Source organism: Kribbella sp. NPDC051936 (assembly GCF_040680955.1).
In the GTDB taxonomy this organism is placed as follows: Bacteria; Actinomycetota; Actinomycetes; order Propionibacteriales; family Kribbellaceae; genus Kribbella.
The window spans coordinates 504394-560647 of record NZ_JBFAXS010000003.1; the positions used below are offsets into that span (position 1 = coordinate 504394).

The window sequence follows — 56254 nt, forward strand, 5'->3', positions numbered from 1 at the left end:
GTATTACGCCTGGCAACGCGATGTTTTGCACTCTGACGTCCTGCGCCGGGCTTGCGCGCAGCATTGCCGGGCGTGACGCGGTCGCCCGCGGCACGGTGCTGGGACACAACGTGGCCTTTCGGTCACAGGGGAGGGGCTTGAAGCTTGGTTTTGCAGCCCCCGGAGGGTTTATTCCCCGGGAGGACTCACAGACCATAACGGAAGGGTCACGGGGTGACAAACCCCGCCACCCACTTTTCCGCGGCTCCTTCACGAAACTTTTGCATGAGCCGCTGCACGTGCATCCGCCGGAAGCGCCCAGGAAGCTTCCTGATCAGGCAGTTTTGGGCTCTTCGTCCAGGTGGGCCAGTACGCCGGTGATGCGGTGCACGACCTCGCCGTGGAACGGCAAGGACAGGTGGCCCACGCCGTGCACCCGGACATTACTCGCCGTCAGGTCGGGGTGACGGATCCGGGCCCTGCGCTGCGGCACGATCAGCTGGTCGACGTCGCTGTAGAACGCGACGAACCGGGTGTCGCAGTCCGGCGCCGGCTCGTCCAGCTCCGCCATCAGTTCGCTGTCCGGCCGGACCTGCTTGACCAGCGGCCACGGCAGCAGCTTGGCGGCGACGGTGCCCTGGTGCGGCGTGCCCAGCGTGACGCACGTGTGCACGCGTGCGTCGCCGCCCAGGCGCTGGACGTAGTACCGCGCGATCAGCCCGCCGAGGCTGTGCCCGACGACGTGGATCTGGTCCGACCCGGACGCCTCGCAGATCGCCTCGATCTCCCGCCCCATCCGCTCGGCGGTGCGGCGGATGTCCAGCGTCAGCGGCGAGTACGAGAACGTGTGGATGCGGCTGAACCCGCGACGGATCAGCTGCCGGCGCATCAGCGCGAAGATCGTGTGGTTGTCGATGATCCCGTGCGCCAGCAGGATCGGCGTACCGGCGGCCCGGACGTCGCTGACGAGCAGGCCGCGCTGGGCCGGGCCGAGGCCGGCGAGGTTCAGCCGCGCGGGCAGGTCGGGGGCGCCACGGACCAGGCCGAGCGGGTACATCGCCAGATGCGTGGTCAGCCAGCCGATCTCGACCGCCGCTCCCTGCAGCACGCTGGGCGAGAGGGCCGAGCGGGCGCCGTACGCGAGTCCGTCCAGCGCGCCGCGGACCTCGTCCTGCCAGGTGCTCATGGCGACTCCTCACCAAACCAGACCCCCCGGTGGTCCGATCTCTTCCAAGGTAACCGGTTCCCATCCTGCGTGTGGGGGAACACACGCCTCTGTGTCTTATCCGTGAGGAACGCCAGCGGTTAGCCTGCCCCCATGCCTGCTACGAGCCCGTTGCGCGTCGTCGTCGCCAAGCCCGGTCTGGACGGACACGACCGCGGTGCCAAGGTCGTCGCCCGCGCCCTGCGGGACGCCGGCATGGAGGTCATCTACACCGGTCTGCACCAGACCCCGGAGCAGATCGTCGAGACCGCGATCGCCGAGGACGCCGACGCGATCGGCCTGTCGGTGCTGTCCGGCGCGCACATGACCCTGTTCAAGCGGGTCCGAGAGCTGCTGACCGAGCGGGACGCCGAGGACATCGTGGTGTTCGGCGGCGGCATCATCCCGGACGCCGACCTGCAGCCGCTGGCCGAACTCGGGGTGCACAAGATCTTCACCCCGGGCGCGACGACCACCGAGATCGTCGACTGGGTGCGCAGCAACGTCGGCGACGCCTCGGCGACCTCGGCCTGACCCCCCGGGCTGGTTCCGCGTCACTCCGGAGCGTGATGACGACTGCCCGGAGTCGTTCTGAACAGTCATGCCCTGTTCAGTCAGGTTACTAATCGGTAATACCGAATCGTTAAGAAATACCCGGTTGTGCGGGCTTCCCAAACGCGGTCGCATACAGCCATGCGGCTGTCCGTTTCAGAGACCGTCCGGCCGGGTTGTGTGTGGCTCAGAACACATCGGCCCGTTCTCGGTTACTGTCCGGACAGGGCGGATCGCAGTGCGGTGGGGGACTGCGACCTACTGACGCAGGACCCAAGCGAGTCCCATCGGGAGAGGGCAGGTAAACGATGAGGTTTGAACGATCACACGCACGCAGGACGGCTTTTGTGGCCGTCGCAAGCAGCTTCGCGCTGCTCGCCACCGCGTGTGGTAGTGGCGACGACGGAAGCAGCAGCGGCGGGGGCAGCAGCTCGGCCGGAGCGCTCGAGGGCCGGGGACCGATCACCTTCGCCACCGGCAAGGACACGTCCGGAAACCTGCAGAACCAGCTCAACGCCTGGAACGCTCAGCACCCGAACGAGAAGGTGGAGCTGAAGGAGCTGCCCGAGGACGCCGACGCGCAGCGCCAGCAGATGGTGCAGAACGCGCAGGCGCAGTCCGACGCGTTCAGCGTGCTGAACATGGACGTCGTGTGGACGTCGGAGTTCGCCGCGAACCAGTGGATCACCCAGATCCCCGAGGACAAGGTGCCCGACCTGGGCAAGCTGATCCCGGCGACGGTGGAGACCGCGAAGTACCGCGACAAGCTGTACGGCGTGCCGGTCACCTCCGACGGTGGTCTGCTCTACTACCGCAAGGACCTGCTGACCAAGGCCGGTATTGCGGAGGCCCCGAAGACCTGGGACGAGATGCTCGCCGCGTGCCAGAAGGTGGCTGCGTTGCCCGAGGGCAAGGGCATGGGCTGCTACTCGGGTCAGTTCGAGAAGTACGAGGGCCTGACGGTCAACTTCTCCGAGGCCGTGAACTCGGCCGGCGGCGAGGTCGTCGGCAAGGACGGCAAGCCGAACGTCAACACCCCCGAGGCCAAGGCCGGCCTCGACGAGCTGGTGAACGGCTTCAAGACCGGCGCCATCCCGAAGGCCGCGATCACCTACAAGGAGGAGGAGAGCCGCCGCGCCTTCCAGGAGGGCAAGCTGCTCTTCCTGCGCAACTGGCCGTACGTCTACTCCCTGGCCAACAAGACCGACGGCTCCTCGAAGATCGCCGGTAAGTTCGCGGTCGCGCCGCTGCCGGGCAAGTCCGGCGCCGGTGTCTCCTCGCTGGGTGGTCACGACTACGCGATCAGCTCGTTCGCGAAGAACAAGGCCACCGCGATCGACTTCATCAACTTCATGGCGAGCGAAGAGCGCCAGAAGGCGAACATCGAGAAGACGTCGCAGGCGCCGACCTGGCAGTCCCTGTACGACGACGCGGCGCTGAACAAGCAGTTCCCGTACTTGGCGCCGCTGAAGGCCTCGATCCTCGGTGCGCAGCCGCGCCCGCGGGTGGTCAAGTACGGCGACGTCACGGCCGCGATCCAGCAGGCGGCGTACGACGCGCTGAACGGCAAGCAGACGTCTGACCAGGCGTTGTCCGGCCTGCAGACCAAGCTCGAATCGCTCATCACGCAATGACCGTCGTGCCGGGGCCGGTGTGTGGGGAGGTTGTGACCACGCACCGGCCCCGGCCAGTCCCTGCCCCGGCTCCGGCCGGGAAGCAAAGGAGGCACAGGTGACTGCAAGTACGCCGGTCGCGGAACGGCCGGTCAAGGAGCCGAAGCGCCAGCAACGGTTCGACGAGGGCACCGGCCGGCTGGCCGCGACCCTGCTCTCCCCGACGCTGCTCGTCCTGGGCGTCGTCGTGTTGTTCCCGATCATGGCCGCGCTGCGGGATTCGCTCTACCAGAGCGGTCAGCGGCTCGACGAGAACGGGTTCATCGTCAAGGGCTCGACCTTCGTCGGGCTCGACAACTACACCGCCATCTTCAAGGGCGAGACCGGCGACCGGTTCTGGAACGCGTTCTACAACACGTCGCTCTTCACCGTGGTCTGCGTGATCCTCGAGACCGTCCTCGGTGTCGCGATGGCGCTGATCATGCACAAGGCCTTCAAGGGCCGCGGCATCGTCCGGGCCAGCATCCTTGTCCCGTGGGCGATCCCGACCGTCATCTCGGCGCTGCTGTGGAAGTGGATCTTCCAGGCCGACGGCATCGCCAACGCGGTGCTCGGCACCCAGGTGCTGTGGTCGACCGAGGGCTGGCAGTCGAAGCTGTCGGTCGTCATCGCCGACACCTGGAAGACCGCACCGTTCATCGGCCTCCTGGTCCTGGCCGGGCTGCAGACCATCCCGGCCGAGGTCTACGAGGCCGCGAAGGTCGACGGAGCCAACGCCTGGAAGACCTTCACCCGGATCACGCTGCCGCTGGTGAAGCCGGCGCTGCTGGTGGCGGTGCTGTTCCGGATCCTCGACACGCTGCGGATCTTCGACCTGCCGTTCGTGCTCGTCGGTGCGCACAAGAACTCGGTCGAGACACTGTCGATGCTGGCGTACGACCAGGCGTTCACTACGAAATACGGACCTGCAGCTGCCTATTCGACGGTGCTGTTCATCTACGTCGCGGTCGTCGCGTATCTGTTCGTGAAGATCCTCGGCGCCGATGTCATCGGCGAAGCCAGAGCCAAGAAGCGCGGCGGCGGACGCCGGAAGAAGAACGGCGACTCGGATACGGCAGCCGCACGGGCTGTCGTCACCGCGGGAGCCGGTCCGGGTACTGGAGGGAATGTCTGATGGCTACCGCAACCGCACAGCCCCGGGCCGACGCGGCTCGGGTCCGGGCCGCCGAGTCCGGCCGGGTGAAGCGCTGGCTGCCGCTGCTCGGCGTCGCGCTGATCGTGATCTACTGCCTGGCGCCGTTCTACTGGATGGTCGTCTCGGCGTTCCGCCGGCCGGCCGACCAGTTCTCGAACGCGCTGATCCCGTCGCCGTTCTCGATCCAGAACTTCAAGGACGTGTTCAGCGGCAACAACGGGTTCCCCCGTGGTCTGCTGAACAGCCTGATCGTGGCCGGCTCGGTGACGATCCTGACGCTGGTCATCGGCATGATCGCGGCGTACACGCTGGCCCGGCTGGACTTCCGGGGCAAGAACGTCGTGCTGGCGATCATCATCACCACATCGATGTTCCCGGGCATCTCGCTGGTGGTGCCGCTGCTGAAGCTGTTCGTCGACATCAAGTGGATCAACACCTACCAGGCGATGATCGTGCCCAGCCTGTCGTTCGCACTGCCGTTGGCGGTGTGGAACCTGACCGCGTTCTTCCGGCAGATGCCGCAGGAGCTCGAGCAGGCGGCGATGGTGGACGGCTGTACGCCGGCCCAGGCGTTCCGCAAGGTCATCATCCCGTTGGCGGCGCCCGGTGTGTTCACGACCGCGATCATCACGTTCATCGCGGCCTGGAACGAATTCCTGATCGCGCTGAGCATGACCAACAAGAAGTCGATCCAGACGGCGAACGTCATCGTCTCGCAGTTCACCGGGACGACGGGCCGCGACCAACCGTTCGGCAGCCAGATGGCCGCCGGTGTGGTGGTCACGATCCCGCTCGTGATCGCCGTCCTGCTGTTCCAGCGCCGTATCGTCGCCGGCCTCACGGCAGGTGGCGTGAAGTGAGCTGGAGGGACCGGCGGGAACAGGATCGCCGGGACCGGGAAGACCGTGACCGGCGGGACCGGGAGGACCGGGACCGCCGGGACCGGGAAGAGCGTGACCGGCGCGACCGGGAGGACCGGGACCGAAGGGACCGCGAGCGATACCGCTGAAACACGAAACGGCCGGAGCATTCGCTCCGGCCGTTTTTCGTTGGCCGACCGGGCTTTGCGGGCAGTGGATTGTAGACCCGAACATGCGAGACGTCCAGCATCGAACACTGCAACTACTTGCAGTGTCTTTCTGTTGTTATCACGCATACGGGTACTTATGCTAATTGGGCCGGCATTCGCAAATGGCCATACAAGTCCGGGAGAATTTCCGACGGCGCCTGGCGCCGGTCGTGCAGCGGAGAGGATACTTCATGCGTAATTCACGGCGAATTCTATGGTTCGGGTTGGTGGCGGCCTTCTCGCTGGTGATCGTGGGCCTGGTGGGCACGACGCCGGCCATGTCCGCCCCGGCCGGTCAATCGGCAGTTGATGAAGCTGCGGCACAGACCGTCAGTTATTATCGTGCGTTGATACAGAACAAGCAGACGAAACTCTGTCTTGAGAGCAACAGTGTTGGGACTGCTTACACGCGTACTTGCAACAGCGGCAATACGTACCAGCAATGGCGTTTCGACAACACCGCCAACCAGTTCATCTGGAACGTTGCCACCGGGCGCTGTCTTCAGTACGCGCTCGGGAGCGGCTCGGCGACCGGTCTGGTCTCCACGAAGCCGTGTAACCGTTCGAATTACTACCAGCTCTGGGTGGCGCATATCACCGGAGCGGAGTTCACCTACTACGGCCGGCATTGTCTCGACAGTAATTCCGCCGGTGCGGTCTACAATCTGCTGTGCAACGGTTCTAACTACCAACTGTGGAACAAGATCTACTTTTCTACTCCGTGAGGTCAGGACACCACGAGTGTGGGAACAGTCGGAGGTGCCCCTCCGACTGTTCCTCGGTACGCAGGGGTTTCACCGCGGATGTGTTCGGCACTTGCTTATGGGTCAGATCTGTAGCCAGGCGGTCGTGTCGTCAGGTGGTTCGTCGTTCGCGAGTGTTTCCCGGTCAGCAGGACCTTCGCGTGTGCTCGGCAGCGGAATCGGGTGTCGGTGAGGTTGACGACTCAGCGGGGGCCCGGCTCGACTTCCGGGGCAAGAACCTCGTGCCGGCGATCATCATCACCACGTCCTGATGGCGCTGAGCATGACCAACAAGAAGTCGATCCAGACGGCGACGTCATCGTCTCGCAGTTCACCGGGAGCGCTACCGCTAGGTGACGACACAAAAGGGCCGGGGCCGACCAAGGTCCCGGCCCTTTCGTGTGGTCACAGGACGGCGGCACCTGAGGACGCAGCGCGTCGCGTTCATCCGCACAGGCGGATGTGCCGGCCGGTGCGCACTGAGACGATGCCCCAGGGGATCGACGGCGGAATCCGCCACGGCACACACCGGGCCGCCTGGGGGCGGTCGCAATCAGGGGGCATCATGCGACGAACAGCATGGATTCTGATCGGATTCGGAGTGCTGCTACTGGTTTTGGCGGCGCTGCTGAGGTTCGTGGTCGCACCGGCCGCGACGAAGCTGCCGAGCGATACCGACACCACCACGACGTACAGCGGGAGAGGCACCGTGCTGAACGCCGCGGCCCTGCAATCGGGTGACGTGGCCAACGCGCTCGCCCGGGACATCCCGGTCACTCTCGACCGCCATGTCTATGTCAGTGACTCCGACGGTGACACCGCCATCGTCCACGACGACGGCACCCTGAAGGCCGGCCCGTCGTCGTCACAGAGCAACCACACGTACGCCGTCGACCGGACGACGATGACCGAGACCGATCCGATCAACGGCGTCCAGGTCGAGCAGCACCACGGCCTGACCGTAACTCTGCCGGTCGACCCGGAGCCGTCGTCCGACGTCTACACCTATTGGGACACCATGACCCGGAAGGCTGTTCCGGTCACCTACATCGGTACCGAGGACCGCGCGGGGCGCACGACGTACCACTACCGAGCGACCGCGTCCGGCCCCCTCGCGGACCCTGCGCTGCAGCAGCAGTTGCCGACCTCGCTGCCGAGGACGCTGGCGCCCAGACTGCTCGCGCTGTTGCCGACGCAGACGCAGCAGCAACTCGCTCCGCTGGTGGCCGCACTGCCGGCACAGGTGCCGCTGGGCTACACCGCCACCAGCACGTACGACGTGTGGGCCGACACCGATCTCGGCGCTCCGCTCGACACCAAGATCAACCGCTCCGTGACTGCCAACGTGTTGCTCGGCAACAACGCGCTCCCGCTGCTCCCGGTCCTGGCGGTCGATGTCACCGAAAACCAGGCGTCGGTCGCGGACGCGGCGGCCAAGGCGAACGATGCTGCGCTCAAGCTCGACTGGATCCAGCTGTGGGGTCCGCTCATCCTGCTGGTCCTCGGTCTCGCCCTGATCGGCGTCGGACTGCTGGTCGGCCGGCGGAAGCCGGAGCCGCCGGCGGCCGCACCGACCGGACGGGTCGATGCGGGGTCACCGGCAGCCACGTGACGGCGGCTTTACTCCTCGAGCCAGACGCTGGTGTCGGGCGGTAGCCCGGCACCGGTCAGCGGCTCACTGCTGAGCAGAACCTTGCCGTGGGGCGGGAGCGGAACCGTGGTCTCGCCGAGGTTCACCACGCACCGGAAGCCGGGGTCGCGGGTGAACGAGAGGACGCCGCCGGGGGCGTCCTCGTCCCAGACCAGCCGACCCTCGCCGAGCGCCGGGTGTTCACGCCGGATCCGGAGCGCGTCCTTGTAGAGGCTGAGGTGGCTGCCGGGGTCGCCCTTCTGTGCTTCGGCGGTGAGGCCGGCCCAGTCGGCGGGTTGCGGGAGCCACGGCTGCCCGGAGCCTGGGCCGAAGCCGTACGGCGGCTCGGAACCTGACCACGGGATCGGTACCCGGCAGCCGTCGCGGCCGCGGACCGTGTGACCGGAGCGCTCCCAGGTGGGGTCGTCCAGTACTTCCTCGGGCAGGTCCTCGACCTCGGGCAGCCCGAGCTCGTCACCTTGGTAGATGTACGCGCCGCCGGGCAGCGCCAGCTCCAGCAGCGCGGCGGCCCGGGCCCGGCGCAGCCCGAGCGCGAGGTCGGTCGGTACGACGCCCGCACCCGCGAGCGCGTCCTTGTGGTCACGCCCGTACCGGGTGCGGTGCCGGATCGTGTCGTGGTTGCTCAGCACCCAGGTCGCGGGCGCACCGACCGCCCACAGGTTGTCGGTCGTGTGGTCGACGACCTCGCGCAGCTCCGCCGCGTCCCAGGCGGCGCGCAGGGCGTCGAAGTTGAACGCCGAGTGCAGCTCGTGCGGCCGCACGTACTGCGCCAGCCGCTCGGCCGGCGACAGCCACGCCTCCGCCACGAACACCCGGGGGCCCTGCGGCGTATCGGCGTACTCGTCCGCGATCGCGCGCCAGCGCTGGTGGATCGTGTGGACGCCCGGCTGGTCGTAGAACGGGTGGCCGACGTACTTCTCGTGGGTCGGTTCACCGTTGTGCAGCAGTTCCACGTCCGGCATCGCGGGATCCTTGGCCATCGAGTCGGCGACGTCGATCCGGAAGCCGTCGACACCGCGGTCGAACCAGAACCGCAGGATCGCGTCGAACTCCTCGATCACCTTCGGGTGGTCCCAGTTCCAGTCCGGCTGCGAGATGTCGAACAGGTGCAGGTACCACTGGCCATCCCCTGAGTCGGCACTGATCTGCTGCCAGGCGCCGCCGCCGAACGCGGCCGGCCAGTTGGTCGGCGGCAGTGTTGGATTCCTTCCCCGCCCCTCCACCCCGGTCTGGCCGCCCTCCTTGCCGTCGCGGAACCAGAACAGATCGCGCTCCGGGGAGCCCTTGCCGGCCGCCAGCGCGGCCTTGAACCACGGGTGCTCCCAGGAGCAGTGGTTCGGCACCAGGTCGATCAGGATCCGCAGGCCGAGCGCGTGCGCCTCGGCGATCAGCGCGTCGGCGTCCGCGAGGGTGCCGAAGTCCGGGTTGATGTCGCGGTAGTCGGCGACGTCGTACCCGCCGTCGAGCAGCGGGGACGGGTACCACGGGCTGATCCAGATCGCGTCGACGCCGAGATCGGCGAGGTACGGCAGCCGGGCCCGGATGCCGTTCACGTCGCCGGTCCCGTCACCGTCCGCATCGGAGAAGGAGCGCGGGTACACCTGGTAGACGACGGCGCTACGCCACCAGTCGTCAGCTGGTCTGCTCTCAGGATCGGTCATGCCAACCAGCCTCGCACGACCGGCGGGAGGGCTGTGACAGTCGTCTCAGCCAGTACCCCGGCTGTCGCTGCCGGCCCGAAGGTGGCTAGTGTCAGGAATCCGTACAGGCGAGAGAGGGACCACACTCGTGGATCTGATGGAATTCCAGGCGAAGACGGTCTTCGCCAAGCACGGGGTGCGGACGACCGTGGGTGCGGTCGTCACGACTCCGGAGGAAGCGCGCGCGGCGGCCGAGAAGATCGGCGGCCGGGTGGTCGTGAAGGCCCAGGTCAAGACCGGTGGGCGCGGCAAGGCCGGCGGCGTCAAGCTGGCCTCGAGCCCGGACGAGGCCGAGGAGAAGGCCCGCGAGATCCTCGGGCTGGACATCAAGGGTCACGTCGTCAAGATCCTGAACATCGTCCCGGCCGCGGCGATCGGCGAGGAGTACTACTTCTCGTTCCTGATCGACCGGGCGAACCGCAACTACCTCTGCATCGCCTCCGCCGCCGGCGGTATGGAGATCGAGGAGGTCGCGCACACCAACCCGGACGCGGTCGCGCAGATCTCGATCGACCCGGCGACCGGCGTGGACTCGGCGTTGGCGCGGGAGATCGCGGAGGCCGCGAACTACCCGGCCGACGTGATCGACGCGGTCGTCCCGGAGATCGTCAAGCTGTACGAGGTGTTCATCGGCGAGGACGCGTCGCTGGTCGAGGTGAACCCGCTGGTCAAGCTCGAGGACGGCAACGTCGAGGCGCTGGACGGCAAGGTCACGCTGGACGAGAACGCGGACTTCCGGCACCCGGAGCACGCCGAGTTCGAGGACGTCTCGGCGGCCGACCCGCTGGAGGCGGCGGCCAAGGCCAAGGGCCTGAACTACGTGAAGCTGGACGGCTCGGTCGGCATCATCGGCAACGGCGCGGGTCTGGTCATGTCGACCCTGGACGTGGTCGCGTACGCCGGTGAGGAGTTCGGCGGCCAGAAGCCCGCCAACTTCCTCGACATCGGCGGCGGCGCGTCGGCCGAGGTGATGGCGAACGGTCTGGAGATCATCATCTCCGACCCGCAGGTGGAGAGCGTGTTCGTGAACGTCTTCGGCGGCATCACCGCCTGTGACGCGGTCGCGAACGGCATCGTCCAGGCGTTCGAGCTGCTCGCGAGCCGCGGTGAGCACGTCACCAAGCCGCTGGTCGTGCGGCTGGACGGCAACAACGCCGAGGAGGGCCGCCGGATCCTCGACGAGGCCGGGCTGGCCGGTCTGGAGCGGGTCGACACGATGGACGGCGCCGCCAAGCGCGCCGCCGAGCTGGCTGCGAAGTAAGGGATCGCCGAACAATGTCTATCTTCCTGACCAAGGACAGCAAGGTCATCGTCCAGGGCATGACCGGCTCCGAGGGCACCAAGCACACCACCCGGATGCTCGCCTCGGGCACCAACATCGTCGGCGGCGTGAACCCCCGCAAGGCGGGCCAGAGCCAGGACTTCGACGGAAAGGCCGTTCCGGTGTTCGGCACGGTCGCCGACGCGGTCAAGGAGACCGGCGCGAACGTGTCGGTCATCTTCGTCCCGCCGAAGTTCACCAAGGACGCCGTACTGGAGGCCGTCGAGGCCGAGGTGCCGCTGGTCGTGGTGATCACCGAGGGCGTGCCGGTGCACGACACGGCCGCGTTCTTCGCCGCCGCGCAGGCGTCCGGCAAGACCCGGATCATCGGCCCGAACTGCCCCGGCATCATCACCCCGGGCGAGTCGAACGCCGGCATCATCCCGGCCAGCATCGCCGGCCAGGGCCGGATCGGCCTGGTCTCCAAGTCGGGGACGCTGACCTACCAGATGATGTACGAGCTGCAGGACTTCGGGTTCTCGACCGCGATCGGGATCGGCGGCGACCCGATCATCGGGACCACGCACATCGACGCGCTGCAGGCGTTCCAGGACGACCCGGACACCGACGCGATCGTGATGATCGGTGAGATCGGCGGTGACGCCGAGGAGCGGGCGGCCGCGTTCATCAAGGAGAACGTGACCAAGCCGGTCGTCGGGTACGTCGCCGGCTTCACCGCGCCCGAGGGCAAGACGATGGGCCACGCGGGTGCGATCGTGTCCGGCTCGTCCGGCACCGCGGCCGCGAAGAAGGAGGCCCTCGAGGCCGTCGGCGTGAAGGTCGGCAAGACGCCGTCCGAGACCGCCAACCTGATGCGCGAGATCATGCAGGAACTGAGCAAGTAGATCCCAGGCTGCCGGAGCGGGACCTGCCCAGCCGGGCGGGTCCCGTTCCTACTTGTAGGCGGCGGAGCGGTCGACCGCGCGGATCAGCGTCTCGTTGAACGTCGCGTCGGTGAGGTCCAGGTTCTTCAGCACCGGGAACAGCAGGTAGACCGCCCGGTTCCCGGATCCGGCGATGCCGATCCGGTAGACGAACTTCTTCCCGTCGCCGGTGTCGTAGGTCGCCTTCCAGCTCTTGCCGCTGACGGTGCTGGTCTTGACCGTGCCGGTCGACTCGACCTTGGCGTTCGAGACGTTCTTCTCGCAGGCGTCGACGTTCTTCTTGACCTGGCTGACGAAGGTCGAGGCGGCGGCCGCGGTGGCGAACTTGGCGACCGTGTCGTCCATGCCGAACTCGGTCGGCACCTGCGCCTCCGGCGTCACATAGGTGACCGTGCCGTACTTCACCGGCTTGGTCTTCTTGAGGTCGATCTTCTCGCAGCCGGTGCCGGTGCCGGTGCTCGCGGTGGCGCTCACCCACGGCTTGTCGATCTCGTCCAGCAACGGCAGGTCGACCGACGCCATGAAGCCGGGGGTGTCGACGTTCGGCAGCAGGGCCGGTTTCGCCAGCGGTGCGCCGGTGCCGCAGCCACCGGTCTGCGCGCAGATCTTCTTCGCCGCCGCGTTCGCGGTCGCCAGCACCGCGTCCGGACGCGGCGGGGTGGCGGCGGTCGTGTCGTGCTCGACGACCATGGTCGCCTGCCCGGCCAGCGTGACCGCGACGGTCCGGTACTTCGTCTTCGATCCGGGCAGTTGCGCGAAGACCGCGATCACGCCCTGCTCGCCGACGCCGGACGTCACGTAGCCCGCCGACAACCGGGTCTGCGGTGTCGTGCATTGGCTGAGCCAGTGCACGACCGTCGAGTACGTCTTGGCCGCGGTGGCCTTGTCGTTCGACACGTCGACGTACTGGACCGCGGTGTCCTTGGTGGCGGAGTTCTGCAGGGTGCGGACCCAGGTGCGCAGGCCGGACGGGTCCGCGAAGCGCTGCAACTGGCACGCGAACGCGCTGTCCGGCGCCGAGTCTCCGTCCGCGGTCTTGGTGACCGCCCACGTGCCGGTCGCGCCGAGCGTCTTCGCGCCTACGGCGTCCAGCAGCGCCTTGTCGTCGGTCAGGACGTCGGAATTGGTCGGCTTGTCGTCCGACGGGCCGCTGCCTGCCTTCGGACCTGCCTTGTCGTCGCCGCCGAACGCGTTCAGTGCGGCGACACCGCCGCCGCCGACCAGCACCACGACCGCGACCCCTGCGGCGATCGTCTGGTTCCGCTTGCGCGCCTGCTGGCGACGCGCTTCCCGGGCAGCGGCGCGACCGCCGCCGCGTGGTGCACGGTGGGAACCGGCCAAAGCTCGACCTCCTGACTGATTCCACCCGACAGTACCCGGTGAACCCCGGCGGGCCCCACTCCGCTACCACCAGGCGAACTCTCGTGGACCGAGCGTGAGCAAGCGGCCTGAAGTCTCCCACATCCGGCGTGTCAGGACGAGTGGTGTCCGCGGACGGGGAGACCATGGGAGTCAGATGACCGACATGCTGAGCCGCCCGGGCGCGCGGGACGGCGAAACGAGCGCTGCGCAGACGTCGGAGATCGCCGCCCGGACCAAACCCTTGGTCGTGTCGGCCGTGATCTCCGCCGGGGCCTGCCTGCTGACCGGTCTGCTGACCTGCGCCGCGGTCGCCGTGATCGGCTGGCTGGGGGCGACGTTCGGCGGCGCGTCCGGCGCGGTCCGGGCCGGTGCGTCGGCCTGGCTGGTCGCACACAAGGCCGGGGTGACGATCGGCACCGGCCGGATCAGCATTGCGCCGCTCGGCCTCACCCTGTTCTTCGCCTGGTGCCTGTACCGCGGCGGCAAATCGGCGGCCCGCTCCAGTGCGGCCGACCGCACCAAGGACCTGATCGCGCTGGGCGGGGCGTTCGCGCTCGTCTACGGGCTGGGCGCGCTCGTGATCGCGTTGCTCACGGCGGAGGGCTCGCTGAAGGTGTCGCCGTGGTCGGCCTTCCTGGGCGCGTTCTCGCTCGCGTTGATGGCCGGGCTGGCGGGGATCGTGGTCGAGTCCGGAGCCGGCGCGGACATCGCGGACGCCACACCGGCCGGCCTGCGGGACGTCGTACCGGCCGCGACGGCCGCCGTACTGACCGTGATCGCGCTGGCGTCGTTGCTGTACGGCGTCCTGCTCGCGATCCACTTCTCCCGGATCACCGGGATGCTCGAACTCCTCGACGCCGGCGTGATCGGCTCGGTCGTGCTGTTCGCGATCTGCCTGATGCTGGTGCCGAACATGGTGCTGTACGTCGTCGCGTTCCTCGCCGGGCCCGGCTTCCAGTTGGGGGCAGGTACGACGATCGCGCCGACCGGCGTGGACGTGGGGAACCTGCCCGCGCTCCCGCTGCTGGCCGCGGTCCCTGCCGACGGCGCGACCCCGTCGTACCTGCTGGCGCTGACGGCCGTGGTGCCGCTGGTGGCCGGTGTGATGGCGGGGCTGGTCGTCGTACGGCGTGGGCTCGTGGAACGGGACGCGTACGCGCTGGGCTGGGACGCGTTCGCGTTGCGCGGCGCGATGGCGGCGCTGGTCGCCGGGGTCGTCCTGTTCGTGCTGCTCGCGCTGTCGGGCGGGTCGGCGGGGCCCGGGCGGATGTCCGCGGTCGGGGTGCCGGCGGCGCTGCCGGCGGCCGGTGTGCTGGCCGCGGGCATGGCGATCGGGGCCGCGATCACAGCCGCGGTGGTCGCGTCCCGCCGTCCGCCCGGCCGACCGGATGACGAGGAGACCGACGCCGGGCGATAGGCTTCCGGCCGTGACTTCTGCTGTGGACCCCGGTCCGGCTGATCCTGCGCGAGCGCGCCTCGTCGTGCTCGTGTCGGGGTCGGGGTCGAACCTGCAGGCCTTGCTGGACGCCTCCGCCGACCCGGCGTACGGCGCTCAGGTCGTCGCTGTGGGCGCCGACCGGGACGGGATCGCCGGCCTGGACCGCGCTGCGGCCGCCGGGGTGCCGACCTTCGTCCACAAGGTGAAGTCTTACGCCGAGCGCGCGGACTGGGATCGCGCGCTGACCGAGTCGGTCGCGGCGTACAAGCCTGACCTCGTGGTCTCGGCCGGGTTCCTGAAGCTGGTCGGCGACGACTTCCTCGCGGCGTTCGGCGACCGGTACATCAACACCCACAACGCGCTGCTGCCGGCCTTCCCCGGGATCCACGGTCCCCGGGACGCGCTGGAGTACGGCGTGAAGGTCGCCGGGGCGACGCTGTTCTTCGTGGACGGCGGCGTCGACACCGGGCCGATCATCGCGCAGGTCGTGGTCCCCGTGGCCGACGACGACACCGAAGAATCCCTGACCGAGCGGATCAAGGAGGTCGAACGCCGCCAGTTGGTGGAGTGGGTCGGCCGGCTGGTCCGCGAGGGCTGGACCATCACCGGACGAAAGGTTCGACTGAAGTGAGCACCGACCGCAGGCCGATCCGCCGGGCGCTGATCAGCGTCTATGACAAAACCGGCCTGGAGGAGCTCGCTGGGGCGCTGCACGCCGCCGGTGTGCAGCTGGTGTCGACCGGCTCCACCGCGGCCCGGATCGCGGCCGCCGGCGTACCGGTGACCAAGGTCGAGGAGCTGACCGGCTTCCCCGAGTGCCTGGACGGGCGGGTCAAGACGCTGCACCCGCTCGTGCACGCGGGGCTGCTCGCCGATCTGCGCAAGCCCGATCACGTCGAGCAGCTGCAGGAGATGCGGGTCGAGCCGTTCGACCTGCTGATCAGCAACCTGTACCCGTTCACCGAAACGGTCGCCTCCGGCGCGTCGGTCGACGAGTGCATCGAGCAGATCGACATCGGCGGTCCGTCGATGGTCCGCGGCGCGGCGAAGAACCACGCGAACGTGGCTGTCGTGACGTCCGCTTCGCAGTACTCGTCGTTGCTCGCCGCCTTGAGTGAGGGCGGTTTCTCGCTCGAGGAGCGGCAGCGGCTGGCGGCGGCGGCGTTCGTGCACACCGCGGAGTACGACATCGCGGTCGCGTCCTGGATGGGCAACGTGCTCACCGACTCCAGCGAGGGCTCCGGCTTCCCGGCCTGGGTCGGCGCCTCGTGGGACAAGTCCGCCGTACTGCGGTACGGCGAGAACCCGCACCAGCCGGCCGCGCTGTACCTGAACGGGCGGGGCGGGCTGGCCGCGGCGGAGCAGCTGCACGGCAAGGAGATGTCGTACAACAACTACGTCGATGCCGACGCGGCCCGTCGGACCGCCTACGACTTCAGCGAGCCGGCCGTCGCGATCATCAAGCACGCGAACCCGTGCGGGATCGCCGTCGGCAAGGACATCGCCGAGGCCCACCGGCGCGCACATGAGTGCGACCCGGTGTCGGCGTACGGCGGCGTGATCGCGACGAACCGCCCGGTCACGGTGGACCTGGCCAAGCAGGTCGCAGAGATCTTCACCGAGGTGCTCGTGGCGCCCGCCTTCGAGGACGGCGCCGCCGAGATCCTGCAGGCGAAGAAGAACATCCGGCTGCTCGTCGCGCCGGAGGTCTCCGCCGACGAGACGGTCGAGATGCGCGCGATCAGCGGCGGCCTGCTGCTGCAGCACCGCGACCGCTTCCAGGCCCCCGGTGACGACCCGTCGTCCTGGACGCTCGCCGCCGGCTCGCCTGCCGCACCGGAGGTCCTGGCCGACCTGGCCTTCGCGTGGAAGGCCTGCCGCGCCGTCAAGTCCAACGCGATCCTGCTCGCCGCCGACGGCGCCTCGGTCGGCGTCGGCATGGGCCAGGTCAACCGCGTCGACTCCTGCCGCCTCGCCGTCTCCCGCGCCGGCGACCGCGCAACCGGCTCCGTCGCCGCCTCCGACGCCTTCTTCCCGTTCCCCGACGGCCTCGAGGTCCTCATCGAAGGCGGCGTCAAGGCCGTCGTTCAGCCCGGCGGCTCCATCCGCGACGAGGCCGCCATCGAAACCGCGACCAAGGCCGGCATCACCATGTACTTCACCGGCACCCGCCACTTCTTCCACTGACGCTCGACCCCCGGCCCCCGCCGCGCAGTAGGTTGTGCGCATGCGAAGGCTGGGGGCTTTGGCGGTTGCAGTGCCCTGTCCGACCAAGCGGTTGCCGTCACGGCCCGAGCTGCCGACGGCGGCGTACCAGCGGATCACCGTGACGCGCCTGCAGGCGCCGAACGATGCTCTGCGCGCGCCTCGTCCGGGGTATGCGCAGGTGATCTTCGCGTGCTCGTACGAGGAGTGGAGCTGGCAGTACGAGTACGACGTGCTGACGAACTACAACCCGCCGGGCCGGCACTGGGCCGGCGACGACCGTGGCGATCAGTTGAACCCGCCTGCGAACAGTGACGTCGGCCGCGCGCTCGGTTCGTCGGCGGATCCGTTGTCGGACGACTGGATGGCGAGGTCGTACACCGAGGACTCGTGGCCCGAGCGGGAGCTCGTCACGGCGTACGAGGTGAAGCGGGCCAACCTCACGCGGGCGAAGGTGGTTGCCGCGCGCAATGCGTACGCCAAGGGGTGCTCGGTGAAGTACATCGCGCCGCTCCTCGATGCTGTGCGGGTCAGTGTCTATGCGCCCTGGGCCTGGACGATCTGAAGCTGCGGCAGTAGGAGACCTGACGGCCGTCCGGGATCAGTTCGGGATGATCAGGCCCAGGACGGCGATGGCGGTGGCGGTGAGGATCAGGAAGCTGGTGTCGAACATGCGGCTGCGGATCTGCAGGAGGCCGGCCGCGGTGTCGGAGAGGGTGGCTCGGAGGACGGCGGCCAGGCCTACGGCGCCGGCGAAGACAAGTACGCCGTTGCGCCAGTCGTAGAACCAGAGCACGACCAGGCCGGTGAGGGCGACCAGGAGCGTCAACGCCAGCGGCCACTGACTGCGGCGTTGGGCCTCGCCCGCCATCAGCACGCCGTACCCGTCTCGGCGCTCCGCCGTACGCCGGCGGTCACTGCGCCAGGCTCGCTTCGGCGGCCTCGACGACGTTGGTGAGGAGCATCGCCCGCGTCATCGGGCCGATGCCGCCGGGCATCGGCGCGATCCACGCGGCCTGCTCACGCGCGGCGTCCTCGATGTCACCGACGATCTTGCCCTCGGCGTTGCGGCTGGTGCCGACGTCGAGGAGGACGGCGCCGGGCTTCACCATGTCCGCCGTGATCAGCCCGGCCGAACCGGCGGCGGCGATCACGATGTCGCCGGTCCGGACGACGGCGGCGAGGTCCTTCGTGCCGGTGTGGCACTGGGTGACGGTCGCGTTCTCGCTGCGCCGGGTGAACAGCAGCCCCATCGGCCGGCCCGCGGTCACGCCGCGGCCGACGACGACCACGTGCGCGCCCGCGATCGGTACGTCGTACCGCCGGAGGATCTCCACGCAGCCCTTCGGGGTGCACGGCAGCGGGCCGTCCTGGCCGAGGACGAGCTTGCCCAGGCTGACCGGGTGCAGGCCGTCGGCGTCCTTGGCGGGGTCGATCAGCCCGAGGATCGTGTTCGTGTCGACGTGCTTGGGGAGCGGGAGCTGGACGATGAAGCCGGTGCAGTCCGGGTTCTCGTTGAGCTCCTGGACCTTGGCGGCGATCTCGTCCTGGGTCGCGGTCGCCGGCAGCTCGACCTGGATCGAGGCGATCCCGACCGCCGCGCAGTCGCGGTGCTTGCCCGCCACATACGCCCGGCTGCCCGGGTCGTCGCCGACCAGGATCGTGCCGAGCCCGGGCACCACACCCTGCTCGGCAAGCTTCGCGACCCGGACCTTCAACTCGTCCTTGATCGCCGCCGCCGTCGCCTTGCCATCCAGAATCTGCGCCGTCACGACTCCAGAGTCTGCCACGCGCGCGGGCCCGGGTCGCATCCGGCTCGGCCTCACTGGGGTGAGCGGACGTGCGCCACTCACCAAGCGCGCCGCGGGCGCGGGCGCGCAGCGTGAGGTTGGTCGGACGAAGGGGCTTTCGGGAGGTTGGTGAGTGATGGAGGTCCGCACCCAGCGCTGCGTGCCGGCCAGTTCCGCGGCGGCCCGGGAATGCGGGCGCTCTTGCTCCGGTTCGAGGAGATAGTTTATTCTTGAACTACCAATCAGCGAGGAGCACACCATGCCCGCCGTGACCGTCAGCGACATCACCGTCCTGCCCCGCATCAGCGAGCAGGACCCGGCCGTGGTGCGGGAGCGTGCCGTGAAGTCGGTGACGTCCGCGCCGAGCGGCTACGAAGGCGAGGGCTTCCCGGTGCGGCGCGCGTTCGCGGGCGTCGACCTGCGCGACCTGGACCCGTTCATCCATATGGACCAGATGGGTGAGGTCGAGTACGCGCCGGGTGAGCCGAAGGGCACCCCGTGGCACCCGCACCGCGGCTTCGAGACCGTCACGTACATGCTCGACGGCATCATGGAGCACCAGGACTCCACCGGCGGTGGCGGAGTGATCTCCAACGGCGACACGCAGTGGATGACCGCGGGCAGTGGCCTGCTGCACATCGAGACGCCGCCGGAGCACCTCGTGGTGAGCGGTGGCCTGTTCCACGGCATCCAGCTCTGGGTGAACCTGCCCAAGGCGCTCAAGTGGGCACCGCCGCGCTACCAGGACATCCGGGGCGGCGACTCCGCTCTGCTCTCGACGCCCGACGGCGGCTCGCTGATCCGCGTGATCTCCGGAACGGTCGACGGCCACAACGGACCCGGTTCGACCCACACCCCGATCACGCTCGTCCACGCCACGGTCAGCCCCGGCGCGGAAATGGTCCTGCCGTGGCAGCCGGACTACAACGCTCTCGTCTACGTCCTGGCCGGCCAGGGCACGGTCGGCGCCGACCGCCGCCCGATCCGCAAGGGCCAGTTGGCCGTCTTCGGTCCGGGCGACACCATCCGTACGGCGGCGAGCACGTCGCAGCCGCAGGCGGAGCCCAACCTCGACGTCCTGGTGATCGGCGGCCGCCCGATCCGCGAGCCGGTCGCGATGGCCGGCCCGTTCGTGATGAACACCCGCGCCGAGGTCATCCAGGCCTTCGAGGACTTCCAGGCCGGCAAGCTCGGCACCATCCCCGCGGTCCACGGCGCCCCGACCGAGCTGCGTAGCACCGAGGACTAACCCTCGGGGTAGAACAGGAACAGCGTGCAGCCCTTCGCGGACTGCGGAATGTGTGACGACCCGGCCGGGGCGTGGATGAACGAGCCGGCCGGGTAGTCGCGGGTGCCGTCGTTGAAGACGCCGTCGACGACGAAGACCTCCTCGGGTCCCGGGTCGTGGACGTCGATGCCTTCCCAGCGTGATCCCGGTTCCATCTGCAGGACGAATGCCTTGGCCACCGCCCCGGACCACAGCGGTCGCAGTCTGATGCCGGGAAAGATTTCGCGGACCGGTGCGGCGTCGACGGACGCCCATTCGTAGGTCTCCATGGGTCCGATCCTCGCGGTGTCCACAGGTTTGTCCCCAGTGTCTGGATAGTCCCGGTAAGGTACTTTTCTGCCATGCACCGGGTTGTCGCACTGGTGACCGCGCCGCAGGCGAGTTTCGAGCTCGGGTGTGCGGCCGCGGTCTTCCGCGACGCGCCGTACCGGTTCAGCGTGTGCACCGAGGAGCCGGGCGCCGTCCGTACCACCGAGGGTTTCGACATGGTGGTCACGTCCGGGCTGCGCGCTCTCGACCGGGCCGGCACGATCGTCGTGCCGGGCTGGTTGCCGATCAACCGTGAGCCGACCTCGGCCGTCGTCCGCGCGCTCACCCGGGCTCATCGACGCGGTGCTCGGCTCGTCAGCATCTGTTCGGGCGCATACCTCCTTGCGGCGACCGGGCTGCTCGACGGGCGCCGGGTGGCCACGCATTGGCGGTACGCCGAGGAGCTGCAACGCCGATTCCCCGCGGTACAGGTGGATGCGGATGTGCTGTACATCGACCACGGCGACGTCGCTTCGAGTGGCGGGTCCGGGACGGGGATCGATCTCTGCCTGCATCTGGTACGGCGGGATCAGGGCGCGGCGTATGCGGCCCGGGTCGCGGGGCGGATGGTGATGCCGCCGCATCGCGAAGGTGGTCAGGCGCAGTACCGCTCCGAGAGCCCAGGAAACGCGGGAAGTTCAACTGACGGAGTGGGTGCTCTGCTGGCGTGGACGGTGGAGCGATTGGGGGAGCCGATCACGGTCGACGACCTGGCGCGCCGCGGAAACGTGTCGACGCGGACCTTGGCGCGCCGGTTCGAGCAGCAGGTGGGCATGGCTCCGGGGCAGTGGTTGCTGGCGCAGCGGATCGCCAGAACACGTGTTCTGCTGGAGGAAACGGACCTTTCCGTCGAGGCCATCGCGCTGCGGGTCGGCCTTTCGTCGGCGACCAATCTGCGCCGCAGGTTCCGCGCCGCGCTGCATACCACCCCGAGCGCCTACCGGCGGGCCTATCGGGGCAGGTAGTCGCCGGCGTCGTCGAGCGTGATGTAGCGCTCGATGCGCGGGTCGCCCGGGTCCCCGCCGTACAGCTCGACGAAGCGCCGGGCCGCGGGCAGGCCGCCGTACTGCGGGTTGAGGCCGCCGCGAAGGCTCTTGAACATCAACGCGAGGTCCAGGTAGCGGTCGCCGACGCCGAGCCGGCTGAGGTCGAGGAGGCCGGCGAAGCGGAGCGTCGCCGGGTCGATGAAGACGTTCGGCGCCGCGTAGTCCCCGTGCGTCACCGCGGATCCCGCACCGGGAAAGGGTGACGGGAATGGGCAGCCCGTGAGCTCGTCGAGGGCGCGAAGGCCCTCGGCCAGAGCGGCCAGGACCGCGGGACGGTCTGCCGCAGGCCAGTCCTGCGAGGCGTCCCGGCCGGCGAGCTCCGTGGTCAGGAGCCAGTTGTTGCCTCGGTCAACGACGCGCGGGCAGGGGAATCCCGTCGAGGCCAGCCAGGACAGCCGGTCCGCCTCGAGGTCCAGACCGGCCCCGGCCTTGTAGTACAGGCGTTCCCGGCCGCGGCTGAGCTTGACCACGGTCGCGCCGGAACAACCGACGTGGACCGGTTCGGCCTGATGAGCGCCGAACCGGTCCTGGAGAGTCTGGAGATCCACTCAGCGAAGGTTACGGTGCAACGCCGAGATCAGCTCCCCGTTTTCGGTGTCGCCGTCGAGCGACCAGATCATCGCCCCGCCCAGGTCGCGGTGCGAGATGTACTGCGCCTTGCGCCGCATCTCGACCGGGTCGTCCCAGGTCCAGAACGTCGTACCGTCGAACAGCCAGGCGAACCCGGCGCGGTTGTCGCGGTAGACGGTGTACTTCGCCAGCTGTGCCTTGAGGTAGCGGTAGTCCTCGGTGCCGGCGTCGAACGTCGACGGCGCCGGACCGGTCGACGGCTGGAAGAGACCGTGGTTCTGGTTCGTCACACCGGTCCAGCCGTGCGAGTAGAACGGCACACCCATCACCAGCTTGCTGCGCGGCGCGCCGCGGGACAGGTACGCGTCGATCGTCACCTGCGAGCTGAACTCCGGCGTCGTCGGATCCCCTGCGGGGCCGTCGATCGCCGACTGCTGGTTGGTGAGCGTCTCCCACGGTCCGTGGTAGTCGTAGCCCTGCGTGGTACCGAACGTCAGGTCCTTGAAGAGCTTGCGGACCTCGAAGCCGCGGTCGATCATCGCCGGGTTCGCGGGCAGGAACGCGGTCAGGTCGTGCCGGCCGGGCAGCCGGTCGAGCTGCTTGCGGTACTCGTGCACCAGCGCGGTGAAGTTCTGCTTGTCCTCCGGCCGGATCACGTTGCCCGGGTTGCCTTCGCTGGCCGGCCACTCCCAGTCCAGGTCGATGCCGTCGAAGATCCCCTTCGCGGCGCCGGCCGGCAGACCGGGCAGGTTGCCTTTCAGCCAGAGGTCCAGGCAGGACGTCACGTGCGCGGCCCGCGAGGCCGGCGTGAGCGCCGCGTCGGAGAAGTGCGCCGAGCCGGTCCAGCCGCCGAGCGAGATGCTGATCCGGAGCTTCGGGTACTTCTGCTTGAGCTGTTTCAGCTGGTTGAGATTGCCGTTGAGCACCTGACCGGGCTCGTCGGCCTTGCCGTTCACACTCTGCTCGGCGGTGAACGGCCGCTGGTAGTCGGCCCACGGGTCGCTGCTGTAGCAGTTCCCCTGGGCGTCGACGAAGCCGAACGCGTAGTTGATCTGGGTCAGCCGGGCCGCGGACCCGTTCTTGACCAGATCGCTGACCAGGAAGTTCCGGGCGTAGCCACTCCAGTTGGTGTAGTAGCCCACCACTCGTTTGTCGCTGCCGTGTGCTTCGGCAGGCACGGCGACAGTCGTTGGAACGACCATCGCGGCCGCCACCAGCAGCCCCACACTCCGACGCCTCATAACACCCCCATCGGACGGTTCCTGCGGGACACAGTAGGACCCCCACCCGACTTAGGCAATGACTCTGCGAAAACTACAATGCCGGTATGACGACTGTTGCCGGCGATCTTGCGCCGTCCGGGGTGCTGCGGGCCTCGATCAATCTGGGGAATCCGGTGCTGGCGCAGGGTACGACGGAGGCGCCGGCCGGCGTGACCGTCGACATCGCGCGGGAACTGGCCGAGCGGCTGGAGTTGCCGTTGGAACTGGTCTGCTTCGACGCGGCGCGGAAGTCGTTCGAGGCGATGACGACCGGCCGGGCGGATCTCTGCTTCCTCGCGATCGACCCGGCGCGCGCGACCGAGGTCGCGTTCACCGCGCCGTACGTCGTGATCGAGGGCGTCTACGCCGTCCCGCGAGAGTCCGCGCTGACGACGGTCGCCGAGGTCGACGCGCCGGGTGTGCGGATCGGTGTGAAGCAGGGATCGGCTTACGATCTCCACCTGACCAGGACGTTGCGCGAGGCTACGGTCGTCCGCGGCGCGGAGGGCGTCGACGTCTTCCGGGCCGAGGGGCTGGAGGCGGCGGCCGGCATCCGTCAGCCGATCACCCGGTATGTCGCCGAGCACCCGGAGCTCCGCCTGATCGACGAGCGGTTCATGCAGATCCAGCAGGCCGTCGGCACCGCGAAGTCGAAGCGCCCCGAGACGGTTGCCTACCTCCACGACCTGATCGAGGACCTGAAGTCCTCGGGGTTCGTCGCCCGGTCCCTGACCGCCTCCGGCCAGGCCGACGCCACCGTGGCTCCGGCGGCCTGATTCGCCGCCCAGCGGGTGCCGGCGATCCGGAAGCTCACCGTCGAGGTGTCCGGTGACGACGGCAAGACCTGGCACGACGCCGCGGCAACGTAACGGACGTGACCGTTATCAGTTCCTACAGATTGGGCTGATGCAACCCTGAAGGTCGGTTGCGGCGTCTAGCTGGTGCGCCGACAACCGACTTTTTTGGGGTGAGGCTGTGAGTTCGAGAAACATGCGCAGAGGAACGCCCGCGATCGCCGTCCTGGCGGTCGCGGGCTTTGCCGCCGGGGCCCTGACGCCGGCTCAGGCGGCGCCGACAGCACCCGTCGTTCCACCGGCCGGTGGCGGCAAGAACGTCAGCGTCACGCTGATCACCGGCGACCGGGTGCTGCTGCCCGGTGGCGACGTCGCCAAGCTGACCGTCGAGCCCGGCGAGGGCCGGGAGAACGTCGGCTTCGTCAAGCAACGGTTCCGGGACCACGCGTACGTGATCCCGGCCGACGTCAGCAAGGACGTCGGAAGCGGCCGGATCGACCGCCGGCTGTTCGATGTCGCCGGCTTGGTGAAGGACGGGTACGACGACGCGTCGACCAGCACGATCCCGGTGCTCACGACGTACAGCGGAAACGCGAAGCGCGCCGTACCCGCGGGTGCGAAGGTGCTTCGGCAGTTGCCGTCGATCAGCGGCGCGGCGATGAAGGTCAGCAAGAGCGGTGCGAAGAACTTCATCGGCTCCGCCGGGTTCAGCAAACTGTGGCTGGACGGGAAGCGGAAGGTGCTGCTGGACGAGTCGGTGCCGCAGATCGGCGGGCCGGACGCGTGGCAGGCCGGGTTCACCGGCAAGGGCGTGCCGGTGGCGGTCCTCGACACGGGCGTGGACGCGACACATCCCGATCTCGCGCCGCAGATCGCCGGCGCCAAGAACTTCACCACCGAGTCCGCCGACGACGTGGTCGGGCACGGAACGCATGTCGCGTCGACGATCGCCGGAACCGGCGCCGCGTCGGACGGACGGTACAAGGGCGTCGCGCCGGACGCGAAGATCTACGACGGCAAGATCTGCGAGGTCTACGGCTGCGAGGAGTCGGCGATCCTGGCCGGCATGGAGTGGGCCGCGACCGACGTCAAGGCGAAGATCGTCAACCTGAGCATCGGCGGTCCGGACACGCCCGAGCTCGACCCGGTCGAGGAGGCCGTGAACCGGCTGACCGCGCAGACCGGCGCGTTGTTTGTCGTTGCCGCTGGCAACAGTGGTCCCGGTGACGGGACGATCGAGTCGCCGGGCAGCGCGGACGCGGCGCTGACGGTCGGCAACGTCACCAAGCAGGACGAGCTGAACCTGACGTCGAGCCGCGGGCCGCGGATCGGTGACAGTGCGCTGAAGCCGGACGTGACCGCGCCGGGCACCGACATCGTTGCAGCGAAGTCGAAGGACTCGTCGATCGGCGAACCGGTCGGCGACAACTACCTGCGGCTGTCCGGTACGTCGATGGCGACGCCGCACACCGCCGGCGCGGCCGCGATCCTGCTGCAGGAACATCCGTCCTGGACGGCTGCCGAACTGAAGGCCGCGCTGATGGGATCGGCGAAGGTCGCGGCGGATCAGACCGCGTTCCAGCAGGGCGCCGGGCGGATCAACCTGACCACGGCGATCAAGCAGAACGTGGTCGCCGAGCCGGGCAGCGTGTCGTTCGGCCTCGCGGCGTACCCGCACGACGACGACCAGCCGGTCACCCGCGAGGTGACGTTCCGGAACCTCGGCGACGCCTCGGTCACGCTCGCGCTGTCCTCGGTGCTGACCGGTCCGGGCGGCGTGGCGGCCCCGGCCGGTGCGCTCAAGCTCAGTGCCGACTCGGTCACCGTCCCGGCCGGCGGTACGGCGTCCGTACAGGCGACATCCGACACCACGCTCGGCGGCGCGGATGGCCTGTACAGCGGTCGGATCACGGCCACGGGCGGCGGCCAGGCCGTCGTCGTACCGGTCGGGGTCAACAAGGAAGGTCCGTCGTACGACCTGACCGTCAAGGTGATCGCACGCAACGGAAACCCGGAGCCGAACTACCCGGTGACGTTGCTGGGCGTGGACAACGAGCAGAGCAAGCACCTGGCGCCGGACGAGACCGGTTCGGTGACCGTGCGGCTGCCGCAGGGCGAGTACCTGCTCAACACGTTCCAGGAGTTCGAGCGCGGGACCGACGACTGGATCTTCTTCACACTGGTCGCGCCAAGCGTGCAGCTGACCGCGGACCGGACCGTCGTGCTGGACGCGCGGAAGGCGGAGCCGATCACCACCTCGGTGCCGGATGCCACCGCGAAGCAGGCGAACTCGGGCATCGGGTTCGACCGGACGCTCAGAAGCGGGCAGTACAGCTACGATGCGGGCGGCTTCAGGTCCGGCGAGATGTTCACCTACAACGCCGGGCCGAAACTGCCGGCGGACCAGCTGATCGGCCATGTGACGTCGCAGTGGGGCATCCCCGGCGAGGACGGCTTCTACACGAACACGCCGTACCTGTACGGGATCGCGAACTACTTCCCCGGCGACTTCCCGACCGGTTTCGACCGGAGGGTGAAGCAGTCCGACCTGGCGACCGTCGACGCGACGGTCAACTCCGCCGACGGCAAGCGGCTGTTCAAGATGCTGTTCCCGACCGGTCCGAACGGCGACAGCGGCTGGGCCCGCGTCATCCGCCTCGATCCCGCGCGGACCATCCGGTACTACGTCGACGAGACGCCGTACGGCTTCGGCGGCGCGACCGAGGAGGACACCGACGGCTCGGACTTCCCGTTCGGCAAGTGGTCGCTGGAAGGCAAGTCGATGCCGTACAAGGCCGGGCGGTACTACCGGGAGCGGTGGAACGCGGCCGCGTTCGTGCCGTCGGTGTACGCCGCGACGCGGTCGGCGGGACAGCTCGGCATCTACTTGTACTCGCTCACCGACGCGGACGGGCACGCCGGCCAGATCGAGTTGACGGGCAGCACCAAGCTCTACCGGGACGGGGCCGAGATCGGGTCCACGAACCGGTTCGGCTACGTCAGCGTCGCGAACCAGCCGACCGGTAAGGCGTCGTACAAGCTGGTCACGACCGGCACGCAGCAGCTCTGGCCGTTCTCGACGCGGATGGACCTGGAGGCGACGTTCACCTCGTCCGCGGACCAGCAGAACCTTCCGATCCACACAGTCGGCTTCCGGCCGGACGTGGACGGGAACAACACGATGGCCCGCACCCCGGTCACGACGCTGCCGTTCGAGGTCAAGGGCGGCGCGGTCGCGAAGGTGAAGATCGAGTACTCCGGTGACGCCGGGGCCACCTGGCGGCAGGCGCCGCTCGTGGGCGGGAAGGCGGTCTTCCCGACACCGGGCGGCAAGACCGTCTCGTTGCGCGCGACGGCGACGGACGCGGCCGGGAACAGTACGACCCAGACCGTGATCGCCGCCTACAGCCTGCGGTGAGAACGGCAGCAGGCCCCCGGTTGCCTCACCGGGGGCCTGCTGTGCTGTTCCGAGGACGAGGGTCAGCCGATCAGGCCGAGCTCCTTGACCGCGTCGCGCTCCTCGCCGAGCTCGGCGACCGACGCGTCGATCTTGCCGCGGGAGAACTCGTTGATGTCCAGGCCCTGGACGATCTCCCAGTTGCCGTCCTTGGTGGTCACCGGGAACGACGAGATCAGGCCCTCCGGCACGTCGTACGAACCGTCGGAGACGACCGCCATCGACAGCCAGTCGCCGTCGGCCGAACCCTTCAGCCAGTCGCGGGTGTGGTCGATGGTGGCGGCCGCGGCGGAGGCCGCCGAGGACGCGCCGCGGGCCTCGATGATCGCGGCGCCGCGCTTCTGCACGGTCGGCAGGAAGTCGTTCTCCACCCAGGCCTGGTCGTTGACGACCTCGGCCGCGTTCTTGCCGGCCACCTCGGCGTGGAAGATGTCCGGGTACTGCGTCGCGGAGTGGTTGCCCCAGATCGTGAGCTTCTTCAGGTCGGTGACGTGCGTGCCGGTCTTCTTCGCCAGCTGCGCCAGCGCCCGGTTGTGGTCCAGCCGGGTCAGCGCGGAGAACCGCTCGGCGGGGATGTCCGGCGCGTTGCTCTTCGCGATCAGCGCGTTGGTGTTCGCCGGGTTGCCGGTGACGGTGATCCGGACGTCGTCCGCGGCGTGCTCGTTGAGCGCCTTGCCCTGGACGGTGAAGATCGCGCCGTTGGCCTCCAGCAGGTCACCGCGCTCCATGCCCTTGGTCCGCGGCCGCGCACCCACCAGCAGCGCGACGTTGACACCGTCGAAGACGACGTTCGGGTCGTCGCCGATCTCGATCCCGGCGAGCGTCGGGAAGGCCGAGTCCTCGAGCTCCATGACGACGCCCTCGAGCGCCTTCAGCGCCGGGGTGATCTCCAGCAGCCGCAGCTCCACCGGCGTGTCCGGCCCGAGCAGCGCCCCGCTCGCGATCCGGAACAGCAGGCTGTAACCGATATTCCCCGCGGCCCCGGTAACGGCCACCTTCACCGGTGTAGTGCTCACGACTCGCTCCTAGCTCATCCGATTGTGTCCTTCGGACGCTAGCAAGCCGACTGTCACAGCCCAACGCTGGGGCACCGCCTGATTGCTCACATCGCGGCCTGAAAAGATGGCCGGGTGGAGCGGCGGACCGGATCGGGCCTGGCGAGTGTCGAGGTGCAGCACGACGGGACGTTCGTGTTGCGGGTCGACGGGTCGCCGCAGTCGCAGGTGGATCTCGCGGACCCGGGCAACCTGGCGTTCGAGTACATGCGCCGGATCGGTGACGTCGTGGACGCGGTCGCGCCGCGGCGGCAGCCGGTCGCGGTGCTGCACGTCGGCGGCGCCGCGCTGAGCCTGCCGCGGTACGTCGCCGTGACCCGCCCGCGGTCCCGGCAGGTCGTGCTCGAACCCGACGAGGACCTGACCGACTTCGTCCGCGAGGCGCTGCCGCTGCCGAAGCGTTCCGGGATCAAGGTCCGCCCGGTCAGCGGCCGGGCGGGGATCTCCGAGGTGTACGACGACTCGATGGACCTGGTGATCCTGGACGCCTTCGAGCACGAGGCCGTCCCGGCGAACCTGGTGACGGCGGAGTTCTTCGCCGAGTGCACCCGGGTCCTGCGGCCGACCGGCGTCCTGGTCGCGAACCTGATCGACGGCAAGGCCGGCCTGCCCTTCGTCCGCCGGACCGCGGCGACCGTTCAGGCGGCGATCGGCGCGGGTGTGGTGCTCGCGGAGCGGAAGATCCTGCGCGGCAAGGGATTCGGGAACGTGATCATGGTCGCGTCGCGCCAACCTGTACCCGACCTGACCGACGCCGGCCGCCGGGCGCAACCGCCGTACGACGTGATGCCGCTCGGCGAGCTCGCCGGCAAGGCGGCCCCGCTCACCGACGCGGAGGGCTACCTCACGCCGCGCGCACCGGCCTCGGTGTTCCGGAGCTGACGCGGCCCCGCGCTTGCCCGGCGTCGGCGCTGAGCCGAGCCGCCGTGCGGGCGACTGCCGCACGCTCCTCGGGCGTGGCGCCGACCGAGCGGACCAGGTGGTCCAGCCGGTCCCGCCCGGCCAGCCGGGTGCCTTGAAGCCACGCCTGGATCGTCGCCCGCGGGATCCCTGACTGCTGTTCCAGAGCCCGCAGCGAGCGCGGCCGCGTGAGGGCCGCGACCGCGGCACCCAGGTCCTCGAGGGTCGCCGCGTTCTCCAGCAAGGCGACGATGTCGCGCGGGTCGCGGCTCGCCTGCTCCCAACGCCGGCGCCAGACGGGCATCAGGTCCGCCGGGACGCCGCAACCCCGCAGATAGGCCGCTGTCACGTCCCACGTCGGCAGTTGCTTGCCGCTTGTCGCGCGGATCAGTTGTGGATGTGAGTAGTGCGCGCGCTCGGCCAGCCGGCGGTAACTCAGGCCCGCGTGCCGGCGTACCTGTTGCAGGGCAGCTGCGAAGTCCTCCACGTGTTCAAACATAACTCAACATGTTTCAACAGAGCAAGGCCGGTTAGGCTTGAGCCTGTGTCTGTCGTGAAGGTTGCTGCCCTGGCCTATTACCCGGTGAAGGGGCTCGCCGGGATCTCCGTCGAGACCGCTGAGGTCGGACCGACCGGATTGCTGAACGACCGGTTGTTCATGCTCGTCCAGCCCGACGGGACGTTCCTCAGCCAGCGCAAGCTGCCGGCCATGGCGACGCTGCACGCCGAGGTGGCCGGTGACGCGCTCCGGCTGTCGGCGCCGGGCGCGCCGGATCTCGAGATCGGGATCCGGTACGACGGGAAGCGGCGCGACGTCAGCCTGTTCGAGAAGTGGTTCGGGCTCGGCGTGGTCCAGGATCCGGCCGCGGACGAGTGGTTCACCGAGCGGCTCGGCACCCCGGCGGCGCTGGTCCGGGTGACACCCGAGCACGAGCGGCCGGGGTGGGGTGCGCATCGCGGGCTGACCGGCTTCGGTGACGCGCACGCGCTGATGATCACGTCGCAGTCGTCACTCGACGGGCTGAACGCCCGCATTCTCGAGCGCGGCGGCGACGCGATCCCGATGAACCGTTTCCGGCCGAACCTGGTGATCTCCGGCTGGGACGAGCCGCACACCGAGGACCGGGTGCTCCGGATGACCGCCGGAGAGGTCGGGATCGGGTACTCCGCGCGCGGCATCCGCTGCGCGGTACCGACCGTGGACCAGGCGACCGGCGCCAAGTCCGGGCCGGAACCGACCCGGACGCTGGCGACGTACCGCCGCGAGCCCGCCTACGGCGGCGGGGTGAGCTTCGGCGTCAAGGCCGCAGTGCTTGCCCCGGGCAACATCCGGGTCGGCGACGAGATCGTCGTCCAACAGTGGATCCCGGAGGGCGCCGACCCCGCGCCCGCGACGCGCGGCTAGCAGGCGACCCGGTAGCGGCCGGTGACGGCCTTGTAGGTGCAGGTGTCGAAGGTCTTGCCGGCCGGCGTCTGGAACCGGGCGGTGTCGCCGGTGTTGTTCCAGATGTACCAGCTCTGGTTCCAGTACAGCGTGAGCGCGCGGTTGCGGTTCTTGCCGGTGCGGACGATCACCGTCGACTGCCCCGGCAGGACGTAGCCGCGCGGGAACACGAACAGGTGATTGGCGGCGTCCAGCACGCGGAAGCCGGACAGGTTGATCGGCCGCGAGCTGATGTTGCGCACGGTGAAGAACTCGTTGTTCAGCTGGGCGTTCGTCCGGACGTCGGCGCCCGGCGGGTCGTACTGGATGCCGCTCAGGACCACGGTGATCGCCGCGTCGGCCTGCAGTGGTGCCAGCGCCGCCGAACCGGCCAGCACCAGGGCGGCCGTGGCGGCGGAAAAGAGCGTGCGGAAGCGTCGTACGAACAAGGAATTCCCCCTTGGCAGTGGGCCGATGTCCCCCCGGCCCGATGAACACGAACTGCCGGTCCCCCCGGCGGTCGCACACGCTATCCGTCACGCTCCGTGCTCGTCAAGTGCTCAATCAAGGTCGGTCGCGACACCGTGGTCGAGGAGCTTCACGCGGTCGGACAGACCGGCCTCGGCGAAGGCGGCCGCGAACTGGTCGGGGCCTTCGGTGAAGTGCGCCCAGCCCTCGGTGTGCACCGGTACGACGACGGCCGCGTCGAGCAGGCGCGCGGCCTCGACCGCGTCGGCGGACGTCAAGGTCAGGTTGGCTCCGTCGAGCAGCGTGGTGCGTGCGGCGCCGGCGAACAGGACCGCCACGTCGATCGGCGCGAACCGGTCGGCGATCTCCTTCACCAGGCCGAGCGACGCGTTGTCGCCGGAGACGTACACGGTCGGCAGTCCGTCTCCCCGCAGCACGAACCCGGTGACCACTCCGAGGACCTCCTCCGCACCCTCCGGCCCGTGCAGCGCGGGTACGCCGGTCACCGTGATCACGCCGCCGTCCGGACGCGGCAGGTCGACCGACTCCCAGTTCGCCAGGCCGCGGACGCCGGAGATGCGGGTGGCCGCGTCCGGCGTCGACAGCACCGTCGGGATACCGGCCAGCAGTGCGCGCCCGGCGTCGTCGAGGTTGTCCTTGTGCTGGTCGTGCGACACCAGGACGACGTCGACCGGGCCGAGCTCCGCGGCCTGGATCGCCGGGCCGGTCAGCTTCTTCATCACCCGGCCCGGGAGCTGGTACTCCCGGGGCTCGTCGAACGCGGGGTCGATCAGGAACGTGAGGCCGCCGAGGTTCAGGACGGCGGTCGGGCCGCCGATGTGCGTGATCTTCATGACCACGATCCTCCGTCCTGGCGGCCCGTCTCACCATTGGCCCGGGAGCCATAGTTTCCGAAGATCGGGCCATACTGTTCTCATGCGTACTGTCGCGGTTCTCGCGTATCCCGGGATGAGCCCGTTCCACCTGTCCGTGCCGTGCCTGGTCCTCGGCGAGCGCCGCGGCCTGCCCGACCGGTACGACGTGCAGGTGTGTGCCGAGCAGCCCGGGTCGTTTCCCACCAGCGCCGGGTTCGGGATCACGGTGGACCACGGGCTCGAGGTGATGGAGCGCGCCGATGTCGTGGTGCTGCCGAGCTGGGAGCCCGGGCTGGTCGCGTCCGACGTACTGCTCGACGCGATCCGGCAGGCGCACGCGCGAGGTGCGACCGTGGTCGGGCTGTGCCTCGGGGCATTCCTGGTCGCGGAGAGTGGAATCGCCGCGGGACGTGAAGTGGTGACGCACTGGCGGTTCGCGGACGAGTTGCGGTCTCGCTACCCGTCGCTGAACGTACGGGCGGACGTGCTGTGGTCGGATCAGGGGGATCTGGTGACATCCGCCGGTACGGCGGCCTCGCTGGACTGCTGCCTGCATCTGGTGCGGACGCATCTCGGGGTCGAGATGGCCGAGAAGGTCGCCCGCGACATCGTGGTCGCGCCGCACCGGAGCGGCTCGCAGGCGCAGTACATCCCGGTGCCGGTGCCGCCGGACCCGGCCGACGACGTGATCGAGAAGGCGATGGTGTGGGCGCGGGCGCGGCTCGACCAGCCGGTCTCGCTGGACGAGTGGGCGGGGGCGGTGGCGATGTCCCGGCGTACCTTCACCCGGCAGTTCCGGGCGCGGACCGGGAGCTCGGGGCAGGCCTGGTTGCTGCGGCAGCGGCTGGACCGGGCGCGGTTGTTGCTGGAGACAACGGATCTGCCGGTCGAGCGGGTGGCCGCGGAGAGCGGGTTCGGGAGCAGCGACGCGTTACGGCATCACTTCCACGGCGTGCTGGGGACGACGCCGCAGCGGCATCGGCAGGAGTTCTACAGCAGCACGAGCAGGATGTAGATCACCGGCGCCGCGAACGTGACGAGCAGGATCCAGGCCATCATCCGGTGCGCCGGCTTGCCGCGGTCGAGCGACGACGCGAACGACAGCACCGCGCCCTCCTCGGTGTGCCGGCTCAGCCCCATCCGCCTGGCCTCCTCGGGCCGCGGATCCGGCCGCTCCGCCGCCAGCGCGTCCGGATGAATCCCGAAATGCGCCGGCTCCACCCGATCCACGTCATCACGCTCGGAAAACATCCAGCCTCCCCCGGGTTGGTGGACCAGGTCGCCCAACCATGGTCGCACCAACCGGGAGGAATCGTGCGGGCGTCCTACGAGAAGTTCGCCACCCAGACGTTGCGGTCGGTGCAGAAGAGCAAGAGCGTGCACCGCTCGGCCGTACCGAACCCGACGCCGAGCGTGTCGAGGCTGCAGTTCAGAACAGTGCCCTTGCTGTCCGCCATCAGGTCGTCGTAGGCCTGCTGGGCGCTCATCTTGTCCCCGCCTGCGCCGACCTGCGATCCGGACGAGTCGTTCATCCCGCTGCCCGTCTTGGCGCGGCTGCCGGCTGTCCCCTCGGCACTGTTGGTCAGGCTCGGGTCCTGCTTCAGGCGTGCGCACCCGTTGTCCACCCGGGCGTTGTCGATCATGTCGAAGAGTTGCTTCTCGTTGGCGTCCATGCCGCCGTCCACCGGAGGCGGTGGGGGCGTGGTGGTGGTCTGGGTCGGGGTGGGTGGGGTGACGGTCCGGCCCGGAGACGTCGGTGCGGTGGTGGGCCGTGTCGTGCTCGGGGCGGACGTCGGTGCGACCGTCGGCGTGCGCGTCGACGACTTGGTGGTCGGGGTATCGGTCGGTGTGTCCGTCGGGCTGTTCGTCGGGGTCGACGAGGGAGTGGCCGACGGGGTGCTGGTCGGGGTGGCCGACGGGGTCGCCGTTGGTGGGACGGTGACCTTGGCCGACGGGGTGACCTTGGCCGCCTTCGTGGTCGGGGTGATGTAGGTGTCGTCGGTGCGCGTGACGATGGGCACCGACGCGTCGGCCTCGTCGTTCTGCGGCTGGTGCAGCAGGATCCACGAGATCGGCGTGATCACCAGCACCACGGAAGCGATAGCAATAATTGCCCGCCTTCCCTTCGAGGCCCGCTCCGCAGCCGCCGACCGAGCCGCAGCCCGCCGACCCGGCCCACCAACGCCAGGCCCCGAACTCCCGCGCGTACCCCCAGAAGCTCCCCGCCCACCACCAGCAACATGCGCCGCCGCATCGTCCCCACCAGCCGCCGACCGTTCCCCAGCGAACCCGGTTGCGCCGAGGCCGGCTTCCGCCACCCTCGCGCGTGCCGCGGCACGCTCGTCCGCGCGGTCGTCGCCGAAGGCGGTTCCACCGACGTCGGTTCCGCCGAGGTCAGTTCTGCCGAGGCCGGCTTCCGCCGCCCGTGTGCGTGCTGCCGTGCGGTCGTCTGTGCCGTAGGCAGAGCCTGAGCTGCTTGTGCTGAAGTCGTCCGTGCCGGAGGTGTTGGTGCTTGCGGCTGCCTGGCCTGTTGCGCCGAGGCCTGCTGCCGCGAGGGCGGCTGCGCCGGCTCCTGCTGCGTCGGTTCGGCCGGCTGACCGGCGTCCGGCGTTGGCCAGGTCGTCAGCAGCCGTGTTGGCGGTACCACGTGCGCCGCTTACGGCGTCTGTGCCTGCAAGGCCGGAATGGCCGGTGCTGGCCGACCGGCCTGCGTCTTCGGCGCGGGGGGTGGCCAGGGAGGCCCAGTCGTCGGCGGCTCGGCGGGAGGACCAGGTGCCGGCGGGTTCGCCCAGGGGTGCTGGGGGCTCGGAGCGGGCTGCTCGGCGGGCGCGGCTCGGTGGCTCGGTGTCGGCCGTGAGGGACTGCTCGACCCACGACGGCGTACCACCGGCAGGTCGCCGGTTCGCCGTACCGGAGGTGGACTCCTCGGCCGGTCGCGTGGGCAGGCCGGAGGTCGTGTCGGGGGCGGTGTAGCTGGGGAGGGCACCGCGAGGGGCGTACTGGGGTGTGGCGGGGCGCGACTGGTTGCCGTTGGCCCAGAACGGGGACTCGCTGGACGAGCCGCCCTTCGGCGCACTCGCCCAGAACGGCGACTCGTCGCTCGTCCGCGGCGCGTAGCGCGGCGGCTCGGGCGGAGCGGCCGGGGTGGATTCCGCGGGCGGAGTGGACCGGTTGCCGGACCGCGTCGAGCGGGACGCCGCTCGGGTCGCCTTCCGGCGCGGTTTGTACCGGCCGTTGCCGGACTCGGACATTATTTCGTTGTTCCCTTCAAAGTCGCGCCCCCAAGACGTTCCTCGCCAGATCGAGACGCCTCACCAGCCGTCTCACCGGAGCCCCCCAGGAACGTCCGGCAACATGACAAGGACGGATCTACCCGCCGCGACCGACCGCGAACCGGCCGGACATTGTGACCGTGGGACAACGTTCCGGCCACACTCGGTGTTCTAGGCACAATGACAACCATGTCGGCCCGGCCTCAGCTTCGGCCGAAGTCCTGGACCCAACTGCCGGGTCCCCAGTCCGACCGCACCCGGCCGGGGTCGTACCCGATGCCGATCGAGGTGAATCGGCAGTTCAAGATGTTCTTGCGGTGCCCGTCGCTCTGCATCCAGGCGGCGACCACCTTCTGCGCGCTGTCGTAGCCGGCCGCGATGTTCTCGCCCCAGCTCGACCCGCGGTACCCGGCGGCCGCCATCCGGTCGCCCGGGTCCTGTCCGTCGGGGTTCGTGTGGTCCAGGTAGTGCCGCCGGACCATGTCCGACGCGTGCTTCCCAGCCGCCTCCACGAGCGCGCTGTCCAGCCGGAGCGGGCCGCAGCCCTGCTGCTCCCGGATCTGGTTCGTGTACTCGAGGACCTGCCGCTCCTGCGTGTTCGTCCCGCCGCCGCTCGTCGGCGGCTTCGGGGTGTCACTCGGGGTCGGGCTGGTGCTCCGGGTCTTGGTCGGCGTACCGGTCGTGGTCGTGGACGCGGTCTTCGTCGGCTGCGGCCGGCCGGTCTTCGTCTCCGTACTGCGCGGCGTGGTCGGCCGCACGGTCACGGTGGTCACGCCGACGGTGGGTGCCGTCGGCGTGCTGAGCGCGTTGCCGGGCGTGTCACTCGGCGTACCCGAGATGGTCGGTGTGCCGGTCGTCGTGGAGTTCGCGGCACCGCCGAGGGCCGGCGTCCCGAGCACGGCAGTGGTCGTGCGGCCGTTCGGCAAGGTCTTGGTGATGGTGATCAGCGGGGTGCCGGCCGTCGTACCCTCGACCGCCGAGCCACCGTCGACGCGGCTCTCCTCGGAGACGTTCAGGACCTTCGCGGCGTCGTCGACCCGGGACGTGTCGCGTGACATCAGCCAGACCACTGGGCCGATCGCGACCAGGACCGAGAGCGCGCTGACGATCGGGCCGACCAGGCCACGGCTCCTGCGGGGAGCTCGTCTACTGCCGCGGTGCCGCCGGGGGGTAGGCGAATCCGTCATGGGATGGGCGAATCCTCTTCGTTTTCGTACCGAGTTGCGCGTCGTTCCCCGTACTACAGCCAGGTCCCCCCTGGTCACCGAACAGCGACCTTAACCGACGCGCGAGGTCATCGTTACAGAGCCGATGACCCTCTTAACGAATCCTGAAGAAAACGATTGACTGAACTGGCGGGTCACCCGCCGAAATCTTGCACCCAGCTGCCGTTGCCCCACTCCGGCTTCACCTGGCCGCTGTCGTAGCCGATGCCGATCATCGTGTACGAGCAGTTCAGGATGTTCGCGCGGTGGCCCGGGCTGTTCATCCAGCCCTGCACGACCGCGGCCGCAGTCGAGTAGCCGACGGCGATGTTCTCGGCCATCGCGCCGCCGCGGAATCCGGCCGCCTTCATCCGGTCGAACGGGCTGCGGCCGTCGAGGCTGTCGTGCGCGAAGTAGTGCTGGTCGACCATGTCGGCCGCGTGCGCCTCGGCGGCCTGCGTGAGGGCCTTGTTGGTCCGCAGCGGCCCACAGCCGGCCTTCGCCCGCTCCTGGTTGGTCAGGTCCAGGACCTGCGACTCGGCCGGGCCCGATCCGCCGACGGGCTTGGAGGTCTTGGTCGTCCTCGTCGGCGTGGGGGTCGCGGAGCGCGTGGGCGTCGGTGACGACGTGCTGGGCCTGGGCGTCCGCGTGCCGCCCCGGCTCGGCGCCGTCGTCGAGCGCGTCGGCCGCGGCGTCACGCTCCTGGTGGTGGTCGGGGTTTGGGACGGGGTACGGCGAGGTGTGTACGACGGACTCGTCGGACGCACCGGGGTCGTCGACGGGGCGTCGTCGGCAGCGGTCGTCATCGTCGTGACGGGCGTCTCCTGGCTCGTCACCTTGCTGTCCGTAGTACGCATGACGAACCACCCGACCCCGGCCATCAGGGCAAGAGCCGACAAGGAGGCGAGGAGCGGACCCAACACGCCGTTGCGCGTGGGACGTCTGTGGTTCGTCATGCTGTGCAGCCTTGCCCAGGCAAGAGCTTGCCAACTCCTGCGCAGACCGCGCTTTACAACGGTTTGACTATGGCAATCGTTTGAATGTCAGCGGGAGCGCGCGATGACGATGTCGGAGATGACCTTCCAGCCGAGGCTGCGGTACAGCCGCAGGCCGTCGATGGACGCGATCAGGATGCCGCGTTTGGCGCCCTTCGCCGCGGCCGCCTCGACCAGCGACGCCATCACCGCACTGCCGAGTCCGCGCCGGCGGTGCGCCGGGTCGGTCTCGATCCGGTCCGCGACCGCGTCCTCGCCGACGACCGCCATCCGGCCGCTCGACACCACCCCGCCGTGCATCGTGGCGCGGGTGATGATCAGGTCGTCCTCGAGTTCGGTGTGCAGCGCGTAGCGGTCCTGCAGCTTCAGGGCCGGCTGTTCCGAGAGCTGGATCGTCATCAGCCAGTCCTGGTCCTGCTGGACCTCGAGGCCGAGATTCTCCAGTTGCTCGATCCGGGCCTCCTTGTCGTCGGTGGCCAGCGTGATCCACCCCGAGCCGCGCCCGCCGCCGTCGGCGAGGGCCAGCTGGGCGGCTCGTTCCACCCGCTCCGGTTTGTTGTCGGCATCCAGTACGACGTACTCCGTCGGCCGGCTCTCCTCACCTGCCCGGACGATCAGGATGCCGTCGTTGTCGTCCTCAACCGTGGTCCAGCCCCGCGAGACGGACCACCCGGCCTGCCAACGGCGGACGAGTTCCTCACGATCTCTCACCCGTCGATTCAAGCAGCCCGATCGCGCCACGGCGAGGGGAACCGGTGTCGTTTGTCACCAACTCGCCGTAAACCTCTGCCTCCAGCCGGTCACCACTACCGCCTGGACGTCTGAGGGGTCAACCCTTTGGGTGGTCGGTTGCGGACCCGGATCCTCGGGTGCCAACCGGCCATGTCAGGGGTTGACCCCTGAGATGTCAGGGGCGGGCGGCGTACTCGCCGGCGAGCAGGTCGTAGGTGAGCAGGTTGTCGTAGCTGCCGTCGCGGCGCCGGTCGGCGCTGCGCTCGTTGCCGACCCGGGTGAAGCCGTTGGCCTCGGCAACGTGCGCGGACGCGGTGTTCCCGGCGGCGCATTTCACCACCAGCCGGCGGCGGCCGAGGCCGCCGTCCTCGATCGGCCGGAACGCGTGCGCGATCACCAGCTCGACGGCGCTCGACATCACCTTGCGGCCGCGGGCGTCCGGGTGCATCCAGTACCCGAGCTCGCCGACCGTCTTGTCCATCCGGTGGTTCATCCCGAAGACGCTGACGTTACCGAGCAGCTCGTCGGTGACCGCGTCCGCGATCGCCCACGCCACGGCCTCGCCCTCCGCCGCGGCAACGGGCCGGTTGTTGATGAAGCCCTTGGCGTCGTCCAGCCCGTACGGCGAGGGCATGCCGGTCAGCCATTGCTGCGTCCGCTCGTCGCCGCACGCCTCCATCACCCGTTGCGCGTCCGATTCGCGCAGCGGCCGCAACCGGATCGCACCGCCGTCGAGCACCGGCACCGTCCACCAGTGGCCGTGCGGTTCGAGCTCGTCGTCGCGACCGATCGACGCGACCCACTCGTCCTTGCGGACGCCGCGCGACAACCCGCCGCCCGGAATCGTCACCAGGCCGTGGAATCCGGTCTTCCAGGCGACCCGCCGGCTCGCGAAGTTCCCGACGTACGCGCGCCAGATCACCCGGTCCCAGCCGAGCCCGTCGAACGCGTGCCGCACCACGAGCCGGAGCGCGCGCGTCATCACCCCGTGGCCGCGGACGTCCGGCGACACCGCGAAGCCGACCTCGCCGACCCCGCCCTCGCCGTCGCGCAGGTCGACGGTGCCGACGTACGTCCCGTCGTACTCGATCGCCCACGCCCACGAGGTGTTCTCGCGCCAGCCGGCCGGGATGATCTCGGTGAGATAGCCGACCGCGTGCTCGTGCAGGTACGGGACCGGGATGGTGGTCCACTGCTGCATCACCGGGTCCTGGCACATCCGGTACGCCGGCTCGACGTCGTCCGCCGTGTGCGCACGCAGGGTCACCACGCCGTCGGTCAACTCGGGGACATCCTCGGGAAATCGCATGCTCCAGCGTGACGCGCTGCCACCGGCCGGGCAACACATTTCCCTGACAGGGGGGCGATCCGCGATTAGGCTGTGAGGCGTGAACGCAGCCGGAGCAGAACCGCCACGCGGCCGCGGCGGCCAGTTGGCCGCCCAGCGGCAGGCCACGATCGTTGCCGAGGTCAACAGCCGGGGCGCGATCACGGTGGCCGAACTGGTCGACCGGTTCGGCGTCTCGGACATGACGATCCGGCGCGACCTGGACGCCCTGGACTCCAGCGGCCTGCTGCACAAGGTGCACGGCGGCGCCACCTCGGTGGGGCTGCGCAGCGCGCACGAGCCGGGGTTCGACGCCAAGCTCACCCAGGAGTCCGCGGCCAAGCAGGCGATCGCGGCCGAGGCCGCCACCCGGGTCCAGCCGGACAGCGCGATCGGGATCGGCGCCGGTACGACGACGTACGCGCTGGCCCGTCAGCTGCTGCGGGTGGAGAACCTGACAGTTGTCACGAACTCGGCGCGGATCGCCGACGTGTTCCACGGCAACGGGCGCTCGGACCGCACCGTCGTGCTGATCGGCGGCATCCGGACGCCGTCGGACGCGCTGGTCGGGCCGATCGCCACCGCGGCCCTGGCCTCGCTGCACCTGGACCTGCTGTTCCTCGGCGCACACGGCGTCGACGCCGAGCACGGGCTCAGCACGCCGAACCTGATGGAGGCCGAGACCAACCGGTCGTTCATCGCGGCGAGCCGTGAGGTCGTCGTGGTCGCGGACCACACCAAGTGGGGGACCGTCGGCCTCAGCACCTTCGCGACCTGGTCCGACCTGGACGTGATCGTCACCGACGACGGCCTGTCGACCGCCGCCCGCAAGGCGATGCGGGACACCGGCTGCGACCTGGTGATCGCTTCTTAGCTGTCCTGACCTAGCTGATCCGGGAGGCCCCGGCCGACGGGGTCGCGGCGAGCGAGGTCGGTGCCGTGAATCCCTGCTCCGCGAAGGCCTTCTCGATCGCCGCCAGCACGGAGTCGGCCGTCGCGGCCTCGACCAGCGCGATGATGCAGCCGCCGAAACCGCCGCCGGTCATCCGCGCACCGAGTGCGCCGGCCTCGAGCGCCGCGTCGACCGCGACGTCCAGCTCGGGCACGGTGACCTCGAAGTCGTCGCGCAACGAGACGTGCGACGCGGTGAACAGCGGCCCGACGTCGCACAGCCGGCCGGCGCGCATCAGCGCGATCGCGTCCTCGGTGCGCTTGATCTCGGTCACCACGTGCCGGACGCGGCGCCGGTCGACGTCGTCGTCGAGGCGCGCGAGCGCGGCGTCGAGCCCGTCGTACTCCACCGAACGCAGGGCCGGTACGCCGAGCGCGGCCGCGGCGTGCTCACAGCTCTTCCGGCGCGCGGCGTACTCGCCGTCGGCGTGCCGGTGCGGCGCCTTCACGTCCACGACGAGCAACCGCAGGCCGTCGGCCTCGGGGTCGAACGGGATCTGGTCCAGCGCGCCGGAGCGGATGTCGAAGGCGAGCGCGTGACCGGCCGTGCAGCACATCGACGCGGTCTGGTCCATCAGGCCGACGGGAGCGCCGACGTACTGGTTCTCGGCGCGCTGGGCGAGCCGGGCCACCTCGGCCGGGTCGATCTCCACGTCGACGAGGCCGAGCAGCGCGACGGCGGTCGCGCAGAGCAGCGCCGCGGACGACGACAGACCCGCACCCGAGGGCAGGTCGGACTCGAAGTGCAGGTTCGCGCCGCCGATCGGGTACCCGGACTCGCGCAGGACCCAGGCGGCGCCCGCCGGGTACGCCGCCCAGTCGCCGACCGAGTGCGGTGCGAGGTCGTCGAGCGCGAACTCGACCACACCGGTGTGCCCGCCGGACGTGACGGCGACCCGGCCGTCGGTGCGCCGGGCAGCGGTCACCACGATCTGGTTCGGCAGGGCGATCGGCAGCACGACGCCGTCGTTGTAGTCGGTGTGCTCGCCGATCAGGTTGACCCGGCCCGGCGCGCGCCAGCTGCCGTCCGGCGCGGTACCGAAAACGTCCTGAAAGCTCACGAGCCAACCTTCCGCAGGGTCTCGGCCACGTCCTCGGGCCGGGTGTCGCTGATGAACGCGCCCATGCCGGACTCGGAGCCGGCCAGGTACTTGATCTTGTCCTTGGCCCGCCGGATCGACAACAGCTCCAGGTGCAGGTAGCCGAGCTCGCGATCGATCCGGACCGGCGCCTGGTGCCAGGCCGCGATGTAGGGCAGCGGCTCGCCGTACAGGCCGTCGAAGCGGCTCAGGACGTCGAGGTACAGCTCGGCGAAGTCGTCGCGCTCGCCGACCGACAGTTCGTCGATGCCGCCGACCTGACGGTGCGGGTACAGGTGCACCTCGACCGGCCAGCGCGCGGCCTCCGGGACGAACGCGGTCCAGTTGCCGTTCTCCGCGACGACCCGGGTGCCCTCCTTGCGCTCGGCGGCCAGCACGTCGGCGAACAGGTTGCTGCCGGCAACTTCCTGGTGCTTGCGTGCCTGCGCCATCAGGGTGCGCATCCGCGGCGGCAGGAACGGGTAGGCGTAGATCTGACCGTGCGGGTGGCTGAGCGTGACGCCGATCTCACGGCCGCGGTTCTCGAACGGGAAGACCAGTTCGACGTCGTCGCGGGCGCCGAGCTCGGCGGTCCGGTCGGCCCAGGTGTCGACGACCAGCCGGGCCTGGCCCTGGGAGAGGTCGGTGAACGACTGGTTGTGGTCGCTGGTGAAGCACATCACCTCGGTCCGGCCCGGGCCGGCGAAGGACGGGAACCGGTTCTCGAAGACCGCGACGTTGTAGTCGTGGTCCGGGATCTCGGTCGGGTTGCCCGGCTTGCTCGCGCACAGCGGGCACTGGTCGGCCGGCGGCAGGTAGGTGCGGGTGTTGCGGTGGGTCGCGTAGGAGATGACGTCACCGGTGAGCGGGTCGGTGCGCAGCTCGATCTGCGGTTGCGGGGCCGGCAGCCCGCGGGTGTCCTCGAGCGGCACCCGGGCCGGCGCGTCGGCCGGGTCGTAGTAGATCAGCTCGCGGCCGTCCGACAGTTTGGTGTCGGTACGGCGGACGCCGCGGGGTGTGTTCATCGTGTGACCCTCCCGGCCGTACGACGCGTCCGGCCAGGAATCATCGTAAACCAACAAACTCGAACATGCACGGTGGGACTGCCCACCGCTAGAGTTGGTAGATGGACGACTACGCCCAACGCCCGCCCTCTCGACTGTCGACGAGAGGGCGCTAGGAAAACCCACCCATGAACGACACCCTGCTCAACATCGTCCTGATCCTGGTCTTCGTGCTGATCGGCGGGGTCTTCGCCGCGGCCGAGATGGCCCTGGTCTCGCTCCGCGAAAGCCAGCTCAAGGCGCTCTCGCACCGCGGCCGGCGCGGCGAGATCGTCGCGAAGGTGGCCGCCAACCCGAACCGGTTCCTGTCCGCCGTGCAGATCGGCGTGACCCTGATGGGCTTCCTGTCGGCCGCCTTCGGCGGCGCGACGCTCGCCGACGGCCTCTCACCGAAGCTGCAGCAGCTCGGCCTGCCCGAGTCGGTGTCCGACACGGTCGCGCTGGTGCTGATCACGATCCTGATCTCGTACGTGTCGATCGTGCTGGGCGAGCTGGCCGCCAAACGCCTGGCGCTGCAGCGGGCGGAAGGATTCGCGCTCGCCCTCGGCCCGCTGGTGGACCGGATCGCGTCCGGCGCGCGGCCGGTGATCTGGCTGCTGTCGAAGTCGACCGACCTGGTGGTCCGCGCGCTCGGCGGCGACCCGAACGCGAACCGTGAGGTGATGACCGACGAGGAGTTGCGCGACCTGGTCTCGGCGCACGAGTCGCTCGGCGAGGAGGAGCGCAAGATCGTCGACGACGTCTTCGAGGCCGGCAGCCGGCAGTTGCGCGAGCTGATGCTGCCGCGCACCGAGGTCGACTTCGTCGACGCGGAGATGCCGGCGTACAAGGCGGTCAAGTTCGCCGCCGAGCGGCCGCACTCGCGGTACCCGGTGATGAACGGCTCGGCCGACGACATCGTCGGGTTCGTGCACGTCCGGGACCTGTTCGACCCGGCGGTCGCGACCCGTTCGGTGCGGGTCGGCGACCTGGCACGCGAGGTCCTGATGCTGCCGGACACCGCGAAGCTGCTGCCGACCCTGACCGAGATGCGCCGCCGCAGCACCCATCTGGCGATCGTGCTCGACGAGTACGGCGGCACCGCCGGCATCGTCACGCTCGAGGACCTGGTCGAGGAACTGATCGGCGACATCAAGGACGAGTACGACGAGGAGGCGGCCGAGACCACCCGGCTGCGCAGCGGCGACATCGAGGTCGACGGCCTGCTGAACCTCGACGACTTCGCCGACGCCACCGCGATCGAGCTCCCCGACGGCCCGTACGAGACCGTCGGCGGCTTCCTCGCCGCCCGGCTCGGGAAGGTCCCGTCCACCGGCGACGAGGTCGCGTTCGAGACCCACACCCTGACCGTGACCGAGATGGACGGCCGCCGGGTCGCGCGGGTCCGGCTGCACCGGGTCAAGCCGGCTGAGGAAGAACAGCTTCCGGCCGCGGCGCCAGCATCCGCCGCCGACTGAGGACGACGAGCCCGCCGGCGACGTACCCGAGGCCCTGGACGACGAGGACCGGGATGATGCCGACGGCGTCGCCGAGGAAGCCGGCCGCGGCGATCCCGATCAGGACCGCGACGCTCTCGGCGGCGCCGACCGCGCCGAAGATCCGGCCGCGGGTGCCGTCGACGGTGAGGTTCTGGAAAACCGTCATCATGCCGGCGATGGTGAGCGCGCCGGGCAGGCCGACGACGATCATGCAGGCGAACGCGGGGATCACACTGCTGGACACCAGCGGGTAGAGGAACAGTGCGGTGTCGATCAGGCCGAAGGCGAGCGCGCCGATGCCCCACAGGGTCGCCGCCGGCCACCGCGATCCGATCGCGGCGGCGACCAGGCCGCCGATGATCCCGCCGATCGCCTGCGACGACACGATCAGTCCGTACACCTTCCCGTCGCCGCCGACCTCGGCACTGACGAACGGCGCGAACAGTGTGCTCATGACGCCCTCGCCGACCCCCGTGACCAGGCAGAACACGAAGACCAGCCGCATCGCAGGCCCCGCGACACAGAGCCGCAGCCCCTCGGTCCACTCTTCCTTGAGCCGCTTGATCGCCCCACCCGCGGTCTCCTCCGTCGTCTCGGGCCGCTGCTGCCGATGCCGCATCGCGGCGACCAGGCCGACCGCGATCAGGAACGTCGCGGCGTCCCCGAGCGCCAGTAACGTCAGCCCGCCGGCGGCCGCCAGCACACCGCCGAGCGCGGCGCCGATCAGCCGGGCGAGATCGCGGATCTGGCTGTTCAGCGCGTTCGCGGTCACGAGCTGCTCGGAGTTCACCAGGACCGGGACCAGCGACTGCTCGGCCGGCGTGAAGAACTGCTGCAGACAGCTCTGCGCGAGCACGACGCCGTACACGATCCAGATCGTGCTCGCGTCGTGGACGGCGACCAGCGGGATCAGCACGAGCGCATTCAGCACGTTCGTCACGATCATCGTGGTCCGCTGGTTCCAGCGGTCGACGAAGACGCCGGCCAGCGAGCCGAGCAGGACGGCCGGGAGGAACGACGCCAGCAGCAGGCCGCCGGACGCGAGCGTCGAGCCGGTCAGCACGTACACCTGGAACGCGAGTCCGGTGCGCAGCAGCCAGTCGCCGATCAGCGAGATCAGGCCCGCGCCGAGCATCAGCCGGTAGTCGCGCTGCCGCGCGAGGACGCCCCACAAGTCCTTCATCGCTCCTCCTGCTCCGGTGAGATGGTGAGGATCTGGGTCAACGAGACGTGCCGGCTGCCCGGCGGGCGGGTGGACTTGTCGTCGATGGGCCGCGCGTCGACCCAGCGCTGCAGCAGCGCGTCGATCTGACCGACAAGTTCGGCGAGCTCCTCGCCGGTCAGGTAGATCCCGGTCTGGCCGATGCCGGAGTTGTCGCGCCACACCGGGTCCTCGTGCAGCCGTTGCTGCTGCCACTTCGCCAGGTCGTCGAGGGCGCGCTCGGCCATCAGCTGCTCGAGGACCTCGGCGGCCGCGGCGCCCTCGGGTGTCCGCATCGCGTCCCGCCAGGACTGCGACGTCGAGACCAGGCGCCACGGCCGCTCGCGGTTGTCCTTGCCCGGAGCCGGCTCGACGAAGTCGTACTTCGCCAGCTGCCGCAGGTGATGGGATGCCAGCGCCTGGCTGATCCCGAGATGCCGCGCGGCCTCCGCCGCGGTCATCGGTCCCTCACGCCCCAGCAGCGACCGCAGGTCGAGCCGGACGGGATGTGCCATCGCCCGGATCGCCAGCGGGTCACTCAGCAGCCGCGTCCGCCGCGGATCCTTTTCCAAAGACATGCTTGGAATATGCGACAGGCGTGATCCGATGTCAAGGCATTGCTTGGAATGTCAGTGCTTGTCAGCGTTTACCCGTTTTGCCCGGCTTCGGTTTGTGCTTGCCCGAAGGCTGCTTGGCGGCGGGTTGCGACGTCGTGTGGGTCCGGGCCGTCGGCCGTGCCGAGGTCGCGGGCGGTGTTCTGGTGATTACCTTCGTGGCCGTCGCGGCCGGCGTCGTGACCATCGTGGGTGACGGAGCCGTCGGCTGTGGCGTGCGGGAAGGAGCGACATCCGTCGGCGCCGGCGGCGTACCGGCGCTCTGGCTGGTGAGTACCCCGGCGATCACCGCTGCCAGGAGCGCGATCAGCGCGGCCAGGCCAACGAAAACCGCCCGCCGGTTCCGGCGTAGCGGTGGGGGAGGGAGCTCGGCCGTCGTCGCGTTCCGCGGGTCGACGAAGGCCCAGGAAGCAACCTCGTCGCAGGTCGGACGCTCCGCGGGCTCCTTGGCCAGCATCCGGTGGATCAGGTCTGCGACCGGTGCCGGAACCTCCTCGGGCACGGTCGGCGTGGCTTGGACGTGCTGGGAGAGGATCACGGTCGGGTTCTCGCCATCGAACGGCGGACGCCCGGTGAGCAGCTGGTACAGCACACAGCCGAGGGCGTACACGTCGGTGGCGGGCGTGGCCGGCTGTCCCAGGGCCCGCTCGGGGGCGAGATAGAGGCTGGTGCCGAGGATCAGGCCCGACGACGCCGGCGTGATGGTTCCGCCGGGCGAGTGCGCGATGCCGAAGTCGGCGATCTTCACCGAGCCGTCGACGTCGATCAGCAGGTTGTCCGGCTTGATGTCGCGGTGCACGATGCCGTGCCGGTGCGCGGCCGCCAGCCCGCGGGCCACCTGCTGGACGATGCTGACAGCGCGGTCCGGGGGGAGCGGACCGTGCAGCGCGAGTTCGTGCGCGACACTGCGGCCCTCAAGCAGCTCCATGACCAGGTAGTACTCGCCGTTGGAGTGGCCGAAGTCGTAGACCGCGACGACGTGCGGATCCCGCACCATGGCGGCCGCCCGGGCCTCGCGCCGGAACCGTGCCGCGGCGAACGGATCGCGCAGATCCGGCCGGAGGAGCTTCACCGCGACCGGGCGACCCAGGATTTCGTCGCACCCGCGATAGACCTCGCCCATCCCACCATGGCCGAGAATCTCGGACGTGCGATAGCGCTCCGCAAGCAGCACGTCCGTCCGGTACCCCGGTGACACCCTGACGATTCAGCCAGTTCGGTCCCGAATCCATTCCAGGGCGGGTTCGGCCCGGCTGAGGATCGAGATGTGGCCGAGGTCCTGGTGGATTTCGAGGGTGGCGGCCGGGAGCCGGCCGGCCAGCCAGCGGGCGTGGGCGCACGGGATGATGCCGTCGGCGGTGCCGTGGACAAGGAGTGCCGGAGCGGTGACCGCACTCGGCGCACAGCCCCACGGGTGGGTGTACGAGCAGTCGTCGTCGATCAGGCCGTCCGGGCCGCCGGGCATCGACTGCTCGCCGGCGATCGAGCCGAGCCAGCCCCACGGGCCGTCGAACATGGCCAGGTCGGACGGTGTGAACTCCGGGTCGTACTCGGCGCCGGAGTTCTCGTGCCGTACCTTCGCGTCCCGGCCCGCGGCGGCGGCCTGCAGCGATGCGCGGCCGGACGCGACCATGCCGTCGTACCAGTCGAGGCCTTCGGCGTCGTACGGCGCGATCGCGGCGAAGGTCGCGACCGCCTCGACCCGGTCGCCGAGCACCGCGGCGGCGCCCAGTGCGTACGAGCCGCCACCCGAGTAGCCCATCAGGGCGCAGGTGCCGACGCCGAGCGTGTCCAGCAGCGCGGTCAGGTCGGCGGCGACCGACGCCATCGTGCGATGCGGCGCAGCGGTCGAACCGCCGTACCCCGGCCGGTCGAACGAGATCCACCGGATGTCGAGCCGGTCGCCCGCCTCGAACAGCGGCGCCGGCGGGGTCCCCAGGTTCGGTGTGCCGTGATGCCAGACCACGGCCAGGCGCGCGTCGTCGCCGGGGGCGCTGTCGTAACCGTGCAGGACCCGCCCGTCGGCCGTCCGGAAGTCGATCTCCTCCATGCCCGTCACCCTAAAGTGCCGAAATGTCGAGTCCGGCCGGTTACCTCCGACCTCTGCTGCGAAGATCCGACAACTGCCCGAAAGGACACCGGTCATGAAGTACCTGCTGATGATCCACAGCAACCCGATCACCTGGGGACACCCGTCGTTCCTGCACACCGAGGCCGGCAAGGCGCTGCCGAAGAAGGCCCGCGACGCGCTCGCCGCCCAGCTCGACAACCTGCTGAAGGAACTCGATGCCAGCGGTGAACTGATCACGGCCGTCCCGCTCGACCCGCCGTCGAAGACCCGCGTGGTCCGCGTCCGCGAGGGCGTCCGCGCCACCACCGACGGCCCCTACTCCGAGGCGAAAGAACAGCTGGCCGGCGTCTTCCTCATCGACGTGGCCTCCCAGTCCCGCGCCGAGGAGGTAGCCGCCACCATCCCCGAGGCCGAGTTCTTCGCGGTGGAGGTCCGCCCGGTGTCAGTTTTCGACTGATCCCGCGAAGCTGAGACCTGCAGTGGTGGGCTGGGACCTGTTGTGCCAGGTCTCCGCCCACCACAAGTGGTCTCAGGTTCAGTGTGAAACCAGGCGGGTGTGGTTGGCGGGGGTGGGGAGGGCTGGGTCGAGGGCGCCCAGGGCCAGCCAGGTGGCGCCGCCTACACCGTCGCGGGCGGTCAGGACTTCGCCGGCAAAATGCTGCCGGATGAGTTGTCCGACGGGTGAAGATTCACCCGCGACACTGCCCGCGAGCACCATCGGGCCCTTGTCCGACGTTGTCTTCAGCCGGGCGGCCGTTTCTGTGAGCAGTTCGGCTGCGCGTTTCACCAAGGCCCGCGCAGTCTCGTCGTCCTGTGCGTACGCCGCGATCACCGCCGGCGCGAGCTCGGCAAGCAGAACGGGTGGACGACTGTTCACCGTCCTCACCAGATCGTCACGCAACGCGTCGTATCCTTCACGCTGTGCAGCTGCATTCTCGTCCCGATCGGGCAGGATCGCCTGTACGACGGCCTGCCCGAGCGCCCCGAGCGGCTCGCGCAGATCGAGTGCTTGGAGCACGCTGCGGACCGCCTCGCGACCGAGCCAGAAACCGGAGCCGTCGTCGCCGAGCAGCCAGCCGTGCCCGCCCGCGGTGCGCACGAGCTGGTGATTGCGCACCAGACCGGCATTGCTGCCGGTGCCCGCGATCAGCACGGTGCCGTCCGGTTCCGGCGTACCAGAGGCGAAAGCGACCTCGAGATCGCCGATGTAGTCGGGGGCAACGATCAGGCCCGCGCCCGTCCAGGCCGCCTCGAACTGGGCCGCCACGTCCGGTCGTGCGAGCGCCACGCCGCCGGCCATGCCGACGACGGCCGCCTGGACGGCCGTCGGGTCCAGTCCGGCCAGCGCGGCGTGAAGCGCCTGCCCGAAGTTGGCCGCCGCGCTTGCGGGGTGACTGGTCGGATTCCCTCCCGCTGCGGCGCCGCGACCGATTACGTTGCCCTCAGAGTCCGCGATCACGATCCGGGTGGACGTACCGCCGAGGTCGCCGCCGAGGACCAGCGGTCCGGCAGGTAGCAGGACCACCTGGTCGACAGGTGCGGCGTCAGCGTCCGGCAGCGGGCGTTCGACCGACATACGCGATGCTCCAAACTGCTCGAAAGAGCTTATAAGTAAGCACAAGGAAACAAGGTTACGCAACGGTCCCGATCTGGGGAGATCACACGAATGAGCCTTGACTTTAGCTGCGAGTTGAGAAAAGTTCTGTCCAGCAAACCGCAAACTTGCGCATTTGTCGGCACCTGGAGTGTCGCTGCGAGCACAGTAGTCGAGGGGTGGGCCCGCTGATGGCCAGCGATAACACGGGGGAGACGAGCGGCGTGAGCGCGCAGGCTTATGTTCAAACCCTGATGCCGATCATGGCTGCAGTCACCACACAGATCGACGGCCCGATCCAGCGGGCGGCCGACCTGATGACCACGTCGCTGCGCGCGAACGGCGTCATCCAGGCGTTCGGCTCCGGCCACTCCGAGGCGCTGGCGATGGAGATCGCCGGCCGGGCCGGCGGACTGATCGCCACCAACCGGATCGCGTTGCGCGATCTCGTGCTGCTCGGCGGCGAGCCGACCGAGCTGCTGCGCAGTGCGGAGCTCGAGCGCGACCCGCAGTACTCCCGGAGGCTCTACGAGCTGTCCGCCGCCCGCGAGGGCGATCTGTTCGTCATCGCCTCGAACTCCGGTGTGAACGGCTCGATCGTCGAGCTCGCGAGTGTGGTCAAGGAGAAGGGCCACCCGCTGATCGCGATCACCTCGCTGCAGCACACCGGCGGTATGGAGTCGCGGCACCCGTCCGGCAAGAAGCTGATCGACTTCGCCGACGTGGTCCTCGACAACCACGCGCCGTACGGCGACTCCGTCCTCGACCTGCCCGACGGTGCGGGCAAGGTGTGTGCGGTGTCGTCCATCACCGCCGCGCTGATCGCGCAGCTGCTGGTCGCGGAGGTGCTGCGCCGGATGACGGACGCGGGCGAGACGCCGCCGGTGTACCTGTCTGCGAACATCCCGGGCGGCGACGAGCACAACCACGCCCTTGAAGCACGGTACGCCGGTCGTATCCGGCGCACTGCCTGAATCATCACTCGGAAGGCGGCAACATGACCACTCCCAACAACCTCTCGCGGCGGCTGTTCCTGCAGCGCGCGGCGGTCGGCACGTTGATGGCGACCGGCGGCAGCACGCTGCTGGCGGCCTGTGCCGGCAGTGGCAGCGACGACAGCGGTTCCGGCAGTGGCGGTGCCGACAAGACCGCGGACAACCCGTTCGGCATGGCCGACAAGGCGACCGTCGACGCGGTCATCTTCAACGGCGGTTACGGCTACGACTACGTGACGTTCGCGGCCAACATCGCGCAGAAGAAGTGGGCGGGCTCGACGTTCAAGGTGGCTCCGTCCACCCAGATCGCCCAGCAGCTGCAGCCGCGCTTCGTCGGCGGCAACCCGCCGGACCTGATCGACAACTCCGGCGCGAACCAGATCGGCTTCAACACGATCCTGGACCAGCTGTCGACGCTCGACGACGTCTTCGAGGCCAACAACTACGAGGGCACGAAGATCGCCGACACCCTGTACCCGGGCGCCAAGAACCCCGGCACCTTCGACAACAAGTTCGTCGCGATGAACTACGTGCTGACCCTCTACGGCATCTGGTACTCCGACAGCCTGTTCAAGGAGAACGGCTGGGAGCCGCCGAAGACGTACGACGCGCTGCTCGACCTCGGCGCCAAGGCCAAGGCGAAGGGCAAGTACCTGTTCGTCTGGGGCAAGGAAGCCGCCACCTACTACCACACGATGGCCGTCGACGGCGCGATCAAGGAGGGTGGCGACGAGGTCCGGCTGGCGCTGGAGAACCTCAAGGAGAACTGCTGGTCGATGCCGCAGATCCAGGGCATCTTCAAGGCCCTGGAGACGATGGTCAAGAACGGGTACTTCGTCCCCGGTGGCGCCGGTACCCAGTTCACCGCCGCGCAGGCGAAGTGGAGCAACGACCAGCAGGCCATCCTCTACCCCTCGGGCTCGTGGATCGAGAACGAGATGAAGAAGGCCACCAAGGCGGGCTTCAACATGAAGGGCGTGCCGGAGCCGGTGCTCTCCGACAGCCCGAAGCTGCCGTACGAGTCGCTGCGCAGCGCGGCCGGCGAGCCGTTCATCGTCCCGTCGAAGGGCAAGAACGTTGCCGGCGGCAAGGAGCTGCTGCGGGCCATGCTGTCCAAGGAAGCGGCAACCAACTTCGCCAAGACCCGGCTGGCGCCGACGATCGTCAAGGGCCTGGTTCCCGCGGACGGCTTCGGTTCGACCGCGCTGCAGTCGCAGACCGCGATGCTGGACGCGGCCGGCACCAACGTCTTCGACTACCAGTTCGTCGGCCTGTACGGCATGAACACCGACAACCTCGTGGTCTGGAACTCGTTCCTGTCCGGCCAGATCGACGCGGCCGGCCTGACGAAGGGCCTGCAGCAGATCACCGACAAGGTGCGCAACGACAGCTCCGTCAAGAAGATCCCGGTCACGAAGTGACCACCACGCAAGAAGCTGTGCCGGGTGACGGATCCCAGCGGTCCGTCACCCGGCGCCGCCGGCCGCTGACCTTCGATCGGGTCAGCTTCATGGTCGTGTTCCTCGGCCTGCCGCTGGCGGTTTTCGTGATCTTCGTCGTCTCGCCGTTCGTGCAGGCGCTGTACTACTCGCTGACCGACTGGTCCGGGTTCAGCGCGGGGCAGAACTTCGTCGGCTTCGACAACTACGTGAAGCTGTTCCACGACGACATCTTCCTGAAGGCGGTTCGCAACAACATCCTGCTCGCGATCGTGGTGCCGATCGTGACGATCGTGCTGGCGCTGACCCTGGCCACGCTGGTGACGATCGGCGGTTCGGGCACCGGGACCGTCCGCGGCTTGCGAAACTCCGGCTTCTACCGGATCGTCTCGTTCTTCCCGTACGTGATCCCGGCGATCGTGATCGGACTGATCTGGGCCCAGGTGTTCACGCCGGGCTCGGGCATCCTGGACGCGGTGCTGACGAAGATCGGGCTCGAGCAGTTCGAGAACTACGCGTGGCTCGGCGACGCGCGGACCGCGATGCCGGCCTCGATGTTCGTGATGATCTGGGGCTTCGTCGGCTTCTACATGGTGCTGTTCATCGCCGCCATCCGCGGCATCGACCCCGAGGTGTTCGAGGCGGCCCGGATCGACGGCGCCGGCCGGTTCCGGACCGCGGTGTCGCTGACGGTGCCGCTGATCCGGGACAACGTGCAGACGGCCTACATCTACCTCGGCATCGCCGCGCTCGACGCCTTCGTCTACATGCAGGCGCTGAACCCCGGCGGCGGGCCGCAGAACTCGACCCTCGTCATGCCCCAGCAGCTGTTCACCACTGCCTTCACCAAGGGGCAGTTCGGTTACTCGACGGCGATGGGCGTGGTTCTGGCCGCGGTGACGATGCTGTTCGCGCTCCTGGTCTTCGTGGTGAACGCGCTGACCGGCGGACGTGAGCGGAAAGTGAAGGTACGCCGATGACAACCACCGCCACCGACCGGACCGACGTCGTTGCCGGGGCCCGCCGCGCACCCCATCACGGGGCCCGCGAGGGCAGAGGCGTGGCGACGACCGCCCACGTCGCGCTGATCCTGTGGTCGCTGCTGGTGATCCTGCCGCTGCTGTGGACGCTGCTGTCCTCTTTCAAGTCGACGCAGGAGGTCCTGGGCAACCCGCTGGCGCTGCCGAGCAAGCTGCGCTTCGAGAACTACGCCAACGCCTGGACGACCGCCGGTATCGGCCGGTACTTCCTGAACACGGTGATCGTCGTGGGCTCCGCGCTGGTGCTGGTGATGATCCTCGGCGCCATGTGCGCGTACGTGCTGGCCAGGTTCACGTTCCCCGGCAACCGGCTGATCTACTACTCCATGCTGGCCGGGCTGACGTTCCCGGTCTTCCTGGCGATCGTGCCGCTGTTCTTCGTACTGAAGAACCTCGCTCTGCTCAACACTCTGCCCGGGTTGATCGCCACCTACGTCGCGTTCGCACTGCCGTTCACGGTCTTCTTCCTGCATGCCTTCTTCAAGGCGCTGCCGGGAGAGGTCTACGAGGCGGCGCAGATCGACGGCGCGGGTGAGTGGCGCTCGTTCTTCTCGGTGATGCTGCCGATGGCCCGGCCGGGGATGGCATCAGTCGCGATTTTCAACTTCCTCGGGTTGTGGAACCAGTTCCTGCTCCCGGTCGCGCTGAACACCGACTCGAAGAACTACGTGCTCTCGCAGGGCATGGCCTCGTTCGCGTCGCAAGCCGGCTACGCGGTGGACTTCGGCGCGCTGTTCGCGGCCGTGGTGATCACGGTGGCGCCGGTTCTGGTCGTCTACATCATCTTCCAGCGTCAACTGCAGGTCTCCGTCACCGCCGGAGGCGTGAAGTAGGTAGCCTGCCGGGATGCTGAAACGCCGGACACTACTGCAGGGAGCGCTGGCCGGCGCGGTCCTGAGCGGATGCTCCACGACACCGGTCGCCCCGCCGGTGTCGAAGGAGAACCCCTTCACCGTCGACGGGAAGGCTCCGGTCGACCTGGTCATCAGTGAGGAGTACGGCGGTTTCGCGGCGGCGGCGTACCGCAAGAAGTACGCCGCCGCCGTCGTCACGCCGAAGCTGACACCGCAGCTGTCCGGCCAGCTGCTGCCCCGGTTCGCCGCGGGCAACCCGCCCGACGTGGTGCTCAGCACCGGCGACGACGAGCTGGAGCTCGGCCGGCTGGTCAAGGAAGGCCAGCTGACCGGCCTGCAGCAGCTGCTGGACGCGCCGTCCTGGGACAACCCGAACGCGGCGGTCAAGGATCAGCTGCTGCCCGACATGCTGAACTTCGGCCGGTACGACGGGACCCAGCGCACCGTCAACTACATCGCGAGCGTCTACGGCATCTGGTACTCGGCCAGCCTGTTCCAGCGCAACGGCTGGGAGGTGCCGCGCACCTGGACGGATCTGCTCGCCCTCGGCGCCGACATGAAGGCCGCCAAGCTCGGACCGTTCATCTACGCCGGCACACATCCGTACTACCTGCTGGAGCTGGTGCTGACGCTGGCCGCCAAGACCGGCGGGCCGGAAGTCGTGAAGCGGATCGACAACCTCGAGGACGGCGCCTGGAAGGACGAGAGCGTCACCACGGCGATCGTCGCGGTCGGTGAGCTGGCCAAGCGCGGGCTGCTCGCGGCCGGGACCGCGGCGTACGACCACATCGGTTCGCAGAAGCGCTTCCTCGCCGGCAAGGCCGGGATGCTGCCGTGCGGCAACTGGCTCGAGAACGAGATGAAGGGCCTGATCCCGCAGGATTTCGCGCTGACCATGTTCGCCGTACCGCCGCTGGACTCGTCGCCGGCGCTGGCCAGCGGTGTGCACGTCGCGGCGACCGCGCCGTTCCTCGTACCGGAGAAGGCGCGGAACAAGGCCGGCGGGCTCGAGTACCTGCGGGCCCTGCTGTCGGCCGACGTCGCGGCGCAGGTCACCTCGGAGGCGAGCCAGCTCACCATCGTCCGGGGCGCGGCCGACGGGCTCGAGATGGGGACGGCGCTCCGCTCGGCCCGGGACCTGCTGTCCGCGGCCGGCGACCAGCTGATCATCTGGTACTTCGACGACTGGTACCCGCAGTTCGCGGACGCGGCCGCGACGGCCACCGGGCAGTTCATGGCCGGCGGCCTGCAGCAGTCGGAGTGGACCGCGCGGATCCAGGCAGCGGCCGACAAGCTCAAACAGGACTCCGGGGTCACGAAGTACCACCGGGACTGAGACCTGATCACCGGTTCGGCTCCGGAATCCCCGAACCTGAAGCTACGAACGGGTAAAACCCCATCGCCGTCAGGCGCTCCCCGCCGTACGCTCGGAGGAGGGGAGGGAGTGCGATGGAGTGGCTGGCGGTCGTGGTTCTGTTCTTGACGCTGTGCGTCCTGCTGAGCCTGCTGCTGCCGCATCCACCGCCGTCGCGGTGGCGGCGCGGTCTCCAGCGGCGTACGGCGCGTCTGACCGCGCGGCTGCACCGGCATCGGGACCCCGAGCCGGACCCGTTCGACACGCTCCGCCTGCAGACCCGCCTGGGGCATCTGTCCACCAAGATCCGCAGCATCGAGTCCACGCCGCACATGTACGCCCGTGCGCACAAGTTGATGGCGCTGGAGGCGGCGTACGACGACCTCCTCGACGAGGCCTGCCGACTTGCGGGCTGCCCGGGGGAGGCTGAGATGAAACGCTCCGAGGAGAAACGCTGGCACGAGGAGCAGGAACTCGCCGCCCGCGGCTGGTCCTGGTGACCCATAGTCGTTGAGATATGACTGATAACCCGCCCGGGTGCAGGGTGAGTTGAGAACGCTGGCAGAATCGGTCCCATGTCCCATGCTGCGTCTGACCCCTCCGCAGCCGGTTCCCAGCGACGCCCGCGCGTGCTCTCCGGGATCCAGCCGACGGCGGACTCCTTCCACTTCGGCAACTACCTCGGCGCGTTGCGGCAGTGGGTGGCCCTGCAGGACGACCACGAGGCGTTCTACTGCGTCGTCGACCTGCACGCGATCACGGTGGAGTACGAGCCGAAGGCGCTCCGCGAGCGCACCCGCCGGTCCGCGGCGCAGCTGCTCGCCGCCGGGATCGAC

At 69.3% G+C, this 56254-nt stretch carries 54 protein-coding genes (1 of these 54 cut by a window edge); 29 read left to right on the forward strand and 25 right to left on the reverse strand.

Annotated elements, in window-relative coordinates; genetic code table 11:
* Positions 1-313: 313 nt before the first annotated feature.
* The gene (locus AB0L64_RS12675) at positions 314-1165 is read right to left on the reverse strand and encodes an alpha/beta fold hydrolase (protein WP_363710275.1); all 852 of its coding nucleotides are present in this window, start codon (positions 1163-1165) and stop codon (positions 314-316) included.
* 132 nt (positions 1166-1297) lie between these two features.
* On the opposite strand from AB0L64_RS12675, the gene AB0L64_RS12680 reads away from it, so the two are divergent.
* The 6 genes from AB0L64_RS12680 (at position 1298) to AB0L64_RS12705 (ending at position 7967) form a co-directional block, all read left to right on the forward strand.
* On the forward strand, positions 1298-1717 hold the full coding sequence (locus tag AB0L64_RS12680) for a cobalamin B12-binding domain-containing protein (RefSeq protein WP_355473907.1): 420 nt from the start codon (positions 1298-1300) through the stop codon (positions 1715-1717).
* A 365-nt stretch (positions 1718-2082) separates the two neighbouring features.
* Positions 2083-3369, forward strand: coding sequence for an ABC transporter substrate-binding protein (locus AB0L64_RS12685; RefSeq protein WP_363710276.1), 1287 nt, complete (start codon positions 2083-2085; stop codon positions 3367-3369).
* 97 nt (positions 3370-3466) lie between these two features.
* A complete protein-coding gene (locus AB0L64_RS12690; RefSeq protein ID WP_363710277.1) occupies positions 3467-4522 on the forward strand; it encodes a sugar ABC transporter permease in 1056 nt (351 codons plus the stop codon).
* Positions 4522-5403, forward strand: coding sequence for a carbohydrate ABC transporter permease (locus AB0L64_RS12695; protein ID WP_363710278.1), 882 nt, complete (start codon positions 4522-4524; stop codon positions 5401-5403). The genes AB0L64_RS12690 and AB0L64_RS12695 overlap by 1 nt, the downstream gene beginning before the upstream one ends.
* Before the next feature lie 400 nt (positions 5404-5803).
* Positions 5804-6337: a ricin-type beta-trefoil lectin domain protein gene (locus AB0L64_RS12700; RefSeq protein ID WP_363710279.1), complete on the forward strand. Its 534-nt coding sequence runs from the start codon at positions 5804-5806 to the stop codon at positions 6335-6337.
* A gap of 583 nt (positions 6338-6920) precedes the next feature.
* On the forward strand, positions 6921-7967 hold the full coding sequence (locus AB0L64_RS12705; protein WP_363710280.1) for a porin PorA family protein: 1047 nt from the start codon (positions 6921-6923) through the stop codon (positions 7965-7967).
* Positions 7968-7975: 8 nt separating this feature from the next.
* Here AB0L64_RS12705 and AB0L64_RS12710 read toward each other — a convergent pair whose 3' ends face one another.
* Positions 7976-9667, reverse strand: coding sequence for a glycoside hydrolase family 13 protein (locus AB0L64_RS12710; RefSeq protein WP_363710281.1), 1692 nt, complete (start codon positions 9665-9667; stop codon positions 7976-7978).
* Positions 9668-9794: 127 nt separating this feature from the next.
* Here AB0L64_RS12710 and sucC point away from each other — a divergent pair, with 127 nt between their 5' ends.
* Both sucC and sucD read left to right on the forward strand, forming a co-directional pair.
* Positions 9795-10967, forward strand: coding sequence for an ADP-forming succinate--CoA ligase subunit beta (sucC, locus tag AB0L64_RS12715; protein WP_363710282.1), 1173 nt, complete (start codon positions 9795-9797; stop codon positions 10965-10967).
* A gap of 14 nt (positions 10968-10981) precedes the next feature.
* A complete protein-coding gene (gene sucD / locus AB0L64_RS12720; protein ID WP_363710283.1) occupies positions 10982-11872 on the forward strand; it encodes a succinate--CoA ligase subunit alpha in 891 nt (296 codons plus the stop codon).
* A 48-nt stretch (positions 11873-11920) separates the two neighbouring features.
* Here sucD and AB0L64_RS12725 read toward each other — a convergent pair whose 3' ends face one another.
* Positions 11921-13252, reverse strand: a complete 1332-nt coding sequence (locus tag AB0L64_RS12725) for a hypothetical protein (protein ID WP_363710284.1) — start codon at positions 13250-13252, stop codon at positions 11921-11923.
* A gap of 175 nt (positions 13253-13427) precedes the next feature.
* On the opposite strand from AB0L64_RS12725, the gene AB0L64_RS12730 reads away from it, so the two are divergent.
* Genes AB0L64_RS12730 through AB0L64_RS12745 form a run of 4 tightly spaced genes read left to right on the forward strand, consistent with a single transcriptional unit; the run spans position 13428 to position 17481 of the window.
* Positions 13428-14690 carry a DUF6350 family protein gene (locus tag AB0L64_RS12730; RefSeq protein WP_363710285.1) on the forward strand — a complete coding sequence of 421 codons (1263 nt, stop codon included), beginning with the start codon at positions 13428-13430 and terminating at the stop codon, positions 14688-14690.
* Positions 14691-14700: 10 nt separating this feature from the next.
* Complete coding sequence (gene purN, locus AB0L64_RS12735; RefSeq protein ID WP_363710286.1) at positions 14701-15342, forward strand: phosphoribosylglycinamide formyltransferase; 642 nt, start codon at positions 14701-14703, stop codon at positions 15340-15342.
* A complete protein-coding gene (gene purH, locus AB0L64_RS12740) occupies positions 15339-16898 on the forward strand; it encodes a bifunctional phosphoribosylaminoimidazolecarboxamide formyltransferase/IMP cyclohydrolase (protein WP_363710287.1) in 1560 nt (519 codons plus the stop codon). The genes purN and purH overlap by 4 nt, the downstream gene beginning before the upstream one ends.
* Positions 16899-16938: 40 nt before the next feature.
* Positions 16939-17481, forward strand: coding sequence for a hypothetical protein (locus tag AB0L64_RS12745; RefSeq protein ID WP_363710288.1), 543 nt, complete (start codon positions 16939-16941; stop codon positions 17479-17481).
* Positions 17482-17517: 36 nt separating this feature from the next.
* On the opposite strand, the gene AB0L64_RS12750 is transcribed toward AB0L64_RS12745, so the two are convergent.
* Together AB0L64_RS12750 and AB0L64_RS12755 are read right to left on the reverse strand one after the other, a co-directional pair.
* On the reverse strand, positions 17518-17787 hold the full coding sequence (locus tag AB0L64_RS12750; RefSeq protein ID WP_359938612.1) for a DUF3017 domain-containing protein: 270 nt from the start codon (positions 17785-17787) through the stop codon (positions 17518-17520).
* A gap of 43 nt (positions 17788-17830) precedes the next feature.
* Complete coding sequence (locus AB0L64_RS12755; protein WP_355696189.1) at positions 17831-18688, reverse strand: bifunctional methylenetetrahydrofolate dehydrogenase/methenyltetrahydrofolate cyclohydrolase; 858 nt, start codon at positions 18686-18688, stop codon at positions 17831-17833.
* 277 nt (positions 18689-18965) lie between these two features.
* Between AB0L64_RS12755 and AB0L64_RS12760 the strand changes: the two genes are divergently transcribed.
* On the forward strand, positions 18966-19955 hold the full coding sequence (locus tag AB0L64_RS12760) for a pirin family protein (RefSeq protein WP_363710289.1): 990 nt from the start codon (positions 18966-18968) through the stop codon (positions 19953-19955).
* Here AB0L64_RS12760 and AB0L64_RS12765 read toward each other — a convergent pair.
* The gene (locus AB0L64_RS12765) at positions 19952-20263 is read right to left on the reverse strand and encodes a cupin domain-containing protein (protein WP_363710290.1); all 312 of its coding nucleotides are present in this window, start codon (positions 20261-20263) and stop codon (positions 19952-19954) included. The two genes, AB0L64_RS12760 and AB0L64_RS12765, sit on opposite strands and share 4 nt — an antisense overlap.
* A 72-nt stretch (positions 20264-20335) precedes the next feature.
* On the opposite strand from AB0L64_RS12765, the gene AB0L64_RS12770 reads away from it, so the two are divergent.
* On the forward strand, positions 20336-21268 hold the full coding sequence (locus AB0L64_RS12770; protein WP_363710291.1) for a helix-turn-helix domain-containing protein: 933 nt from the start codon (positions 20336-20338) through the stop codon (positions 21266-21268).
* On the opposite strand, the gene AB0L64_RS12775 is transcribed toward AB0L64_RS12770, so the two are convergent.
* Both AB0L64_RS12775 and AB0L64_RS12780 read right to left on the reverse strand, forming a co-directional pair.
* A complete protein-coding gene (locus tag AB0L64_RS12775; RefSeq protein WP_363710292.1) occupies positions 21253-21897 on the reverse strand; it encodes a phosphotransferase in 645 nt (214 codons plus the stop codon). The two genes, AB0L64_RS12770 and AB0L64_RS12775, sit on opposite strands and share 16 nt — an antisense overlap.
* The gene (locus AB0L64_RS12780) at positions 21898-23160 is read right to left on the reverse strand and encodes a glycoside hydrolase family 18 protein (RefSeq protein WP_363710293.1); all 1263 of its coding nucleotides are present in this window, start codon (positions 23158-23160) and stop codon (positions 21898-21900) included.
* An 86-nt stretch (positions 23161-23246) separates the two neighbouring features.
* Here AB0L64_RS12780 and AB0L64_RS12785 point away from each other — a divergent pair, with 86 nt between their 5' ends.
* Both AB0L64_RS12785 and AB0L64_RS12790 read left to right on the forward strand, forming a co-directional pair.
* Entirely contained in the window at positions 23247-23957 is a 711-nt protein-coding gene (locus AB0L64_RS12785) for a transporter substrate-binding domain-containing protein (protein WP_363710294.1), read from the forward strand.
* A 199-nt stretch (positions 23958-24156) separates the two neighbouring features.
* Entirely contained in the window at positions 24157-27393 is a 3237-nt protein-coding gene (locus AB0L64_RS12790) for a S8 family serine peptidase (protein WP_363710295.1), read from the forward strand.
* A 62-nt stretch (positions 27394-27455) separates the two neighbouring features.
* Here AB0L64_RS12790 and AB0L64_RS12795 read toward each other — a convergent pair whose 3' ends face one another.
* Positions 27456-28448, reverse strand: a complete 993-nt coding sequence (locus tag AB0L64_RS12795) for a malate dehydrogenase (protein WP_355473860.1) — start codon at positions 28446-28448, stop codon at positions 27456-27458.
* A gap of 114 nt (positions 28449-28562) precedes the next feature.
* On the opposite strand from AB0L64_RS12795, the gene AB0L64_RS12800 reads away from it, so the two are divergent.
* The gene (locus tag AB0L64_RS12800) at positions 28563-29369 is read left to right on the forward strand and encodes a fused MFS/spermidine synthase (protein WP_363710296.1); all 807 of its coding nucleotides are present in this window, start codon (positions 28563-28565) and stop codon (positions 29367-29369) included.
* Here AB0L64_RS12800 and AB0L64_RS12805 read toward each other — a convergent pair.
* Complete coding sequence (locus tag AB0L64_RS12805) at positions 29332-29874, reverse strand: helix-turn-helix transcriptional regulator (RefSeq protein ID WP_363710297.1); 543 nt, start codon at positions 29872-29874, stop codon at positions 29332-29334. The two genes, AB0L64_RS12800 and AB0L64_RS12805, sit on opposite strands and share 38 nt — an antisense overlap.
* Before the next feature lie 57 nt (positions 29875-29931).
* Here AB0L64_RS12805 and AB0L64_RS12810 point away from each other — a divergent pair, with 57 nt between their 5' ends.
* Positions 29932-30792: an MOSC N-terminal beta barrel domain-containing protein gene (locus AB0L64_RS12810; RefSeq protein WP_363710298.1), complete on the forward strand. Its 861-nt coding sequence runs from the start codon at positions 29932-29934 to the stop codon at positions 30790-30792.
* Here AB0L64_RS12810 and AB0L64_RS12815 read toward each other — a convergent pair.
* Complete coding sequence (locus tag AB0L64_RS12815) at positions 30789-31259, reverse strand: lamin tail domain-containing protein (protein ID WP_363710299.1); 471 nt, start codon at positions 31257-31259, stop codon at positions 30789-30791. The two genes, AB0L64_RS12810 and AB0L64_RS12815, sit on opposite strands and share 4 nt — an antisense overlap.
* Positions 31260-31370: 111 nt before the next feature.
* A complete protein-coding gene (locus AB0L64_RS12820; protein ID WP_363710300.1) occupies positions 31371-32132 on the reverse strand; it encodes an MBL fold metallo-hydrolase in 762 nt (253 codons plus the stop codon).
* A gap of 82 nt (positions 32133-32214) precedes the next feature.
* Between AB0L64_RS12820 and AB0L64_RS12825 the strand changes: the two genes are divergently transcribed.
* On the forward strand, positions 32215-33168 hold the full coding sequence (locus AB0L64_RS12825) for a helix-turn-helix domain-containing protein (RefSeq protein WP_363710301.1): 954 nt from the start codon (positions 32215-32217) through the stop codon (positions 33166-33168).
* On the opposite strand, the gene AB0L64_RS12830 is transcribed toward AB0L64_RS12825, so the two are convergent.
* The 6 genes from AB0L64_RS12830 to AB0L64_RS12855 form a co-directional block, all read right to left on the reverse strand.
* Positions 33144-33404 carry a hypothetical protein gene (locus AB0L64_RS12830; RefSeq protein WP_355696210.1) on the reverse strand — a complete coding sequence of 87 codons (261 nt, stop codon included), beginning with the start codon at positions 33402-33404 and terminating at the stop codon, positions 33144-33146. The genes AB0L64_RS12825 and AB0L64_RS12830 overlap by 25 nt on opposite strands.
* Positions 33405-33478: 74 nt before the next feature.
* Positions 33479-34246 carry a hypothetical protein gene (locus AB0L64_RS12835; RefSeq protein WP_363710302.1) on the reverse strand — a complete coding sequence of 256 codons (768 nt, stop codon included), beginning with the start codon at positions 34244-34246 and terminating at the stop codon, positions 33479-33481.
* Positions 34247-35628: 1382 nt separating this feature from the next.
* Entirely contained in the window at positions 35629-36612 is a 984-nt protein-coding gene (locus tag AB0L64_RS12840) for a CAP domain-containing protein (protein ID WP_363710303.1), read from the reverse strand.
* Between the two features lie 173 nt (positions 36613-36785).
* Complete coding sequence (locus AB0L64_RS12845; RefSeq protein ID WP_363710304.1) at positions 36786-37487, reverse strand: CAP domain-containing protein; 702 nt, start codon at positions 37485-37487, stop codon at positions 36786-36788.
* 186 nt (positions 37488-37673) lie between these two features.
* Entirely contained in the window at positions 37674-38336 is a 663-nt protein-coding gene (locus AB0L64_RS12850; protein ID WP_359938666.1) for a GNAT family N-acetyltransferase, read from the reverse strand.
* A 196-nt stretch (positions 38337-38532) separates the two neighbouring features.
* Entirely contained in the window at positions 38533-39666 is a 1134-nt protein-coding gene (locus AB0L64_RS12855) for a GNAT family N-acetyltransferase (RefSeq protein WP_363710305.1), read from the reverse strand.
* Positions 39667-39745: 79 nt separating this feature from the next.
* On the opposite strand from AB0L64_RS12855, the gene AB0L64_RS12860 reads away from it, so the two are divergent.
* Positions 39746-40558 (forward strand): DeoR/GlpR family DNA-binding transcription regulator, encoded by an 813-nt coding sequence (locus tag AB0L64_RS12860; protein ID WP_359938672.1) that lies wholly within the window; start codon positions 39746-39748, stop codon positions 40556-40558.
* A gap of 10 nt (positions 40559-40568) precedes the next feature.
* Here the strand turns inward: AB0L64_RS12860 and galK are convergent, their stop codons facing one another.
* Both galK and galT read right to left on the reverse strand, forming a co-directional pair.
* Complete coding sequence (gene galK, locus AB0L64_RS12865; RefSeq protein WP_363710306.1) at positions 40569-41696, reverse strand: galactokinase; 1128 nt, start codon at positions 41694-41696, stop codon at positions 40569-40571.
* Positions 41693-42739, reverse strand: coding sequence for a galactose-1-phosphate uridylyltransferase (gene galT / locus AB0L64_RS12870; protein WP_355696225.1), 1047 nt, complete (start codon positions 42737-42739; stop codon positions 41693-41695). Before galT ends, galK begins: the two co-directional genes overlap by 4 nt.
* Before the next feature lie 167 nt (positions 42740-42906).
* Between galT and AB0L64_RS12875 the strand changes: the two genes are divergently transcribed.
* A complete protein-coding gene (locus tag AB0L64_RS12875) occupies positions 42907-44235 on the forward strand; it encodes a hemolysin family protein (RefSeq protein WP_355696226.1) in 1329 nt (442 codons plus the stop codon).
* Here AB0L64_RS12875 and AB0L64_RS12880 read toward each other — a convergent pair.
* From AB0L64_RS12880 to AB0L64_RS12895, 4 genes are all read right to left on the reverse strand, one after another.
* Positions 44177-45439, reverse strand: a complete 1263-nt coding sequence (locus AB0L64_RS12880) for an MFS transporter (protein ID WP_363710307.1) — start codon at positions 45437-45439, stop codon at positions 44177-44179. The genes AB0L64_RS12875 and AB0L64_RS12880 overlap by 59 nt on opposite strands.
* Positions 45436-46035, reverse strand: coding sequence for a helix-turn-helix domain-containing protein (locus AB0L64_RS12885; RefSeq protein WP_363710308.1), 600 nt, complete (start codon positions 46033-46035; stop codon positions 45436-45438). Before AB0L64_RS12885 ends, AB0L64_RS12880 begins: the two co-directional genes overlap by 4 nt.
* Before the next feature lie 61 nt (positions 46036-46096).
* Positions 46097-47245 (reverse strand): protein kinase, encoded by a 1149-nt coding sequence (locus AB0L64_RS12890; protein ID WP_363710309.1) that lies wholly within the window; start codon positions 47243-47245, stop codon positions 46097-46099.
* A gap of 33 nt (positions 47246-47278) precedes the next feature.
* Entirely contained in the window at positions 47279-48121 is an 843-nt protein-coding gene (locus AB0L64_RS12895) for an alpha/beta hydrolase (protein WP_363710310.1), read from the reverse strand.
* Positions 48122-48215: 94 nt separating this feature from the next.
* Here AB0L64_RS12895 and AB0L64_RS12900 point away from each other — a divergent pair, with 94 nt between their 5' ends.
* Positions 48216-48599 (forward strand): YciI family protein, encoded by a 384-nt coding sequence (locus AB0L64_RS12900; protein WP_363710311.1) that lies wholly within the window; start codon positions 48216-48218, stop codon positions 48597-48599.
* Positions 48600-48677: 78 nt separating this feature from the next.
* Here the strand turns inward: AB0L64_RS12900 and AB0L64_RS12905 are convergent, their stop codons facing one another.
* Positions 48678-49718 carry a BadF/BadG/BcrA/BcrD ATPase family protein gene (locus AB0L64_RS12905; protein ID WP_363710312.1) on the reverse strand — a complete coding sequence of 347 codons (1041 nt, stop codon included), beginning with the start codon at positions 49716-49718 and terminating at the stop codon, positions 48678-48680.
* 209 nt (positions 49719-49927) lie between these two features.
* Between AB0L64_RS12905 and AB0L64_RS12910 the strand changes: the two genes are divergently transcribed.
* The 7 genes from AB0L64_RS12910 to trpS all read left to right on the forward strand — a co-directional run.
* Positions 49928-50710 carry an SIS domain-containing protein gene (locus AB0L64_RS12910; RefSeq protein WP_363710313.1) on the forward strand — a complete coding sequence of 261 codons (783 nt, stop codon included), beginning with the start codon at positions 49928-49930 and terminating at the stop codon, positions 50708-50710.
* Positions 50711-50733: 23 nt separating this feature from the next.
* Entirely contained in the window at positions 50734-52152 is a 1419-nt protein-coding gene (ngcE, locus tag AB0L64_RS12915; protein ID WP_363710314.1) for an N-acetylglucosamine/diacetylchitobiose ABC transporter substrate-binding protein, read from the forward strand.
* Positions 52149-53150, forward strand: a complete 1002-nt coding sequence (locus tag AB0L64_RS12920) for a sugar ABC transporter permease (protein WP_363710315.1) — start codon at positions 52149-52151, stop codon at positions 53148-53150. Before ngcE (AB0L64_RS12915) ends, AB0L64_RS12920 begins: the two co-directional genes overlap by 4 nt.
* Positions 53147-54043, forward strand: coding sequence for a carbohydrate ABC transporter permease (locus AB0L64_RS12925; RefSeq protein WP_363710316.1), 897 nt, complete (start codon positions 53147-53149; stop codon positions 54041-54043). The genes AB0L64_RS12920 and AB0L64_RS12925 overlap by 4 nt, the downstream gene beginning before the upstream one ends.
* 13 nt (positions 54044-54056) lie before the next feature.
* Positions 54057-55400: an N-acetylglucosamine/diacetylchitobiose ABC transporter substrate-binding protein gene (gene ngcE, locus AB0L64_RS12930; RefSeq protein WP_363710317.1), complete on the forward strand. Its 1344-nt coding sequence runs from the start codon at positions 54057-54059 to the stop codon at positions 55398-55400.
* Between the two features lie 113 nt (positions 55401-55513).
* Positions 55514-55918, forward strand: coding sequence for a hypothetical protein (locus AB0L64_RS12935; protein ID WP_363710318.1), 405 nt, complete (start codon positions 55514-55516; stop codon positions 55916-55918).
* 75 nt (positions 55919-55993) lie between these two features.
* Positions 55994-56254: the start of a tryptophan--tRNA ligase gene (gene trpS / locus AB0L64_RS12940; protein ID WP_363710319.1), read on the forward strand. 795 nt of this gene lie beyond the right edge of the window; the window shows 261 of its 1056 coding nt (coding positions 1-261); it begins with the start codon at positions 55994-55996; its stop codon lies off the right edge, out of view.

Coding starts and splice junctions, on each gene's coding strand:
- AB0L64_RS12875 (WP_355696226.1), top strand. CDS start 42,907: ATGAACGACACCCTGCTCAACATCGTCCTGATCCTGGTCTTCGTGCTG.
- AB0L64_RS12845 (WP_363710304.1), bottom strand. CDS start 37,487: ATGCGTACTACGGACAGCAAGGTGACGAGCCAGGAGACGCCCGTCACG.
- AB0L64_RS12700 (WP_363710279.1), top strand. CDS start 5,804: ATGCGTAATTCACGGCGAATTCTATGGTTCGGGTTGGTGGCGGCCTTC.
- AB0L64_RS12880 (WP_363710307.1), bottom strand. CDS start 45,439: ATGAAGGACTTGTGGGGCGTCCTCGCGCGGCAGCGCGACTACCGGCTG.
- AB0L64_RS12750 (WP_359938612.1), bottom strand. CDS start 17,787: ATGGCGGGCGAGGCCCAACGCCGCAGTCAGTGGCCGCTGGCGTTGACG.
- AB0L64_RS12840 (WP_363710303.1), bottom strand. CDS start 36,612: ATGACGGATTCGCCTACCCCCCGGCGGCACCGCGGCAGTAGACGAGCT.
- AB0L64_RS12820 (WP_363710300.1), bottom strand. CDS start 32,132: ATGAAGATCACGCACATCGGCGGCCCGACCGCCGTCCTGAACCTCGGC.
- AB0L64_RS12745 (WP_363710288.1), top strand. CDS start 16,939: ATGCGAAGGCTGGGGGCTTTGGCGGTTGCAGTGCCCTGTCCGACCAAG.
- AB0L64_RS12780 (WP_363710293.1), bottom strand. CDS start 23,160: ATGAGGCGTCGGAGTGTGGGGCTGCTGGTGGCGGCCGCGATGGTCGTT.
- AB0L64_RS12785 (WP_363710294.1), top strand. CDS start 23,247: ATGACGACTGTTGCCGGCGATCTTGCGCCGTCCGGGGTGCTGCGGGCC.
- AB0L64_RS12675 (WP_363710275.1), bottom strand. CDS start 1,165: ATGAGCACCTGGCAGGACGAGGTCCGCGGCGCGCTGGACGGACTCGCG.
- AB0L64_RS12900 (WP_363710311.1), top strand. CDS start 48,216: ATGAAGTACCTGCTGATGATCCACAGCAACCCGATCACCTGGGGACAC.
- AB0L64_RS12830 (WP_355696210.1), bottom strand. CDS start 33,404: ATGTTTTCCGAGCGTGATGACGTGGATCGGGTGGAGCCGGCGCATTTC.
- AB0L64_RS12760 (WP_363710289.1), top strand. CDS start 18,966: ATGCCCGCCGTGACCGTCAGCGACATCACCGTCCTGCCCCGCATCAGC.
- ngcE (WP_363710317.1), top strand. CDS start 54,057: ATGCTGAAACGCCGGACACTACTGCAGGGAGCGCTGGCCGGCGCGGTC.
- AB0L64_RS12825 (WP_363710301.1), top strand. CDS start 32,215: ATGCGTACTGTCGCGGTTCTCGCGTATCCCGGGATGAGCCCGTTCCAC.
- ngcE (WP_363710314.1), top strand. CDS start 50,734: ATGACCACTCCCAACAACCTCTCGCGGCGGCTGTTCCTGCAGCGCGCG.
- sucD (WP_363710283.1), top strand. CDS start 10,982: ATGTCTATCTTCCTGACCAAGGACAGCAAGGTCATCGTCCAGGGCATG.
- AB0L64_RS12855 (WP_363710305.1), bottom strand. CDS start 39,666: ATGCGATTTCCCGAGGATGTCCCCGAGTTGACCGACGGCGTGGTGACC.
- AB0L64_RS12925 (WP_363710316.1), top strand. CDS start 53,147: ATGACAACCACCGCCACCGACCGGACCGACGTCGTTGCCGGGGCCCGC.
- AB0L64_RS12770 (WP_363710291.1), top strand. CDS start 20,336: ATGCACCGGGTTGTCGCACTGGTGACCGCGCCGCAGGCGAGTTTCGAG.
- AB0L64_RS12765 (WP_363710290.1), bottom strand. CDS start 20,263: ATGGAGACCTACGAATGGGCGTCCGTCGACGCCGCACCGGTCCGCGAA.
- AB0L64_RS12730 (WP_363710285.1), top strand. CDS start 13,428: ATGACCGACATGCTGAGCCGCCCGGGCGCGCGGGACGGCGAAACGAGC.
- AB0L64_RS12680 (WP_355473907.1), top strand. CDS start 1,298: ATGCCTGCTACGAGCCCGTTGCGCGTCGTCGTCGCCAAGCCCGGTCTG.
- galT (WP_355696225.1), bottom strand. CDS start 42,739: ATGAACACACCCCGCGGCGTCCGCCGTACCGACACCAAACTGTCGGAC.
- AB0L64_RS12905 (WP_363710312.1), bottom strand. CDS start 49,718: ATGTCGGTCGAACGCCCGCTGCCGGACGCTGACGCCGCACCTGTCGAC.
- AB0L64_RS12895 (WP_363710310.1), bottom strand. CDS start 48,121: ATGGAGGAGATCGACTTCCGGACGGCCGACGGGCGGGTCCTGCACGGT.
- AB0L64_RS12705 (WP_363710280.1), top strand. CDS start 6,921: ATGCGACGAACAGCATGGATTCTGATCGGATTCGGAGTGCTGCTACTG.
- AB0L64_RS12710 (WP_363710281.1), bottom strand. CDS start 9,667: ATGACCGATCCTGAGAGCAGACCAGCTGACGACTGGTGGCGTAGCGCC.
- AB0L64_RS12910 (WP_363710313.1), top strand. CDS start 49,928: ATGGCCAGCGATAACACGGGGGAGACGAGCGGCGTGAGCGCGCAGGCT.
- AB0L64_RS12935 (WP_363710318.1), top strand. CDS start 55,514: ATGGAGTGGCTGGCGGTCGTGGTTCTGTTCTTGACGCTGTGCGTCCTG.
- AB0L64_RS12885 (WP_363710308.1), bottom strand. CDS start 46,035: ATGTCTTTGGAAAAGGATCCGCGGCGGACGCGGCTGCTGAGTGACCCG.
- AB0L64_RS12695 (WP_363710278.1), top strand. CDS start 4,522: ATGGCTACCGCAACCGCACAGCCCCGGGCCGACGCGGCTCGGGTCCGG.